The organism is Janthinobacterium sp. P210006, from assembly GCF_036231885.1.
Taxonomy (GTDB): Bacteria; Pseudomonadota; Gammaproteobacteria; order Burkholderiales; family Burkholderiaceae_D; genus Janthinobacterium; species Janthinobacterium violaceinigrum.
Genome location: NZ_JAZARD010000006.1, coordinates 1 through 55,735 on the forward strand (window position 1 = coordinate 1; position 55,735 = coordinate 55,735).

At 63.3% G+C, this 55,735-nt stretch carries 56 protein-coding genes and 1 rRNA gene; 35 read left to right on the forward strand and 22 right to left on the reverse strand.

What is annotated here, in order from left to right:
* Positions 1-3 precede the first annotated feature (3 nt).
* A 5S ribosomal RNA gene (gene rrf, locus VPH41_RS25395) occupies positions 4-116 on the forward strand.
* Positions 117-176: 60 nt separating this feature from the next.
* On the opposite strand, the gene VPH41_RS25400 is transcribed toward rrf, so the two are convergent.
* The 4 genes from VPH41_RS25400 to VPH41_RS25415 form a co-directional block, all read right to left on the reverse strand.
* The gene (locus VPH41_RS25400) at positions 177-521 is read right to left on the reverse strand and encodes a DUF1840 domain-containing protein (RefSeq protein WP_071325465.1); all 345 of its coding nucleotides are present in this window, start codon (positions 519-521) and stop codon (positions 177-179) included.
* 180 nt (positions 522-701) lie between these two features.
* Positions 702-1,301, reverse strand: coding sequence for a hypothetical protein (locus VPH41_RS25405; protein WP_328571927.1), 600 nt, complete (start codon positions 1,299-1,301; stop codon positions 702-704).
* Positions 1,302-1,309: 8 nt separating this feature from the next.
* Positions 1,310-2,833, reverse strand: a complete 1,524-nt coding sequence (locus VPH41_RS25410) for a YifB family Mg chelatase-like AAA ATPase (RefSeq protein WP_328571928.1) — start codon at positions 2,831-2,833, stop codon at positions 1,310-1,312.
* 111 nt (positions 2,834-2,944) lie between these two features.
* Positions 2,945-3,193 (reverse strand): accessory factor UbiK family protein, encoded by a 249-nt coding sequence (locus VPH41_RS25415; protein WP_328571929.1) that lies wholly within the window; start codon positions 3,191-3,193, stop codon positions 2,945-2,947.
* 269 nt (positions 3,194-3,462) lie between these two features.
* Between VPH41_RS25415 and VPH41_RS25420 the strand changes: the two genes are divergently transcribed.
* The 13 genes from VPH41_RS25420 to VPH41_RS25480 all read left to right on the forward strand — a co-directional run bounded on the left by VPH41_RS25420 (position 3,463) and on the right by VPH41_RS25480 (position 16,259).
* On the forward strand, positions 3,463-4,230 hold the full coding sequence (locus VPH41_RS25420) for a TorF family putative porin (protein WP_328571930.1): 768 nt from the start codon (positions 3,463-3,465) through the stop codon (positions 4,228-4,230).
* Positions 4,231-4,241: 11 nt separating this feature from the next.
* Positions 4,242-4,580: a P-II family nitrogen regulator gene (locus VPH41_RS25425; protein ID WP_010393464.1), complete on the forward strand. Its 339-nt coding sequence runs from the start codon at positions 4,242-4,244 to the stop codon at positions 4,578-4,580.
* An 11-nt stretch (positions 4,581-4,591) separates the two neighbouring features.
* Positions 4,592-6,142: an ammonium transporter gene (locus VPH41_RS25430; RefSeq protein WP_328571931.1), complete on the forward strand. Its 1,551-nt coding sequence runs from the start codon at positions 4,592-4,594 to the stop codon at positions 6,140-6,142.
* 204 nt (positions 6,143-6,346) lie between these two features.
* A complete protein-coding gene (gshA, locus tag VPH41_RS25435; RefSeq protein WP_328571932.1) occupies positions 6,347-7,645 on the forward strand; it encodes a glutamate--cysteine ligase in 1,299 nt (432 codons plus the stop codon).
* Between the two features lie 97 nt (positions 7,646-7,742).
* Positions 7,743-8,711: a glutathione synthase gene (gshB, locus tag VPH41_RS25440; RefSeq protein ID WP_287776707.1), complete on the forward strand. Its 969-nt coding sequence runs from the start codon at positions 7,743-7,745 to the stop codon at positions 8,709-8,711.
* A gap of 2 nt (positions 8,712-8,713) precedes the next feature.
* Positions 8,714-9,118: a PTS sugar transporter subunit IIA gene (locus tag VPH41_RS25445; protein WP_029496035.1), complete on the forward strand. Its 405-nt coding sequence runs from the start codon at positions 8,714-8,716 to the stop codon at positions 9,116-9,118.
* A gap of 92 nt (positions 9,119-9,210) precedes the next feature.
* A complete protein-coding gene (locus VPH41_RS25450) occupies positions 9,211-9,480 on the forward strand; it encodes an HPr family phosphocarrier protein (RefSeq protein ID WP_010393142.1) in 270 nt (89 codons plus the stop codon).
* Positions 9,481-9,524: 44 nt separating this feature from the next.
* Entirely contained in the window at positions 9,525-11,267 is a 1,743-nt protein-coding gene (ptsP, locus tag VPH41_RS25455; protein WP_152283931.1) for a phosphoenolpyruvate--protein phosphotransferase, read from the forward strand.
* Positions 11,268-11,402: 135 nt separating this feature from the next.
* Complete coding sequence (gene metX / locus VPH41_RS25460) at positions 11,403-12,602, forward strand: homoserine O-succinyltransferase MetX (RefSeq protein WP_152283930.1); 1,200 nt, start codon at positions 11,403-11,405, stop codon at positions 12,600-12,602.
* Entirely contained in the window at positions 12,599-13,210 is a 612-nt protein-coding gene (gene metW / locus VPH41_RS25465; protein ID WP_152256136.1) for a methionine biosynthesis protein MetW, read from the forward strand. The genes metX and metW overlap by 4 nt, the downstream gene beginning before the upstream one ends.
* Positions 13,210-14,469 carry an AmpG family muropeptide MFS transporter gene (locus tag VPH41_RS25470; protein ID WP_287776715.1) on the forward strand — a complete coding sequence of 420 codons (1,260 nt, stop codon included), beginning with the start codon at positions 13,210-13,212 and terminating at the stop codon, positions 14,467-14,469. Before metW ends, VPH41_RS25470 begins: the two co-directional genes overlap by 1 nt.
* Positions 14,450-15,352, forward strand: a complete 903-nt coding sequence (locus VPH41_RS25475) for a M48 family metallopeptidase (protein WP_328571933.1) — start codon at positions 14,450-14,452, stop codon at positions 15,350-15,352. Before VPH41_RS25470 ends, VPH41_RS25475 begins: the two co-directional genes overlap by 20 nt.
* A gap of 1 nt (position 15,353) precedes the next feature.
* Positions 15,354-16,259 carry an RluA family pseudouridine synthase gene (locus VPH41_RS25480; RefSeq protein WP_328571934.1) on the forward strand — a complete coding sequence of 302 codons (906 nt, stop codon included), beginning with the start codon at positions 15,354-15,356 and terminating at the stop codon, positions 16,257-16,259.
* Here VPH41_RS25480 and VPH41_RS25485 read toward each other — a convergent pair.
* On the reverse strand, positions 16,256-17,032 hold the full coding sequence (locus tag VPH41_RS25485) for an exodeoxyribonuclease III (protein WP_152283926.1): 777 nt from the start codon (positions 17,030-17,032) through the stop codon (positions 16,256-16,258). The genes VPH41_RS25480 and VPH41_RS25485 overlap by 4 nt on opposite strands.
* 109 nt (positions 17,033-17,141) lie before the next feature.
* On the opposite strand from VPH41_RS25485, the gene pyrE reads away from it, so the two are divergent.
* Both pyrE and VPH41_RS25495 read left to right on the forward strand, forming a co-directional pair.
* Positions 17,142-17,804, forward strand: coding sequence for an orotate phosphoribosyltransferase (pyrE, locus tag VPH41_RS25490; protein ID WP_328571935.1), 663 nt, complete (start codon positions 17,142-17,144; stop codon positions 17,802-17,804).
* Between the two features lie 13 nt (positions 17,805-17,817).
* Positions 17,818-18,144: a low molecular weight protein tyrosine phosphatase family protein gene (locus tag VPH41_RS25495; RefSeq protein WP_328571936.1), complete on the forward strand. Its 327-nt coding sequence runs from the start codon at positions 17,818-17,820 to the stop codon at positions 18,142-18,144.
* Here the strand turns inward: VPH41_RS25495 and VPH41_RS28490 are convergent.
* A complete protein-coding gene (locus tag VPH41_RS28490) occupies positions 18,080-18,442 on the reverse strand; it encodes a GNAT family N-acetyltransferase (RefSeq protein ID WP_442906324.1) in 363 nt (120 codons plus the stop codon). The genes VPH41_RS25495 and VPH41_RS28490 overlap by 65 nt on opposite strands.
* On the reverse strand, positions 18,340-19,083 hold the full coding sequence (locus tag VPH41_RS25500) for a sulfite exporter TauE/SafE family protein (protein WP_328571937.1): 744 nt from the start codon (positions 19,081-19,083) through the stop codon (positions 18,340-18,342). Before VPH41_RS25500 ends, VPH41_RS28490 begins: the two co-directional genes overlap by 103 nt.
* A 126-nt stretch (positions 19,084-19,209) precedes the next feature.
* On the opposite strand from VPH41_RS25500, the gene VPH41_RS25505 reads away from it, so the two are divergent.
* The 5 genes from VPH41_RS25505 (at position 19,210) to VPH41_RS25525 (ending at position 22,143) form a co-directional block, all read left to right on the forward strand.
* The gene (locus VPH41_RS25505) at positions 19,210-20,103 is read left to right on the forward strand and encodes a LysR substrate-binding domain-containing protein (protein ID WP_328571938.1); all 894 of its coding nucleotides are present in this window, start codon (positions 19,210-19,212) and stop codon (positions 20,101-20,103) included.
* 21 nt (positions 20,104-20,124) lie between these two features.
* Complete coding sequence (locus VPH41_RS25510) at positions 20,125-21,018, forward strand: alpha/beta fold hydrolase (RefSeq protein WP_328571939.1); 894 nt, start codon at positions 20,125-20,127, stop codon at positions 21,016-21,018.
* Between the two features lie 74 nt (positions 21,019-21,092).
* Positions 21,093-21,284, forward strand: a complete 192-nt coding sequence (locus tag VPH41_RS25515) for a YqaE/Pmp3 family membrane protein (protein ID WP_152256144.1) — start codon at positions 21,093-21,095, stop codon at positions 21,282-21,284.
* Positions 21,285-21,349: 65 nt separating this feature from the next.
* Positions 21,350-21,814 carry a carboxypeptidase-like regulatory domain-containing protein gene (locus VPH41_RS25520; RefSeq protein ID WP_328571940.1) on the forward strand — a complete coding sequence of 155 codons (465 nt, stop codon included), beginning with the start codon at positions 21,350-21,352 and terminating at the stop codon, positions 21,812-21,814.
* Positions 21,814-22,143, forward strand: a complete 330-nt coding sequence (locus VPH41_RS25525) for a hypothetical protein (protein WP_152256146.1) — start codon at positions 21,814-21,816, stop codon at positions 22,141-22,143. The genes VPH41_RS25520 and VPH41_RS25525 overlap by 1 nt, the downstream gene beginning before the upstream one ends.
* A gap of 21 nt (positions 22,144-22,164) precedes the next feature.
* Here VPH41_RS25525 and VPH41_RS25530 read toward each other — a convergent pair whose 3' ends face one another.
* From VPH41_RS25530 to gatC, 6 genes are all read right to left on the reverse strand, one after another.
* Positions 22,165-23,202 carry an oxidoreductase gene (locus VPH41_RS25530; RefSeq protein WP_328571941.1) on the reverse strand — a complete coding sequence of 346 codons (1,038 nt, stop codon included), beginning with the start codon at positions 23,200-23,202 and terminating at the stop codon, positions 22,165-22,167.
* A gap of 97 nt (positions 23,203-23,299) precedes the next feature.
* On the reverse strand, positions 23,300-24,547 hold the full coding sequence (locus tag VPH41_RS25535) for a M56 family metallopeptidase (RefSeq protein WP_328571942.1): 1,248 nt from the start codon (positions 24,545-24,547) through the stop codon (positions 23,300-23,302).
* Positions 24,544-24,927 carry a BlaI/MecI/CopY family transcriptional regulator gene (locus tag VPH41_RS25540; protein ID WP_152283918.1) on the reverse strand — a complete coding sequence of 128 codons (384 nt, stop codon included), beginning with the start codon at positions 24,925-24,927 and terminating at the stop codon, positions 24,544-24,546. The genes VPH41_RS25535 and VPH41_RS25540 overlap by 4 nt, the downstream gene beginning before the upstream one ends.
* A gap of 196 nt (positions 24,928-25,123) precedes the next feature.
* Complete coding sequence (gene gatB, locus VPH41_RS25545; RefSeq protein ID WP_328572065.1) at positions 25,124-26,599, reverse strand: Asp-tRNA(Asn)/Glu-tRNA(Gln) amidotransferase subunit GatB; 1,476 nt, start codon at positions 26,597-26,599, stop codon at positions 25,124-25,126.
* Between the two features lie 48 nt (positions 26,600-26,647).
* Entirely contained in the window at positions 26,648-28,132 is a 1,485-nt protein-coding gene (gene gatA / locus VPH41_RS25550; protein WP_152283916.1) for an Asp-tRNA(Asn)/Glu-tRNA(Gln) amidotransferase subunit GatA, read from the reverse strand.
* Between the two features lie 178 nt (positions 28,133-28,310).
* Positions 28,311-28,613 carry an Asp-tRNA(Asn)/Glu-tRNA(Gln) amidotransferase subunit GatC gene (gene gatC, locus VPH41_RS25555; RefSeq protein ID WP_034784699.1) on the reverse strand — a complete coding sequence of 101 codons (303 nt, stop codon included), beginning with the start codon at positions 28,611-28,613 and terminating at the stop codon, positions 28,311-28,313.
* 350 nt (positions 28,614-28,963) lie between these two features.
* Here gatC and VPH41_RS25560 point away from each other — a divergent pair, with 350 nt between their 5' ends.
* The 6 genes from VPH41_RS25560 (at position 28,964) to VPH41_RS25585 (ending at position 35,919) form a co-directional block, all read left to right on the forward strand.
* Complete coding sequence (locus VPH41_RS25560) at positions 28,964-30,007, forward strand: rod shape-determining protein (RefSeq protein WP_010393186.1); 1,044 nt, start codon at positions 28,964-28,966, stop codon at positions 30,005-30,007.
* A 108-nt stretch (positions 30,008-30,115) separates the two neighbouring features.
* Positions 30,116-31,189: a rod shape-determining protein MreC gene (mreC, locus tag VPH41_RS25565; RefSeq protein WP_328571943.1), complete on the forward strand. Its 1,074-nt coding sequence runs from the start codon at positions 30,116-30,118 to the stop codon at positions 31,187-31,189.
* Positions 31,186-31,698 (forward strand): rod shape-determining protein MreD, encoded by a 513-nt coding sequence (gene mreD / locus VPH41_RS25570; RefSeq protein ID WP_077399420.1) that lies wholly within the window; start codon positions 31,186-31,188, stop codon positions 31,696-31,698. The genes mreC and mreD overlap by 4 nt, the downstream gene beginning before the upstream one ends.
* Positions 31,699-31,710: 12 nt before the next feature.
* Positions 31,711-33,684: a penicillin-binding protein 2 gene (gene mrdA / locus VPH41_RS25575; protein WP_152283914.1), complete on the forward strand. Its 1,974-nt coding sequence runs from the start codon at positions 31,711-31,713 to the stop codon at positions 33,682-33,684.
* 67 nt (positions 33,685-33,751) lie between these two features.
* A complete protein-coding gene (gene rodA / locus VPH41_RS25580) occupies positions 33,752-34,867 on the forward strand; it encodes a rod shape-determining protein RodA (protein WP_101483784.1) in 1,116 nt (371 codons plus the stop codon).
* Between the two features lie 35 nt (positions 34,868-34,902).
* Complete coding sequence (locus VPH41_RS25585) at positions 34,903-35,919, forward strand: septal ring lytic transglycosylase RlpA family protein (RefSeq protein WP_328571944.1); 1,017 nt, start codon at positions 34,903-34,905, stop codon at positions 35,917-35,919.
* Positions 35,920-35,990: 71 nt separating this feature from the next.
* On the opposite strand, the gene VPH41_RS25590 is transcribed toward VPH41_RS25585, so the two are convergent.
* Genes VPH41_RS25590 through argS form a run of 7 tightly spaced genes read right to left on the reverse strand, consistent with a single transcriptional unit; the run spans position 35,991 to position 42,227 of the window.
* Positions 35,991-36,698 (reverse strand): SPOR domain-containing protein, encoded by a 708-nt coding sequence (locus tag VPH41_RS25590; protein ID WP_328571945.1) that lies wholly within the window; start codon positions 36,696-36,698, stop codon positions 35,991-35,993.
* On the reverse strand, positions 36,692-37,450 hold the full coding sequence (locus VPH41_RS25595; RefSeq protein WP_328571946.1) for a type III pantothenate kinase: 759 nt from the start codon (positions 37,448-37,450) through the stop codon (positions 36,692-36,694). The genes VPH41_RS25590 and VPH41_RS25595 overlap by 7 nt, the downstream gene beginning before the upstream one ends.
* A 4-nt stretch (positions 37,451-37,454) precedes the next feature.
* Positions 37,455-38,249, reverse strand: a complete 795-nt coding sequence (locus VPH41_RS25600) for a biotin--[acetyl-CoA-carboxylase] ligase (protein ID WP_328571947.1) — start codon at positions 38,247-38,249, stop codon at positions 37,455-37,457.
* 15 nt (positions 38,250-38,264) lie between these two features.
* Positions 38,265-39,047 (reverse strand): SDR family oxidoreductase, encoded by a 783-nt coding sequence (locus VPH41_RS25605; RefSeq protein WP_328571948.1) that lies wholly within the window; start codon positions 39,045-39,047, stop codon positions 38,265-38,267.
* Positions 39,048-39,093: 46 nt separating this feature from the next.
* Positions 39,094-39,765 carry a thiol:disulfide interchange protein DsbA/DsbL gene (locus VPH41_RS25610; RefSeq protein ID WP_152283908.1) on the reverse strand — a complete coding sequence of 224 codons (672 nt, stop codon included), beginning with the start codon at positions 39,763-39,765 and terminating at the stop codon, positions 39,094-39,096.
* A 9-nt stretch (positions 39,766-39,774) separates the two neighbouring features.
* A complete protein-coding gene (locus VPH41_RS25615; RefSeq protein WP_328571949.1) occupies positions 39,775-40,497 on the reverse strand; it encodes an SPOR domain-containing protein in 723 nt (240 codons plus the stop codon).
* Positions 40,498-40,517: 20 nt separating this feature from the next.
* On the reverse strand, positions 40,518-42,227 hold the full coding sequence (gene argS, locus VPH41_RS25620; protein ID WP_328571950.1) for an arginine--tRNA ligase: 1,710 nt from the start codon (positions 42,225-42,227) through the stop codon (positions 40,518-40,520).
* Between the two features lie 376 nt (positions 42,228-42,603).
* Here argS and rsmB point away from each other — a divergent pair, with 376 nt between their 5' ends.
* From rsmB to VPH41_RS25660, 8 genes are all read left to right on the forward strand, one after another.
* Positions 42,604-44,031: a 16S rRNA (cytosine(967)-C(5))-methyltransferase RsmB gene (gene rsmB, locus VPH41_RS25625; protein ID WP_328571951.1), complete on the forward strand. Its 1,428-nt coding sequence runs from the start codon at positions 42,604-42,606 to the stop codon at positions 44,029-44,031.
* Positions 44,032-44,128: 97 nt separating this feature from the next.
* A complete protein-coding gene (locus VPH41_RS25630) occupies positions 44,129-44,635 on the forward strand; it encodes a DUF4390 domain-containing protein (RefSeq protein ID WP_226938932.1) in 507 nt (168 codons plus the stop codon).
* Positions 44,635-46,932 carry a sensor histidine kinase gene (locus tag VPH41_RS25635; protein ID WP_287776764.1) on the forward strand — a complete coding sequence of 766 codons (2,298 nt, stop codon included), beginning with the start codon at positions 44,635-44,637 and terminating at the stop codon, positions 46,930-46,932. The genes VPH41_RS25630 and VPH41_RS25635 overlap by 1 nt, the downstream gene beginning before the upstream one ends.
* A 98-nt stretch (positions 46,933-47,030) precedes the next feature.
* Positions 47,031-47,750 carry a response regulator gene (locus tag VPH41_RS25640; RefSeq protein WP_152256164.1) on the forward strand — a complete coding sequence of 240 codons (720 nt, stop codon included), beginning with the start codon at positions 47,031-47,033 and terminating at the stop codon, positions 47,748-47,750.
* Complete coding sequence (locus VPH41_RS25645) at positions 47,747-48,148, forward strand: GTPase (protein WP_328571952.1); 402 nt, start codon at positions 47,747-47,749, stop codon at positions 48,146-48,148. Before VPH41_RS25640 ends, VPH41_RS25645 begins: the two co-directional genes overlap by 4 nt.
* Before the next feature lie 165 nt (positions 48,149-48,313).
* Complete coding sequence (locus tag VPH41_RS25650; protein ID WP_010393222.1) at positions 48,314-48,571, forward strand: BTH_I0359 family protein; 258 nt, start codon at positions 48,314-48,316, stop codon at positions 48,569-48,571.
* A 77-nt stretch (positions 48,572-48,648) separates the two neighbouring features.
* Positions 48,649-49,428 (forward strand): class II glutamine amidotransferase, encoded by a 780-nt coding sequence (locus VPH41_RS25655; RefSeq protein ID WP_328571953.1) that lies wholly within the window; start codon positions 48,649-48,651, stop codon positions 49,426-49,428.
* 137 nt (positions 49,429-49,565) lie between these two features.
* Positions 49,566-50,846: an EAL and HDOD domain-containing protein gene (locus VPH41_RS25660; protein WP_152256167.1), complete on the forward strand. Its 1,281-nt coding sequence runs from the start codon at positions 49,566-49,568 to the stop codon at positions 50,844-50,846.
* Between the two features lie 101 nt (positions 50,847-50,947).
* On the opposite strand, the gene VPH41_RS25665 is transcribed toward VPH41_RS25660, so the two are convergent.
* On the reverse strand, positions 50,948-51,319 hold the full coding sequence (locus VPH41_RS25665) for an SPW repeat protein (protein WP_287776775.1): 372 nt from the start codon (positions 51,317-51,319) through the stop codon (positions 50,948-50,950).
* Positions 51,320-51,434: 115 nt separating this feature from the next.
* Entirely contained in the window at positions 51,435-55,229 is a 3,795-nt protein-coding gene (gene metH, locus VPH41_RS25670) for a methionine synthase (protein WP_328571954.1), read from the reverse strand.
* Positions 55,230-55,735: the final 506 nt, after the last annotated feature.

Genomic DNA, 55,735 nt, shown 5'->3' on the forward strand with positions numbered 1-55,735 from the left:
ATGCCTGATGACCATAGCAAGTTGGTCCCACCCCTTCCCATCCCGAACAGGACCGTGAAACAACTTTGCGCCGATGATAGTGCTGCAACCAGTGTGAAAGTAGGTTATCGTCAGGCTTGTTATATAAAAAAACCCCGCGTGTGCGGGGTTTTTTTTCGTCTGCAGCATGCATCGGGCTAGATGCCCCAGGTGATGCTTTCACCTTCTGCCTTGGCCGAGCGCAGCATTTCCATCAGCGGATAGGCGCGCTGGGAAAAATGGACTTTTTGCGCGCGCGCATGCGCGCCCGTTTCGCCATCTTCCAGCGTTTCCGGCGTATGCGCATCGTGTTCGATGTCATTTTCCGGATGCAGTTTGCTTTCCGCGACCTCTTTTTCCAGCAGGGCCAGGGCATCACCCGCTTCCGCTGGCGTGATGACGCCGCGCGTGGGGTTCTTGTGCAGGATGTCGAGGATACGCTGCGCATGTTCCTGGTACATCAGCACTTCAGGGGAGGATTTGGATTTGAATGAGATCAACATAAGCGCTTTCTGGAACTTGTTGTTAGTGTCGAAACAATATCACGACTTGAAATGTCGCACAGGCCGTCCGATTGCCCGGATTGCACATTTGCAAGCCGGATAGGGCCATCTGTTGGACAACGCACGTATTTACAAGGGCTTGCCCATCGTGAAAACCGCCATTTAAGCGATCGTTAAGTCTCAATCCAGTTTCACGGAGTCCATGAAGGTGTCGATGGTGTCGCGCGACAGCTTGCTTTCTTCACCGAGTATGACGATCTGGAAGATGCGCTTGTCCTGCGCCACAAAACGGCCCACCAGCAATACAGGCTTGCCTTGCTGCGTGCCGCCGGCTTCGATGCTGAGCGAACTGCGCTGCTGCGTGCCGGCAGCGCTGCTGCTGGCCGCCGAGACGGATTTTTCGCTGCGCACGGTGCCGTTGATATTTTTCAACAGGGCCGTCTGCATGGCGGGCAAGGCCGCTTGCGCCTGTTCTGCGCTGTCGAGCACGGCGCTGCCGATGGCGAAGGTGCTGCCATCGGCTTCGCTCGCCGTCATGGTCAGGCTCACTTTCTTGCCATCGAGATCGATCTCGCGTGTCAGTACGGCCGGCTTGCCTGGAAACAGGGCCGTGAACTGGGCGTCGGGGCTGCGATAGTCGCGCCAGTCGAATTTCGGACTGCAGGCGGACAGCGTGCAGGCAGCCGCAAGCACGGCCAGGAAGATGGCAAGTGATGGTTTTTTCATCAGCAGATGGTAGCAGCGCCGCCAGCCACGCGCAATCGCGCACGTACGGGCCATGGGCAGCCTCATAGCTCGCGCAGTACGCGCCGGTACTGGATGGCCTCGGCCAGATGCGGCGGCGTGATGGCGGGGCTGCCCGCCAGGTCCGCGATGCTGCGCGCCACGCGCAATACCCGATGGTAAGTGCGCGCCGACCAGTGCAGGCGCGCCATGGCGCCAAGCAGCAGCTGTTCGCCATGTGCGTCCAGGCGACAATGCTGTTCGATTTCCGTGTTGCTCAAGCGCTGGTTCGATTTCCCCTGGCGCGTCAGCTGCAGGGCAAACGCTGCCGCTACCCGGGCGGCGATGGCTTGCGTACTTTCGCCGGCACCGGCACGCCGCCCCAGCGCCGCCGGGGGCATGGCGGCCACTTCGATCTGCAGGTCGATACGGTCGAGTAGCGGACCGGACAGGCGGTTGTGATAGCGCAGCACGGCATCGGGCGTACAGCGGCAACGGCCGGAAGCGTGGCCCAGATAGCCGCACGGACAGGGATTCATGGCGGCGATCAGCTGAAAGCGGGCGGGAAACTCGGCCTGGCGGGCCGCGCGTGAAATGCTGATCACTCCCGATTCCATGGGCTGGCGCAGGACATCGAGCACCCGGCGGTGGAATTCGGCAATTTCATCGAGAAACAACACGCCGCAGTGCGCCAGCGAGATTTCTCCCGGGCGCGGCACGTTGCCGCCGCCTACCAGGGCCACGCCGGACGCCGTCTGGTGCGGTGCCCGGTAGGGGCGGCGCTTCCAGTGTTCCACCTTGAAATGGCCGCCCAGCGAATGCACGGCAGCCGATTCCAGCGCCTCTTCATCGTTCATGGGCGGCAGCACGCCGGGAAAGCGGCTGGCCAGCATGGTCTTGCCGGCACCCGGCGGCCCCACCATCAGGACATGATGGCCGCCCGCCGCGGCCACTTCCAGGGCGCGCCGCGCCTGCTGCTGCCCTTGCACATCGGCAAAGTCGGGATACGGGAAAGCGTGCGCCGCCAGCGTGGGTTGATGGCGCTGCAGGGCAGTCTGCTGGCTGGCATGCGCGGCAAAATGCGCACAGACCTCGAGCAGGCTGTGGGCCGGATAGATGCAGGCATCGCCGACCAGCGCCGCTTCGTCTGCGTTCGCCTGGGGCAGGATGAAGGCGCGTGGTGCACCGGCCCGGCTGCGCTGCATGGCAAAGGTCATGGCCAGCGCGCCGCGGATGGGGCGTAGCTGGCCCGACAGCGACAGCTCGCCCGCGAATTCATAGTGGTGTAATTGATCGCCCGGCAATTGGCCCGAGGCGGCCAGGATGCCCAGCGCAATGGGCAGGTCGAAGCGGCCCGATTCCTTGGGCAGGTCGGCCGGCGCCAGATTGGCCGTAATGCGCCGCGCCGGCATCTCGAAGCCGCAGTTTTGCAGCGCGGCGCGGACGCGGTCGCGCGATTCCTTCACTTCCGTATCCGGCAGGCCGACTATCGTAAACGAGGGCAAACCATTGGCAAGGTGGACTTCGACACTTACCTCGGGCGCCTCCATGCCGGCCAGGGCGCGGCTTTTCAGGACGGCCAGACTCATCAGACTCCCCCGTAACGCGGGCGCGGGCAGGATCAGTCTAGCGCTGGAAGCGCCGCCAGGCTTGAGCTATGCCAGCAAGGCCGTCAATAAGGGGGCCTGGCTGGCCGCACTTTACGCTTTGGTATCGTTCAGGCGCGTTTCCAGTTCGATCATGCGCAATTCCAGTGCGTCGAGCTTGGCGCGGGTCTTGGCCAGCACTTGCGCCTGGATATCGAATTCCTCGCGCGTGACGAGATCGAGGCGGGCGAAGCCCTGGGTCATCATCGATTTCACGTTTTTCTCGATATCCTTGGCCGGCGAGTTTTCGATGGCTTGATGGATCTTGCCTTGCAAGTCGTTAAAGAAGGTATTCATGTCCATGGTCAGTCCTTTTATGGTGCGGCCTGTGCATCGCACCATTGCGGTGCACAGCGGCGTTAATCTGGTGCGAAGCTGGGCGGTTCATTGTGCTTCAGCAGCCCGTTCCCGCAGTCCTGGCGGCTTGCAGGCTATGTATGGACGGAAATGCACCTGTCAAGGTGGCAAGAGAGCTGGCACGTATTCTGCTAAAGAAGCTATGAACGCTTTGTGATCTCCAGCCAAGATTTTAAACCTCAACCGCTTTAAAAGTTCAATAAAAGGGAATCGCCATGAAGAATCTGTCCAAGAACATGACTTTAGCTGCAGCGTTGACGCTGGCCATGACCGCCTTGAGCGGTAGCGCCATGGCCCAGGACGCAGTGGCGGCGCCTGTCGCGGCCGAAGCCGTGCCCGACAATGTGGTGAGCTACAACGTGGCGCTGACCAGCGACTACCGCTACCGCGGCGTGTCGCAAAGCCGCCTCGACCCTGCCATCAGCGGCGGCGCCGACTATACCCACAATCCGACGGGGCTGTATGTGGGCACCTGGCTGTCGAGCATCAAATGGATCAAGGACGGCGGCGGCGACACCAACCTGGAATGGGATATCTACGGCGGCAAGCGGGGCGAGATCAGCAAGGATTTTACCTATGACGTGGGCGGCCTGTATTACTTCTATCCATCGAATGGCCTGAGCACCAATGCGAACACTTTCGAGCTGTACGGCCAGCTGGGCTATGGCCCTGCGTACATCAAGTATTCGCATTCGACCACCAATTTGTTCGGCGTGGCCGACAGCAAGAACAGTGGCTACCTCGACGTGGGCGCCAACGTGGACGTGCATGACGGCTACATCCTGAATCTGCACGCGGGGCGCCAGAAGGTCGCACACAACGATTCCCTCAGCTATAACGATTTCAAGATCGGCGTAACCAAGGATTTCGGCATGGCGACCGTTGCCCTGGCTGTCGTGAAGGCCAACATTACGTCGCTGGCGCCGAACGGCAAGAATCTGGCGAAATCCGGTCTCGTGCTGACCGTATCCAAAACCTTTTAAGCGAGACAGCCATGAAAATGATTACTGCAATCATTAAACCGTTCAAATTGGACGAAGTACGCGAAGCCTTGTCGGCTATCAATGTGCAAGGCATTACCGTCACCGAAGTCAAGGGTTTCGGCCGTCAGAAAGGTCACACGGAACTCTACCGTGGCGCCGAGTATGTCGTCGATTTCTTGCCAAAAACGAAGATTGAAGCGGCCGTCGATGACGCCATTGTCGACCAGGCCATCGAAGCGATCGAAGGTGCCGCGCGTACCGGTAAAATCGGCGATGGCAAGATTTTCGTCTACAACCTGGAACAAGTCATCCGTATCCGTACCGGTGAAACCGGCAACGAAGCGCTCTAAGGGGAATATCGATGCGTAAAAATATAACAAAATTGCTAGCTGGGATAGCCTGTCTGTGTGCGTTTGGCGTCGCCGCGCCGAGCTTTGCCGATGCCCCCGCCAAGACAGAAGCGGCCACGACTGCGGCCGTCGCTGCCCCTGCCGTGACGCCGGCGCCAGACGCAGCGGCACCGGCCGCCGCGCCCGCTGCCGCCGCTCCGGCCCCTGCCGCCGCCGCGCCCGCCGCCGCCCCAGTCGCCAACAAGGGCGATACGAGTTTCATGATGATCAGCACCTTGCTGGTGATCCTGATGACCATCCCCGGCCTGGCCTTGTTCTACGGCGGCCTGGTGCGCTCCAAGAACATGCTGTCCGTGCTGATCCAGGTGTTTATGGTGTTTGCGCTGGTCATCGTCCTGTGGTGCATCTACGGCTACTCGATCGCGTTCACGGAAAAAACCGCCTTCTTCGGTGGCTTCGACCGCCTGTTCCTGAACGGTATCTGGGATCCGGCCAAGGGCACGTTTGCCGCCGCCGCCACCTTCAGCAAGGGCGTGGTCATTCCCGAGTTCGTCTTCGTGGCGTTCCAGGGCACGTTTGCCGCCATCACTTGCGCACTGATCGTCGGCGCCTTTGCCGAGCGCGCCAAGTTTGCCGCCGTGCTGGCCTTCGTCGTGCTGTGGTTCACGTTTGCCTACCTGCCAGCGGCCCACATGGTGTGGTTCTGGACCGGTCCTGACCTCATCACCAACGCCGCCACCTCGGCCAGCGAAGCCCTGAAGGCGGGCTGGATCTGGCAAAAAGGCGCGCTGGACTTCGCCGGAGGTACCGTGGTGCACATCAATGCCGCCGTTGCCGGCCTGGTGGGCGCCATCATGATCGGCAAGCGCGTCGGCTACGGCCGTGAATCGATGGCGCCGCACTCGCTGACGATGACCATGATCGGCGCTTCCCTGTTGTGGGTGGGCTGGTTCGGTTTCAATGCCGGTTCCTCGCTGGAAGCGGGCGACGTGGCGGCCCTGGCCTTCGTCAACACCTTGCTGGCGACTGCCGCTGCCACCCTGTCGTGGGTGTTTGGCGAGTGGATCAGCAAAGGCAAGCCATCCATGCTCGGTGGCGCATCGGGCGCCGTTGCCGGCCTGGTGGCGATCACCCCGGCAGCCGGCTTTGTCGGCCCGATGGGCGGCCTGGTCATCGGCTTGCTGGCCGGTGTCGTCTGCCTGTGGGGCGTGAATGGCCTGAAACGCCTGATCGGCGCCGACGATTCGCTCGACGTGTTCGGCGTGCATGGCGTGGGCGGTATCCTGGGCGCCTTGCTGACGGGTGTGTTTGCGGCGCCACAACTGGGCGGCCAGGGCATCTTCGACTACGTCACCAACAAGATGTCGGCCGATCCATACTCGATCGGCCACCAGGTGTGGGTGCAGGCGCAAGCGGTCGGGACCACCATCGTCTGGTCGGCCATCGTCTCCGTCATCGCCTATAAACTGGTCGACATCGTCATCGGCTTGCGCGTCCCGGAAGAAGAAGAGCGCGAAGGCCTCGATATCACCAGCCATGGCGAGCAGGCATATCATGGCTAAATGCTAATCATCTGGCACGCCAGCGCCCCGGCGCGGCGTGTCCTGCTGGAAAAGGCGCCTCATTGAGGCGCCTTTTTTTCGTTATGGGAATGGAAAAGGTCTTTAAAACAAGGCTTTTGCCCCGATTTGGGGTACTTACACGGTAATATAGTCGGCAGTTCTGTGTGCTTTTTTGAATACTGCACATAATTTAAGGATGTAACTATGGTTCCCCATCTCGTCACGGCCCTGACCGGACCGCTGCTCGACCTCGAAAAAAAGATTCTGGCCGCGACGCCGGCCATTGAGCGCTGGTTTCGCATGGAGTGGCAAGAGCACACGCCGCCCTTCTATTGCTCGGTAGACTTGCGTAATGCGGGCTACAAGCTGGCGCCCGTCGATACCAATCTCTTCCCTGGCGGTTTCCATAACCTGGCCACGGAAATGCTGCCCTTGTCCGTGCAGGCGGCCATGGCCGCCATCGACAAGTATTGCCCGGATGCCCGCAACCTGCTGATCGTGCCGGAATTGCACAACACGACGCCGCAATACCTGCAGAACGTGGCGCGCCTGATGCAGATCTTCCGCCAGACGGGGCTGCACGTGCGCTTCGGCTCCTGGTCGCCCGACATCACCCAGCCGACACCGTTGGCGTTGCCAGATGGCAACATGCTCGTCATCGAGCCCCTCGTGCGCCTGAACAACGGCCGCCGCCTGGGCTTGAAGGATTTCGACCCGTGCACGATCTTGCTGAATAACGACTTGTCGGACGGCATCCCCGATATCTTGCAAAATATTCATGAGCAAAGCCTGCTGCCGCCCTTGCATGCGGGCTGGGCCTTGCGCCGCAAGAGCAACCACTACACGGCCTACGATGAAGTGGTGAAAAAATTCGGCAAGATGATCGATGTCGACCCGTGGATGCTCAATCCCTTCCATTCCAAGTGCAGCGACGTCAACTTCCAGGAAGGCGAGGGCGAAGATGCGCTGGCCGCCAGCGTCGACGTGCTGCTGGCCAAGATCCGCAAGAAATACAAGGAATACGGCATCAAGGAAAAGCCCTTCGTCATCGTCAAGCCCGATGCGGGCACGTATGGCACGGGCATCATGACGGTGCGCGACGCCAGCGAAGTGCGCGACCTGTCGCGCAAGCAGCGCGACAAGATGTCCATCGTCAAGGACGGCAAGGTTGTCACGGACGTGATCATCCAGGAAGGCGTGCCCACCTTTGAAAGCATCAAGGATGCCGTGGCCGAGCCTGTCGTCTACATGATCGACCGCTACGTGGTGGGCGGCTTCTACCGCGTGCATGCGGAGCGGGGCGTGGACCAGAACCTGAACGCGCCCGGTTCGCAGTACGTGCCGCTGGCGTTTGCCCAGCAGCATGCCGTGCCGGACTTGAAGGCCAAGCCGGGCACGGCCGCGCCGAACCGCTTCTATGTGTATGGCGTGGTGGCGCGCCTGGCCTTGCTGGCCGCGTCGCTGGAAATGGAGCGCACGGACCCGAATCCCGAGGTGTATTGATCCATCCCTGCGGCTTGCCGGGCGCGGTGACTACCGCGCCTGGCGATCTCGGCTAGAATCAAGCATTCCTTATCCAGGCTCCCCGATTGGACGCACCATGAAAATTGCATTCCTTGCCGACCCGCTGGCAGGCTTCAAGACTTACAAAGATTCCACCTTCGCCATGATGCGCGAGGCGGCCAAACGTGGCCACGCCGTCTACGCCTTCGAGCAGAAGGACATGGCGCTGGAAGAGGGCATCGTCACGGCGCGGGTACAGCATATCGAGCTGACGGGCGACGAGCACGACTGGTACAAGGTCGTTTCCACCGAGGAAGTGCGCCTGTCGGCCCTGGACGCCATCATCGAGCGCAAGGACCCGCCGTTCGACATGGAATACGTGTATGGCACGTATCTGCTGGAACTGGCGGAAAAGCAGGGCGCGCACGTCTTCAACAAGCCGTCCGCCATCCGCGACAACAATGAGAAGCTGGCCATCGCGCAGTTTTCCGAATTCACTTCGCCGACCCTGGTGACGTCGAACGAAGCGCGCCTGCGCGCCTTCCACGCCAAGCACCAGGACGTCATCTTCAAGCCGCTCGACGGCATGGGCGGCACGGGCATCTTCCGCGTCAAGGCCGATGGCCTGAACCTGGGCGCCATCATCGAGACGCTGACGGACAACGGCGCGCAGACCATCATGGCCCAGCGTTTCATCGCCGACATCGTCAAGGGCGACAAGCGCATCCTCGTCATCGGCGGCAAGCCGGTACCGTTTTCGCTGGCGCGCATCCCGCAGGCGGGCGAAGTCCGGGGCAACCTGGCTGCCGGCGGCACGGGCGTGGCGCAGCCATTGACGGCGCGCGACCTGGAAATCGCTGAAAAGCTGGGCCCGATCCTGGCCGCGCGTGGCCTGATGCTGGTAGGATTGGACGTGATCGGCGACTATCTGACGGAAGTCAACGTCACCAGCCCAACCTGCTTTCAGGAAATCATGCAGCAGACGGGTTTTGATGTGGCGGCCATGTTTGTCGACGCCGTCGAGCATGGCGTTGCGCAAGCACAGCAGCACCAGAAAGTGAAATGACCATGGTAGGGATTTTGCTCATGACACACGCACCGCTGGGACAGGCATTCATCGCCGCCTGCGCGCATGTGTTTCGGGGGCCAACGGAACGTTTTGAAGCCATCGACGTCGTCGCCGACCAGGACCTGGCGGAAGTGCAGAAGCTGGCGTCGGAAGCCATCTGCCGCCTCGACGACGGCTCCGGCGTGCTGGTGATTACCGACGTGAAGGGGGGCACGCCATCGAACTGCTGCAACAAGCTGGCCGATGCGGGCCGGGTGGAAGTCATCGCCGGCATCAGCCTGCCGATGCTGCTGCGCGCCATCACGTATCGCCGCGACACGCTCGACGTGGTGGTGGAGATGGCGCTGGCCGGTGCGCAAAGCGGCGCCGTGCGCGTCGATAACCGCATCCGCGTAGGCGAATAGGAAAGTGCATGGCCGCCGCCCTGAAGGCGGCGGGTTTTATAGGCCAAGATTGTCATCAGCGTAGTGCATTCAGGGATAGAGACCATACAAAAATGATTCAAAAAGAACTCGAAATCATCAACAAGCTGGGACTGCACGCACGCGCCTCCGCCAAATTTACCCAGCTCGCCGCCAAGTTCAAGAGCGACGTCTGGCTGACCCGCAACGCGCGCCGCATCAACGCCAAGTCCATCATGGGCGTGATGATGCTGGCCGCCGGCAAGGGCGCGAAAGTGACCCTGGAAGCCGAGGGCGATGACGAGCAGGCATGTGTCGATGCCCTCACCGCCCTGATTAATGACAGGTTTGGCGAAGGCGAGTAATGCCCGCCGAACGCAGCCGCAGCCGCATTCCGACAGGTCACCCCATGGCATCTTTCACGCTCCACGGCATCCCGGTCTCCCGCGGCATCGCCATTGGCCGCGCGCATCTGCTGGCGCCGGCCGCCCTTGACGTCAAACATTACCTGGTCGCCCAGGAACAGATCGAAGCGGAAGTCCAGCGCTTGCAGAACGCCATCGCGGCCGTCCACAAGGAACTGCAAACCCTGTGGAACGAGCTGCCGAAGGATGCGCCCACCGAACTGGGCGCGTTCATCGACGTGCACGCGCTGATCCTGTCTGACCCGATGATCGCCGAAGCGCCGCTCGACATCATCCGTTCGCGCCATTACAACGCCGAATGGGCGCTGCTGACGCAGATCGATGAATTGTCGGCGCAGTTCGACGAAATCGAAGACCCGTATCTGCGCGAGCGCAAGGCCGATATCCAGCAAGTGGCCGAGCGCGTGCTGAAGGTCTTGCTGGGCACCGAACAGCTGCTGCCGAAAGCGGCGGCCGACGATGAGTTGCTGGCGCAGATGATCGTCGTCGCCCACGATATCTCGCCGGCCGACATGCTGCAGTTCCGCGACCGCTCCTTCATCGGCTTCATCACCGACGTGGGCGGCCAGAACTCGCATACGGCCATCGTCGCGCGCAGCCTGGATATCCCGGCCGCCGTCGGCATGTCGCAGGCGTCGATGCTGATCGAGCAGGACGACTGGCTGATCATCGACGGCGACGCGGGCGTGGTGATCGCCAACCCCAGTCCCCTGGTGCTGGAGCAGTACCGCGAGCGCCAGGTGGCCATGCAGCGCGCGCGCAAAAAGCTGGGCAAGCTGAAAAAGACGCCGGCCGTCACCAGGTGCGGCACGCCGATTACCCTGCTGGCGAATATCGAACTGCCCGAGGATTGCCCGTTCGCGCTGGAATCGGGCGCCAGCGGCGTGGGCCTGTTCCGCTCCGAATTCCTGTTCATGGGCCGCGCGCACAAGATCCCCACCGAGGACGAGCAGTTCGAGGCTTACCGCAACACGGTGCAATCGATGAAAGGGCGCGTGGTGACCATCCGCACGCTCGATATCGGCGCCGACAAGCCGCTCGATCAGTCCGACCATACGGCCTTGAATCCCGCCCTGGGCTTGCGCGCCATCCGTTACTGCCTGGCCGAGCCGCAGCTGTTCCTGACGCAGCTGCGCGCCATCCTGCGCGCCTCGGCCTTCGGCAAGGTGCGCATTCTGATTCCCATGCTGGCGCATGCGTTCGAGATCGACCAGTCGCTGGCCATGATCGCGCAAGCGAAGGCCAGCCTGCGCGAGGAGGGCGTCAAGTTCGACGACGAGGTCGAAGTGGGCGCCATGATCGAGATACCGGCCGCCGCGCTGGCCTTGCCCATGTTCGTCAAGCGCATGGATTTCCTGTCGATCGGCACGAATGACCTGATCCAGTACACCCTGGCCATCGACCGCGTCGATTACGAAGTGGCGCATTTGTACAATCCGCTGCATCCGGCCGTGCTGCAGCTGATCTCGATGACGATCGCCGCCGGCCACAAGGCGGGCATCGACGTGGCCGTGTGCGGCGAGATGGCGGGCGACGTGAAGCTCACGCGCTTGCTGCTGGGCATGGGCTTGCGCGAGTTTTCCATGCACCCGGCGCAACTGTTGGCGGTCAAGCAAGAGATCCTCAACAGCGACCTGGGCCTGATCGCACCACAAATGCGCAAAATTATGCGTTCCATGGAGCCAAATGTGATCGCGGAAGCCGTACAACAGTTGCAGCTCATGTAAACTGTCGTTTTATCAGCATCAGGACACCTCGCGCGCGGCAAGAGGTGTCCTGATGCTAAAGTTGCAGCACCTATCATCGCGGTGCTGCATCGACCATGGCCCGTGGGGCCGCCCCCCTTTTATAAACCGACACACATGTCATCCATTGGAATCGTTTCGCCGCAAACCATGTATTTTGCGCAACCCTTGCAGCTGCAAAGCGGAGCATCGCTGCAAGACTATATGTTGATGTATGAAACCTACGGCACCCTGAACGCCGACAGATCGAATGCGGTGCTGGTCTGCCACGCCCTGAACGCCTCGCACCACGTGGCCGGCGTGTATGCGGACGAGCCGAAAAGCACGGGCTGGTGGGACAATATGGTGGGACCGGGCAAGCCGCTCGACACCGACAAATTCTTCGTCATCGGCGTCAATAACCTGGGTTCCTGCTTCGGCTCGACGGGCCCCATGCACACCAATCCCGCTACCGGCAAGCCGTACGGCGCCTCATTCCCCGTCGTCACCGTGGAAGACTGGGTCAGCGCGCAGGCGCGCCTGGCCGATGAACTGGGCATCACGCAGTTCGCCGCCGTGATGGGCGGCTCCCTGGGCGGCATGCAGGCGCTGGCGTGGAGCATCATGTTCCCCGAGCGCTTGCGCCACTGCGTGGTGATCGCCTCGACGGCCAAGCTGTCGGCGCAAAACATCGCCTTCAACGACGTGGCGCGCCAGGCCATCCTGTCCGACCCCGATTACTGCGGCGGCGACTTCTATGCGCACGGCGTGGTGCCGAAGAACGGCTTGCGCGTGGCGCGCATGGTGGGCCACATCACCTATCTGTCGAACGACGACATGGCCGAGAAATTCGGCCGCAAGCTGCGCGATGCGGCGCAGACGGGCGACTACAAATTCGGCTTCGGCATCGACTTCGAGATCGAATCGTACCTGCGCTACCAGGGCGACAAGTTCTCCGAATACTTCGACGCCAATACGTATCTGTTGATCACCAAGGCGCTCGATTATTTCGATCCGGCGCGCGCGCATGGCGGCGACCTGGCCAAGGCCCTGTCGGGCACCAAGGCCAAGTTCTTCCTCGCCTCGTTTTCCACCGACTGGCGTTTCTCGCCCGAGCGCAGCCGCGAAATCGTCGAAGCCCTGGTGTGCAATCGCCGCCAGGTCACGTATGCCGAGATCGACGCGCCGCACGGCCACGACGCCTTCCTGCTGGAGGACCCGCGCTACATGAACATGGTGCGCGCCTATTACGGCCAGGTATGGCATGACATCACGGCGGGCGCGCCCGCCGCAGCACAGAACACCGCCGTCCGCCAGGGCGCCAAGGAGACCGCATGACTTTCGACGAATTGAGCGCCCTGCGCCCCGACCTGGCCTTCATCGCCCACTGGGTGCCGGACAACGCGCATGTGCTGGACGTGGGCTGCGGCGACGGCGTGATGCTGCAGTACCTGCAAAGCGACAAGGAGTGCAGCGGCTATGGCATCGAGATCGCCGACGACAAGGTGCTGGCCAGCACCCTGCGCGGCGTCAACGTGATCCAGCAGGACATGGAAAAGGGCTTGGCCGTCTTTGGCGACAACAGCTTCGATACGGTGCTGTGCCTGTCGTCCCTGCAGATGATGAAGCAGGTCGAGCCGCTGCTGCGCGACATCGTGCGCGTGGGCGCCGAAGCCATCGTCTCGTTCCCCAACTTCGCCTATTGGCCGCACCGCGTGGCATTGCTGAAAGGGCGCATGCCCGTGTCGAAATCGCTGCCCTACCAGTGGTACGACACGCCCAACGTGCGCTGCGCTACCATCAACGACTTCCGCGAACTGGCCGAGGAATGCGGCCTGGAAGTGATCGAATGCGTGGCCCTGGCCGAAGGCAGGATGGTCTCCGTGCTGCCCAACCTGCGTGGCGACCTGGCCGTCTTCCGCCTGCGTAAAAAAGCGGTGCATTGATGAGCACAAGCCCGGCGCCAGGCTGGCGTTCCTATGCCAATGGCCGCATGCTGGCCGTGCTGGTGCTGGGCTTCAGTTCCGGCCTGCCCCTGTTCATCCTGCTGTATCTGCTGCAGGCATGGCTGGCCAAGTCGGGCCTGAACGTCAAGGCGCTGGGGCTGTTCGCTCTGGTGCAGTTCCCGTATATCTGGAAATTCCTGTGGGCGCCCCTGATGGATCGCTACCGCATCCTGGGGCTGGGGCGCCGGCGCGGCTGGATGGCCCTGACGCAGGTGGCGCTGTTCTTTTCCATCGGCGGCATGGGCATGCTCGATCCGCTCACGCAGATCGGCCTGATCGCGGCCGCTGCGGGCGGCGTGGCCTTCCTCTCCGCCAGCCAGGACATCGTCATCGACGCCTACCGGCGCGAAATCCTCAGCGATAACGAGCAGGGCCTGGGCGCCGCCGTCATCGTCAACGCGTATAAGGTGGCGGGCATGGTGCCGGGCGCGCTGTCGCTGATCCTGGCCGACCGCATGCCGTGGCAGCCCGTGTTCTGGATCACGGCCGCCTTCATGCTGCCGGGCCTCGCGTGCACCTTGCTGATCAGGGAGCCCACCGTGTACGGTTCGCCGCCGAAGACCATGCGCGAAGCGATCATCCTGCCGTTCCAGGAATTCATCGCGCGCGATGGCTGGCGTAACGCAATGTGGATCCTCGCCTTCGTATTACTCTACAAAATCGGCGACAGCATGGCCACGGCGCTGGCGACGAAGTTTTACCTGGACCTGGGTTTTTCCATGACGCAGATCGGCCTGGCCGCCAACACCACGGGTTTCTGGGCCAGCCTGGCCGGCGGCGTGGTGGGCGGCGTGTGGATGCTCAAGCTGGGCATCAACCGGGGCCTGTGGGTGTTCGGCGCGCTGCAGGCCATCGCGATTCTGGGTTTCGCCTGGCTGGCGCAGGTGGGGCCGAACACCATGCTGTTGAGCGCCGTGATCGGCTTCGAAGCCTTTGCCAGCCTGGGCCTGGGGGCGGCCGCGTTTGTCGCGTTCCTGTCGCGCACCACGGACCCGCGCTACACGGCCACGCAATATGCGCTGTTTTCCAGCCTGAGCGCCGTGCCGCGCACCCTGATCAATGCCTCGGTGGGTTTCCTCGTTGCCGAGCTGGGCTGGTTCTCGTTTTTCATTGTTTGCTTCTTCCTGGCCTTTCCGGCCATGATGATGCTGCCTAAAATTGCTCCATGGAGGTCTGCCAATGGCACCAATATCCCTTAAACGCTGCGCCGTCCTGGCCAGCCTGTGCGCCGCCACCGCGCTGGCGCCCTTGTCCGCCTATTCGCAACAGCAGGTAATGCAGGATGGCATCAAGGTGCGCCCTTTGTCGGGCACGCGCATTTTCGCCGGCGGCGAAAACTTCAACGAGAAATCGAAACTGCAGTATGCGGAACTGGTGCGCGAGGCCAAGGAAAAAAATGCGCTCGTGCCGGACAGCGATCCGCAGGTGAAACGCTTGCGTGCCATCGCCCAGCGCATCATCCCGTACGCGGCACGCTGGAACGACGCCGCCAGCAGCTGGCAATGGCAGATCAACCTGCTCAATTCGGACGAGGTGAACGCCTTCTGCATGCCGGGCGGGCAGATCGCCTTCTACAGCGGCATCCTGAATAAACTGAACCTGACGGATGATGAAGTGGCCGTCGTCATGGGCCATGAAATTTCGCACGCCTTGCGCGAACACGCGCAGGCGCAGGCAGGCAAGGGCAACCTGGCGGCCGTGGGCGCCAAGCTGGCCGGCGCCGGCCTGTCGGCCTGGCTCGGCGTCGATCCGAACCTGACCAGCACTGCCACCAATATGGCGGCCAAGGGCGTAATGCTGAAGTTCTCGCGCGACGACGAGCGCGAAGCGGACCTGATCGGCATGGACCTGGCCGCGCGCGCCGGTTTCGACCCGCGCGCCGGCGTGGTGCTGTGGCAGAAGATGGCGGCAGTCAGCAAGGGCGCGCCGCCGGAATTCCTCTCGACCCACCCATCGGGCAGCGACCGCATCTCGCAGATGAACAGCCACATGGCGCAAGTGCTGCCCTTATATGCGCGCAGCAAGGGCGTCAGCGTGGACGCCTTGCCGCCATACCGCAGCAACGCCATCGCCGCGCGCTAGGATGTCTGCCCGTAGCAGTTCCGTGCCGCTGCCCATGCGCGACGGCGTCGCCCCCAGCTATCTGTGGCTGCCGGAGGGGCAGTGGCCGGACATGCTCTCCTTTCTCGTCGCGCGCTATCCGCAGATCAGCGCCGCGCAATGGCAGGACCGCATGGCGCGCGGCGAAGTGGTCGACGGCGACGGCGCCGTGCTGGGCCCCGCCAGCGCCTACAAGCGCGGCATGCGCATTTTTTACTACCGCGAGCTGGAGCGCGAAACGCCGATCCCTTTCCAGGAAGAGATCCTGTTCCAGGACGAACACCTGGTGGTGGTCGACAAGCCCCATTTTCTGCCCATGACGCCGGGCGGGCGCTTCGTGCAGGAGACCTTGCTGACGCGCCTGAAGAAACGGCTCGACAGTGCCGACCTGACGCCCATCCACCGCCTCGACCGCGAGACGGCTGGCGTGGTGATTTTTTCGCGCCAGGTAGCGAGCCGGGGCGCCTACCAGTCGCTGTTCCAGCGCCGCGAAGTGCGCAAGACGTACGAGGCGCTGGCGCCGGCATTGACGGAGCGCGACTTTCCGTGCACCTACCGCAGCCGCATGGTCGAGGGCGCGCAGTTCTTCCTCATGCGCGAAGAGGCGGGCGAGCCGAACTCGGAAACCGTCATCGACGTGATCGAGCGGCGCGGCGAGTTGAACCTGTACCGGCTGCATCCGCACACGGGCCGCAAGCACCAGCTGCGCGTGCACCTGGCGTCGCTGGGCATCCCCATCGTCAACGATGCGTTTTACCCGGTGGCCCTGCCGTGCAAGGAAGACGACATGTCGCAGCCCTTGCAGCTGCTGGCGCGCGCCATCGATTTCACGGACCCGTTGAGCGGCGCGCCGCGCCGCTTTGAAAGCCGGCGCAGCCTGGGGGCTTAAACCTTGAGCGTGTAATCGATGATCAAGGGCGCGTGGTCGGAAAAACGCTCGTCCTTGTAGACGCTGACCGTGTGCGCCTGCGCCGCGATGCCGGGCGTGGCGACGTGGTAGTCGATGCGCCAGCCCACGTTCTTCGCGTAGGCCTGGCCCCGGTTGCTCCACCACGTGTACTGGTCTTCGCGCTTGTCCAGGCCGCGGTGCACGTCGACGAAGCCCACTTCATCGAAGACGCGCGTCAGCCACGCGCGTTCCTCGGGCAGGAAGCCGGAATTCTTCTTGTTGCCCTTCCAGTTTTTCAGGTCGATTTCGTGGTGGGCGATGTTCCAGTCGCCGCAGATGACCACTTCGCGGCCCAGCGCCTTCAATTCCAGCAGGTGCGGCAGGAACAGTTCCATGAAGCGGAACTTGGCTTCCTGGCGCTCCGGGCCGGACGAACCGGACGGGCAGTACACGGAAATGACGGACAGGTTGCCAAAATCACAGCGCACATAGCGGCCTTCGGCATCGAATTCGGGGCTGCCGAAGCCGATATGCACGGCGTCCGGTTCCACCTTGCTGTACACGCCCGTGCCGGAATAGCCTTTTTTCTCGGCATAGTGGAAATGGCCATGGTAGCCGTGCGGGTTGAGGAATTCCGGCGTCATGTCGGGCAGCTGCGCCTTCAATTCCTGCACGCAGATGAAATCGGCCGTCTGCGTGCCCATCCAGTTGAAAAAGCCTTTTTTGGCGGCGGAACGGATGCCGTTCAGGTTGGCGGAGATAATTTTTGGCATAGGTCGAGAGTGAAAAGGGCGCTGGACGGGGCCGGCGGGCGCGGCATGGCGATTGTCTCGCCGCTGCGCGCGGATTAAAATACAGGCACTTTTAAAAAATGAGGCTAATGTGAATAATTTACGCCAGCAGTTTATCGCGTTTTCAGTATCCAAGGGAGTCTTGCGGTTTGGCGAGTTCACCACCAAGGCCGGACGCCAGTCGCCGTACTTCTTCAATGCGGGCCTGTTCCATGACGGCGCCACCCTGGCCGAGCTGGCGCAGTTCTACGCGCAGACCCTGCTCGACTCGGGCGTCGAATTCGACATGCTGTTCGGTCCCGCCTACAAGGGCATCACCCTGGCGTCGGCCACCGCCGTGGCGCTGGCCGGCAAGGGCCGCAACACCTCGTTCGCCTTCAACCGCAAGGAAGCCAAGGACCATGGCGAAGGCGGCACCATCGTCGGCGCCAAGTTGCATGGCAAGGTTGTCATCATTGACGATGTGATCTCGGCCGGCACCTCGGTGCGCGAATCGGTCGACATGATCTGTGCCGCCGGCGCCGAGCCATGCGCCGTGCTGATCGCCCTGGACCGCATGGAGCGTTCGGGTCCGGACGGCCAGCTGTCGCCAAGTTCGGCGGTGCAGGAAGTGTCGAAACAGTACGGCATTCCCGTCATCTCGATCGGCAACCTGGACGACCTGTTCGGCTACCTGAATGGCGCGGGCGCCGATCCGGAACTGCTGAAGCACAAGGAAGCCGTTTCCGCCTACCGCGCGCGCTACGGTATCTGAGGTTCGGGCGCGCTTGAACGTCCTGTTCGTTTGCAGCCGCAACCAGTGGCGCAGTCCAACGGCGGAGCGGGTATGGCGCCGCCATCCCGCCCTGTCCGTGCGTTCGGGCGGTACCAGTCTGAACGCGCGCCATCCCGTCAATGCAAATGACCTGGCCTGGTGCGAGGTGATTTTCGTGATGGAAGAGAAGCACAAGTCGCGCCTGCGCGCGCAGTTTGGCCGCCTGCTCGAGCACAAGACCATCCACGTGCTCGACATCCCCGACGAGTATCAATTCATGCAGCAGGAGCTGGTCGAGCAGCTCGAACTGTCGGTCGCGTCCATTCTCGGCCTCGATTGACCCAGCGCACCTGCGCATAGCGCCGCAGGATTTCGCGCATCAATGCCCTGGTCACGCCGCGATGGCGAAATGGCGGTTTCACGAACAGCATGTTGAGCGTGGCTTCGCCGCCGCAGGGGCTGAAATCGAGCATGGCCACCTGCTGCCCGTCGATGCAGGCCGACAGCGCATGCTCGCCCCAGGGCACCACGGCTATCATCCCAGCCATGGCTTGACCGCCGCATGCAGGCCCAGGGCGAACAGCCCGGCAAAAAAGCACCGTTTGAACACAGTCTGCGCGATGCGCCCGCGCAGCCATTGGCCGGCCAGCATGCCGGCCAGCGCCGGCAGCAGCGCATACGCGGAAGCGCCGACCGCGCCGAGACTGAAGTCGCCGTGCAGGGCCAGGCTGGCCGCCAGCGCCACGGTCGATGCGGTAAACGCCAGGCCCAGCGCCTGCACCAGCGCATCGCGCGCCAGGCCCAGTCCCTGCAGATACGGCACGGCGGGAATCACGAACACGCCCGTGGCGGCCGTCACCAGTCCTGTCGCGGCGCCCGCCACGGGTCCCAGCCACGCTTCGTGCCGCGCCGGCACGCGCAGCTGCAGCGAGAACAGTCCCGCCAGCGCATACAGCATCAGCGCCACGCCCAGCGCGACGACGGCCCAGGTGCCGCTGTCCTTCGGCAGCAGGGCGCCGCCCGCCAGGGTGCCCGCCATGACGCAGGCCAGCAGGGGCCACAGGCGCCGCAGCAGGGCGCGCAGGCCCGGTCCGGCCGCCAGCTGCCATACGTTGGTCACCATCGACGGCACGATCAGCAGGGCGGCCGCCTGCACGGGCGGCATGACGAGGCTGAGCGTGCCCATGGCCACCGTTGGCAAGCCTAGTCCGACTACGCCCTTGACGAAGCCAGCGACGAGAAAACTGGCGCCGACGGCCAGCAGAAATGACGTCTCCATGATTTTATTCCACAGTGATTTTGCGTGGATTTTGCGCGCGCTTGCGGATTTCGCCAAGGTGGATTATTTTGAGTCAGCCTCAGTGGTGGACGAAGGCTGATAAGATGGGGAAAAAGGAGGGCTGTCATGCGTTTCGATCTGGTCGACTTGCAGCTGTTTGTCAACGTGGTGGAGGCGGGCAGCCTGACGGCGGGCGCTGCGCGCAGCCACCTGGCGCTGGCCTCGAGCAGTGCGCGCGTGCGCGGCATGGAAGAGATGCTGGGCATGCCCCTGCTGCTGCGCGGCCGGCGTGGCGTGGAACCGACGCCGGTGGGTCAGACCCTGCTGCATCACGCGCGCCTCGTTTTGCTGCAAATGGAGAAAATGCGGGGCGAGCTCGGTGAGTTTGCGCGCGGCTTGAAAGGGCAGTTGCGGCTGCTGTGCAATACGGCGGCCCTCAGCGAATTCCTGCCCGAGGCGCTCGGCGCTTTTCTCGACCGCCATCCGAACCTGACCATCGACCTGGAAGAGCGCCTCAGTTACGATATCGTCAAGGCCGTCTCGGAAGGACTGGCCGACATGGGCATCGTGTCCGACTCGGTCGACATGCGCGGCTTGCAGACGTTTTTGTTCCGCCCCGACCGGCTGGTGGTGATCGCGGCGGCCGACGGCGTGCATCATCGCGCGCTGGGACAGGATGGCGTCGTCGACTTTGCCAGCGTGCTCGATCACGATTTCATCGGCCTGGCCGACGACAGCGCGATGCAGCAGTACCTGGGCATGCACGCGGCGCGCCTGGGGCGCCCGCTGAAAGTGCGCGTGCGCCTGCGCAGCTTCGATGCCGTGTGCCGCATGGTGGCCAGCGGCGTGGGCATCAGCGTGGTGCCGCTGGCGGCGGCAAGCCGCTGCCAGCAGACGATGGCGCTGCGCTGCCTGGAATTATCCGATCCCTGGTCGGTACGCAATCTGACGATTTGCGTGCGCCAGTTCAGTGAATTACCCCTGTATGCGCGCCAGTTGATCGATCACCTGAAGGAGTGACAGGGCATGACAGGAGCAGCGATGCGTTTTTCAGAAGACAAGATGGCCAGCCTGCTGTGCAGCGACCAGGTCGAGCGGCCCATCCACATCTGGCAGCCGCCAGGGCCGCAACAGCCACGTGCCGTGATCCTGGCGATCCACGGCGGCATGGCGCATGCGGGCGACTATGTCACGCCGGCGCTGTACTTCCGCCAGCACGGCATCGCCACCGTCAGCTTCGACATGGTGGGCCACGACGGCAAGCGCATGGTGGATATTCCCTCGTTCGAGGCCTTCCTCGACGACGAGGAACTGTTCCTCGCCTGGGTCAGGCAGACGTATCCCGGCGTGCCGGTTTTCGTCATGGGCCACTCCATGGGCGGCCTGATCGCCACCCATCTGGGGCTGCGGCGCTTTGCGGGCGACCCGGCCATCCGCGGCTTCATCATCTCCTCGCCGTACTACGTGAATGCGATTCCCGTGCCGAAGGTGCTGCAGATGCTGTCGGGCTGGCTGGCCAGGCGCTTCCCCACGATGAAGGTGCCGCTGGGGAACCTGACCATGCTGCTGACGCACGACCAGGCCATCACCGCGCGCCATTTTCAGGACGAGCGCGACGGCATACGCGCCAGCGCCGCGTCGGTGCGTTTCGCCCACGCGCTGACGTCGGCGCAAAAGGAACTGGCGGGCGGCTTGTCGGGCTGGACCTTCCCCCTGTTTGCCGTGGTGGCGGGCGACGACAAGCTGGCCGACAGCCGCGCCACGGAAGGCATGCTGCGCAGCGTGCCCGATGGCTTGCTCGACTACCATTTTTATCCTGCCAATTACCACGAGAATTTCAATGAACTGAACCGCGAGGAGATCTTCGCCGCCATCCTGGCGTGGATGGAAAAACAACTGTCGCCCGCGCCGCGTAAGGCGCAGCTATCGTTATAATCAGGTCAATGGATTTTATCGCCGGCATGCCGGCCCGGTCCCCGCGGCGCAGGGGAATACTGAAGGAACGAACGATGCGCTTGCTGATTGCCCTGATACTCCCGTGGCTGACCTTTTTCACGATCGGCCGTCCGATCGCCGGCATCATTTGCCTGATCCTGCAAATCACCGTGATCGGCTGGCTGCCAGCCACAATCTGGGCCGTGTATGCGCTGAGCCAGTTCAAGACGGACCAGAAGATCGCCGAGGCCATGCGCCGGCGTTGATGGTTTCCTAAGTCCTGCCTAAGCTGCGCTTCCTATCTTGATTCAACCGACACGAGGAGAGTGAGATGGCATCAAACAGACGCGGTACCTTGAGCCTGGCGGCGGCAATGCTGGCCGCCGGGCTGTTGCTGGGAAGTGCGGCGCAGGCACAGAATGAGAGTGCGCTGCCGCCCGTGCAGAAGAGCGGGGCGGTGGAATACCTGAGCGGCGGCATCGGCCTCGATGAGTCGACCGCCATCAAGAGCGCCAGCCGGCATTGGCCATTGAGCCTGGTGTTTTCCGTGCAGGCGCCGGGCAAGGCGGAATTTGCCTCCGACGTGAAGCTGCAGATCAGCGACGCCAAGGGCGTGCAGGTGCTGGAGACGACGGCCAGCGGGCCATTCCTGCTGGCGAAACTGGCGCCGGGCAGCTACAGCCTGCGCGCCACCCTGGCCGGCAAGACCTTGGAACGCAAGGTGCAGGTCAAGGCGGGCAGCTCGGCGCGCGTGGAGCTGGTCTGGCCGGCGGGAACGAACCAGGGCCGGACCTGATGCCGGGCGACGGCAAGGCGCCCGAACGGGGCGTGCCGGCGCGCGGTTTGTCTGCCCATATCTTGCCCACCTCGGCGACGATGGTGGGCGTGTGCATGACGGTGCTGTCGATCGGCCACCTGGCGCCGCGCGGCGAGATGCGCGTGGCCATCGACAAGCTGCTGGCCGTCGATGCCATCGTCTTTCTCGTCAGCGCCGTGCTCTCGTTCATGTCGCTGCGCCCCGGCCAGCCGCGCTTGCGCTACGAGTGGTGGGGCGAACTGCTGTTCATTTGCGGCCTGGCCCTGCTGGCGCTGGGCGCCGTGGTGCTGGCCTTCGTCATCAACTGAGCCGGGCCGGCTGGCATCGGATCAGCCGACCGCGAGCACGCGGCCTTCGGCGGCGCTTTGCAGCGCCAGTTCGATCAGGCGTATCGTTGCCGCCGCATCCTCGGCCGCCACGGGCGCCGCTGCACCGTGGCGGATGGCGTCGGCCATGCCCTGGTAAAAGTCCTGGTAGCGGCCCGCCTGTATCTCCAGGTGTTCGACGTGGCCGTCCGGCTGCGTGCCCAGGTGCAGCGCGCCGCGCACGGGGTCCACGCCCCAGCCGGGCTGTCCCGGCCTGCCGCCCGCCTTCAGGGCGTCTTCCTGCGGATCGAGGCCGAATTTCACGAAACTGCCCTTGTCGCCATGCACGGCGAAGCGCGCCGTCGGCGCCTTCACCAGGCAGCCGGCCTGCAGCACCACGCGCAGCCGGTCGTAATACAGCACGATATGGAAATAGTCGACGGCTTGCGCGCCATCGCGCTGCAGGGCGATATCGGCCGACAGTTTTTCCGGCATGCCGAACAACTGCATGGCCTGGTCCAGCATGTGCGGGCCCAGGTCGTACAGCAGGCCGCCGCCCGGCGCGCCGGACTCGCGCCAGCGCTGGCGGATCTCGGGGCGGAAACGGTCGAAATGCGATTCGACGCTGGCGATGCGCCCCAGGGTGCCCTGCGCCAGCAGCGCCTTGATGGTGAGGAAGTCGCCATCCCAGCGCCGGTTGTGGTACACGCTGAGCACCAGCTTGCGCTCCTTCGCCACGGCGATCAGGGTTTGTGCCTCGGCGCTGGAAATCGTGAATGGCTTGTCGACCACCACGTGCTTGCCCGCCTGCAGGGCCGCCAGCGCCAGGCTGAAATGGGCTTCGTTGGGGGCGGCAATGACGACCAGTTCGATGGCCGCATCGGCAAACAGCTGCGCCGGTTCCGCATACACGGTGGCCTGCGGCCAATCCTGGTGCACGAGGTCGGGCTTGCTGGAGGCGACGGCCGTCAATTCCAGGGCGTCGATGGTGGACAGCACGGGCGCGTGGAAGGTGGAGCCGGCAAAGCCGTAGCCGACCAGGCCGGTTTTGATCTTGTTCATGGCGTATTCACAGGTGCGTGGAAGAATCCATGATCATACCCGCAAGCGGGCGGCGGCATCGCTGCAACAATGTCGCTGCGATGCCGCCGCTCCTGCATTAGTTCAGGCGCCAGACGTATTGCACCTTGACGCTGGCACTGACTGGCTTGCCGCCAGCGAGGGCCGGCTTGAACGTGCACTTGGCGATGCCGCTGCGCGCCGCCTCGTCGAGGGCGGGATGGCCGCTGCTTTTGACCACGCTCGATCCGTGGACCTTGCCGGCGGCATCGACATCGAAGGACATGTTGACCGTGCCCTCTTCCTTCGCCTGCAGCGATGCGGCCGGGTAGGCCGGTTTGCCGCAGACGCCAAAGTCGACGACGGGGCGGCGCTCCAGCACGGGTGCGCTGTCGGCGGCGACGGCCTGGCCGTAGATGCCGAGGCAGGCGCCGGCCAGTGCCAGCAGCGGTATGGCCGCTTTCCAGTTCAGGGTTTGTGGTGCAGGGCGCAGCAGTCGTTTGATACGTGACATAAGATCTCCTCCGTTGGCCGCCTGGGCCAGGTGGTGGGTTGAGAACTGGAGACGTTCCAGTTCCGAGAGTGCAAGAGCCAGACGCCGCGGTTCGCCCAGTTGTCTTGCTGCGAAATCATCTGCAATGTGTTCGCGTTCGAGGCGCACGCCGCGTGAAATCCACCAGACGGCAGGGTGGAAGAACAGCAGCGCCTCGATGGCGTTTTGCAGCAGGTTGAGCAGATAATCGTGGCGCCGGATGTGCGCCAGTTCATGCGCCAGCAGCGCGTCGAGCAGCTGCGGCGGCATGCCGGTGATCAGCGCCGCCGGCACCAGCACCATGGGGCGCCAGATGCCGGCCGTGAGGGGGCTGGCAATGCCGTCGAGCACGCGCAGGCGCACGGGCCGCGTCACGCCGGCGTCTTGCGCCATGCCGGACAGGCGCGTTTGCCAGAGGGTGTGCGTGGCCTCGTCTTTGCTGGCGCTGCGTGCTATCCACAGCATGCCCAGCGCCATGCGCAGGGCCAGCATGGCGGCGCACAGCGCCCACACGCCGACGATGGCGCGCAGCAGCAGGTCCAGGTCGGGCAAGCTGTCGGGCGCCAGCAGGGCGGCCGGCAGCAAGGTGCTGGAAAACAGGATGCCCGTGGCATCGCCGCCGGCCAGGCGCAGATACAAGCCCGCCGCCGGCCAGGCCAGGCAGGCCAGCAGGGCGCCGCAGCCGACGGCATAGCGCGCCTCGGGACGCGCATTGCGCAGGATGGCCCGCGCCAGCGCCGTGGCGCAGCCGATCAGCAATCCCTGCCACAGGAAGTGCAGCAGGGTCCAGCCCAGGGCCGGCACGAAGCCGCTCATGATTGATCGTCCTTGAGCATTTTTTCGATCTCTGCGCGTTCGGCGCGCGACACGCCCGTGCGCAGGGCCGCCAGCACCAGCGCCTTGGCCGAACCGGCAAAGGCTTTCTGCATCAATTCCTTGAGCAGGTTCGTCTGCAGGCTGTCCTGCGCCTGCGCTGGCGCATACACGTGCGAACGCTGGCTTTCATCGCGGATCAGCAAGCCCTTGCCATGCATGATCTGCATCAGGCGCAGCACGGTGCCGTAGGTGATGGCGGGCTTGGCCAGTGCCATCGCTTCGTGCACCTGTTTGGCCGTGGCGGCGCCCAGTGGCCACAGTGCCTGCAGCAGATCGAGTTCGGCTGCCGTCGGTTTCGGGATGTCGTGCGTCTTGCCCATGCTGTTTTCCTCTTGCCTGAAATTCAATAAGGCTAGAATAATCGTTGTAGACAAAAATGTATACTTTAATTTTCAATGTTGCATAAGCGCCTGTCAGGCATGCTGGAAAATATAGACAAGCTTGTTTAGGAGTATGGTGAACAGGCGAAAAAAAAGACGCGGCAGCGTCTTTTTTTGGGGGGAGTACGGAGGAGAATTATCCCGCCAGCTTGGCCTTCAGCAGCTCCGTCAGCTGGGCTGGATTGGCCTTGCCTTTCGACGCTTTCATGGCCTGGCCGATCAGCGCGTTGATGGCCGCTTCCTTGCCGGCGCGGTACTGTTCCACCGACTTGGCGTTGGCCGCCAGTACTTCATCGACGATGGCTTCCAGTGCGCCCGTGTCCGAGATCTGCTTCAGACCCTTGGCGTCGATGATGGCATCGACCAGGTTCTCGTCGCTGGACTTGGCTTCCCACATGCCGGCGAAGACTTCCTTTGCCGCCTTGTTCGAGATCGTGCCGTCGGCAATGCGCTTGAGCATGGCGGCCAGCTGCGCGGCGGAGACGGGCGCCTCGTCCAGGTCCACGCCTTCGCGGTTCAGGGTCGACGATACGTCGCCCATCAGCCAGTTGGCGGCGGCCTTGGCGTTTTCCTTGCCTGCCTTGTCGACCACGGCGACGAAATAGGTGGCCATGGCTTTCGATTGCGTCAGCACCAGCGCATCGTATTCCGGCAGCGCGTATTCGCTGATGAAGCGGGCGCGCATGGCGGCCGGCAGTTCCGGCATCGAAGCCTTGACCGTATCGATCCACGCTTGCGAGATGACCAGCGGCGGCAGGTCCGGGTCCGGGAAGTAGCGGTAGTCCTGCGCGTCTTCCTTGCTGCGCATTTCGCGCGTTTCCTTGCGGTCCGGATCGTACAAACGCGTCGCTTGCACGACTTTGCCGCCGTCTTCGATCAGTTCGATCTGGCGGCGCACTTCCACGTGCACGGCTTCCTCGATGAAGCGGAACGAGTTCAGGTTCTTGATCTCGCAGCGCGTGCCGAATTCCTTCTGGCCGACGGGGCGCACGGAAACGTTGACGTCGCAGCGGAACGAGCCTTCCTGCATGTTGCCGTCGCAAACGCCCAGCCACATGACCAGCGAGTGCAGGGCCTTGGCGTAGGCCACGGCTTCGGCGGCGCTGCGGATTTCCGGTTCCGAGACGATTTCCAGCAGCGGCGTGCCGGCGCGGTTCAAGTCGATGCCGCTCATGCCGGCGTAGTCTTCGTGCAGCGACTTGCCGGCGTCTTCTTCCAGGTGGGCGCGCGTCAGGTTGACGGTCTTGGTGACGAATTCGCCATCCTTTTCATAGCCGAAGGTCAGGGCGCCGCCGATGACGACGGGGTCCTCGAACTGGCTGATCTGGTAGCCCTTGGGCGAGTCCGGATAAAAATAGTTTTTGCGCGCGAAGACCGAGTGCGGCGCGACGGTGGCGCCCACGGCCAGGCCGAAGCGGATCGCGCGGTCGACGGCCTGCTTGTTCATCACGGGCAGCACGCCTGGCAGGGCCAGGTCGACGGGGCTGGCCTGCGTGTTGGCGTCGGCGCCGTACTTGATCGGCGAACCGCTGAAAATTTTGGATTCGGTCGTGAGCTGCACGTGGTTCTCAAGACCGATGACGACTTCCCATTGCATAGTGTTCTCGCTTATTTTTGGTGGCGCCGCTAGCCGCGGCGCAAATCTGTTCTTGGTCTGCTCTTAAACGCCGGCAGGGCTGCGCGTATGCCAGTCCGTCACTTGCTGGAACTGGTGGGCCACGTTCAGCAATTTGGCTTCGCCAAAGTAATTGCCGATGATTTGCAGGCCGACGGGGCGCTTGCCGTTTTTCTCGCCTTCGCCGAAACCGCAAGGGATCGACATGCCGGGCAGGCCGGCCAGGCTGGTCGACAGGGTGTAGATGTCGGCCAGGTAGTTTGCCACCGGGTCGTCCGTCTTGTCGCCCAGGTCCCAGGCGACGGTTGGCGCGACGGGGCCCATGATGACGTCGCAGACGGCGTTCGGGCCATTCAGGACGGCGTCGAAATCCTGCGCGATCAGGCGGCGGATCTTTTGCGCCTTCAGATAGTAGGCGTCGTAGTAGCCGTGGCACAGCACATAGGTGCCGACCATGATGCGGCGCTGCACTTCGGGGCCGAAGCCTTCGGCGCGCGATTTCTTGTACATGTCCTGCAAGTCCTTGTACTCGGCCGCGCGGTGGCCGTAGCGCACGCCGTCGTAGCGCGACAGGTTCGACGACGCTTCGGCCGGCGCGATCATGTAGTAGGCGGGAATCGACAGGGCGGTGTTCGGCAGCGAGATGTCGACCAGGGTGGCGCCCAGCTTTTCATACTGCGCCAGCGCGCCGCGCACGGCCGCTTCCACGTCCTTGGCCAGGCCTTCGCCAAAATACTCGCGCGGCACGCCGATGCGCAGGCCTGTCAGCGGCTGGCCCAGTTCCCGCGAAAAATCTTCCGCCACGCCGCCCTGTTCCGGCGACAGGCTGGTGGAGTCGCGCTCGTCGAAGCCGGCCATGGCGCTCAAGAGCAGGGCGCAGTCTTCGGCCGAGCGGGCCATCGGGCCGCCCTGGTCCAGCGACGAGGCAAAGGCGATCATGCCGAAGCGCGAGACGCGGCCATACGTAGGCTTGATGCCGGTGATGCCGCAGAAGGCGGCCGGCTGGCGGATCGAGCCGCCCGTGTCGGTGCCGGTGGCCGCAGGCGTCAGGCCGGCCGCCACGGCGGCGGCCGAACCGCCGGACGAGCCGCCTGGCACGGCAGCCTTGTCCCACGGATTCTGCACGGCGCCGAAGGCCGAGTTCTCGTTGCCGGAACCCATGGCGAATTCATCGCAGTTGACCTTGCCCAGGGTGACCATGCCGGCCGCCTGGAATTTTTCCACCACGGTGGCGTCAAACGGGCTGGCGTAGTTGGCCAGCATTTTCGAGCCGGCCGTGGTGCGCCAGCCTTTCGTCACGAACAGGTCCTTGTGCGCGATCGGCACGCCCGTCAATGGCGTGGCCGTGCCGGCCGCGATGCGGGCATCAGCTTCGGCCGCTTGCGCCAGGGTCAGGGCACGGTCGACGTGCAGGAAGGCGTTCGAGGTGTCCGCTTCGATGCGGTCGAGGAAATGCGTCGCCAGTGCAACGGCGGAAATTTCCTTGTTCTGCAAAAGCGTGGACAGCTGTTTGATGGATTTTGTATGCATGGCGTTTCTATTTTTATCTATTCGGCAGGGTTGTTTTTTGTGCACTGCGCCGTTCTAGCGCCTGACAGAAGCGTAGCGAGCGGAAGTGAGTTGTGGCCGAGAAGCGGAGCTGTGCTTTGGCACAGTGAGCATCGGAGGCCGCAAGTCGCGACGCGCAGCAGCTTATGTCAGGTGCCAGTTACTCGATCACTTTAGGGACGAGATACAGGCCATCCTGGACTTTCGGCGCCACGGCCTGGTAGGCGTCGCGGCGATTCTGCTCGGTGGCGATGTCCTCGCGCAGGCGCAGGGCGATATTGTCCATGTGGGCGGCCAGCGGGTGGCTCAGGGGGGCCACGCCATCGGTATTGACGGCTTGCATTTGTTCGGCCAGTGCAAAAATCTTGTTCAATTGGGCCAAAGACGTGACGGCCTGGTCGTCGGCCATTTCAAGTTGCGCCAGATGGGCGATGCGTTTTACGTCGGATAGTGTCAGGGACATGGCGAATGGCGCGGAGTGCCGCGCATTAGTATTAAGTTGGCGTTTTGATAAAACGCGGGTATTTACTGCTCTTTTGCTCACAAAAGCCGAGGAATGCCGCGTAACTCGCGGCTGCAAGAGTCGCACTTTTCCATGGTTTTTGAGCAAATCGCATTCAAATTATAAGGTAGAATGGCGGGTTAATGCGTTGCCGGCGCTGATGGACTGCTGCCGCAGCATAGAAAAGATTGCGCAAGCGCCAAGCGAAACCCGGAAAAATCGCCTTTTGGATTTTCAGGGTGCCTGAAAGCGCCCGCTTTGAAACTCCCCATAAACAGCTTTTGCGCAGCTCGATGCGCTACAGGACACTCATGTTTGGTTTTTTACGCAGGTATATCTCCACCGATCTGGCCATTGACTTGGGCACGGCCAACACCCTTATTTATGTGCGCGGCCTCGGTATCGTCCTGGACGAACCATCGGTCGTCGCCATCCGCCAGGAAGGCGGTCCGAATGGCAAGAAGACCATTCAGGCAGTCGGCAAGGAAGCCAAGCAGATGCTGGGCAAGGTGCCGGGCAATATCGAAGCGATTCGTCCGATGAAAGATGGCGTGATCGCCGACTTCACCGTGACCGAGCAGATGCTCAAGCAATTCATCCGCATGGTGCACGACTCGAAATTCTTCCGTCCATCGCCGCGCATCATCATCTGCGTGCCTTGCGGTTCGACCCAGGTAGAACGCCGCGCGATCCGCGAATCGGCGCTGGGCGCCGGCGCCTCGCAGGTGTACCTGATCGAAGAACCGATGGCAGCGGCCATCGGCGCGGGCCTGCCCGTGTCGGAAGCAACGGGCTCGATGGTGGTCGACATCGGCGGCGGTACCACCGAAGTGGGCATCATCTCGCTGGGTGGCATGGTCTACAAGGGTTCCGTGCGCGTGGGCGGCGACAAGTTCGATGAAGCCATCGTCAACTACATCCGCCGTAACTACGGCATGCTGATCGGCGAACAGACGGCCGAAGCCATCAAGAAAGCCATCGGTTCGGCCTTCCCTGGTTCGGAAGTGAAGGAAATGGAAGTCAAGGGCCGCAACCTGTCCGAAGGCATCCCCCGTTCGTTCACCATTTCCAGCAACGAGATCCTCGAAGCGCTGACAGACCCGCTGAACAACATCGTCTCGGCCGTGAAAAACGCGCTGGAACAGACGCCGCCGGAACTGGGCGCCGACATCGCCGAAAAAGGCATGATGCTGACGGGCGGCGGCGCACTGCTGCGCGACCTGGACCGCCTGCTGATGGAGGAAACCGGCCTGCCGGTGCTGGTGGCCGAGGACCCGCTCACCTGCGTGGTGCGCGGTTCCGGGATGGCACTGGAACGTATGGACAAGCTCGGCTCGATCTTCTCCTACGAATAATCTGACAGAAGGGCCGGAAACCATTCCGGCCTTTTTTTGGTTTTGGCGCCGGCGTTTGACCGGGGCCTGCACGTTGGCGCACTGCGCCTGGCCTGATTATTGGAAGTCATGGAATACAGTCCTCCGCCACTTTTCAAACAAGGCGCCTCCGCCCGCGTCAAGATGATGGTGTTCGCCGGCATTTCTATCGCCCTGCTGCTGGTCGATTCGCGCATGCACGCGCTGACGGCCGTGCGCCAGGCCGTCGGCACCGTGCTGTATCCGGTGCAGATGGCGGCCCTGGTGCCGCGCGACGTGGCGCTTGGCGTCGGCAACTACTTTTCTTCGCTGTCCGCCCTGGAAAAACAGGTGCGCGACCTGAAGCACGAACAGATCGCCTCGGCGCAGATCCTGCAGCAGGCGCAGCTCAATATCGTTGAAAACAACCATCTGCGCAAACTGATGGAGGCGCGCGAGCGCGTGCCCGTCAAGACCCTGATGGCCGAAGTCCTGTACGACACGCGCGATTCGGCCACGCGCAAGATTGTGCTGGACCGCGGCATCCAGAACGGCGTCGAACTGGGGCGCCCCGTGATCGACAACCTGGGCGTGGTGGGGCAAGTCACGCGCGTGTTCCCGTTCACCTCCGAAGTGACCCTGCTGACCGATGAAGAGCAGGCCATTCCCGTGCAGCTGCTGCGCAATGGCGTGCGCAGCGTGGCCATCGGGCGCGGCAAGTCCGGCACCATGGAGCTGCGCTTCACGGCTCCCAGCGCCGACATCCAGATCGGCGACATCGTCATTACCTCGGGCCTCGACGGCCTGTATCCGGCCGGCCTGGCCGTGGCGCGCGTGACCCTGGTCGAGCGCAATGCGCACGGTCCGTTCGGCCGCGTCGTGTGCCAGCCGCTGGCCGGCATCGAACGCAATACCCAGCTCCTTATTTTGATGACGTCGCCCGAGATACCTCCACGTCCGCCCGCCGAAGATATCAAGACGGGCCGCAAGATTGCCGGCAAGATGGCGCCGATCAAGGACCCGGCCAAGGAGCCTGCCGCCGCTGCAGCGCCGGCGCCGGCCGCGAATGGCGCAGCCGCACCGGCCGCGAAAGCGCCGGCTGGCACCCTACCTGCGCCGAAGCCGGCGACGCCGGCACCTGCGCCTGCGCCTGCCGCCGTGCCACCGAAGGAGGCGACACGATGAACCGCCCGCATTACATCCTGCTGCCGGTCAGCCCCCTGTTCATCGGCTTTTCCCTGCTGTGCGCTTTTCTGCTGAATTTGCTGCCATGGGGGCAGTTCGTCGGCGTGCCCGATTTCGTCGCCCTGGTGCTGGTCTTCTGGGGCATCCACCAGCCGCGCAAGGTCGGCATCGGCGTGGCGTTCTTCATGGGCCTGATGATGGACGTGCACGACTCGACCCTGCTGGGCGAGAATGCGCTGGCCTACACCCTGCTGTCCTACTTTGCCATCATGATGCACCGCCGCGTGCTGTGGTTCCCCATCCTGACGCAGGCACTGCACGTGCTGCCGCTGCTGCTGCTGACGCAGGCGCTGCAATTGCTGACGCGCCTGATCGTCTCCGGGCGCTTCCCCGGCTGGCTCAATTTCATCGAGAGCTTCGTCGCCGTGGCCCTGTGGCCCCTCGTCACGTGGATCCTGCTGGCGCCGCAGCGCCGCGCCGTGGACCGTGACCACAATCGGCCGATTTGACGGGCGCCTGCCATGACTGAACTGAAGAACACCGAGCGCGAACTGCATTTTTTCCGCATGCGCCTGACCATCCTGGGCGGGCTCGTCTTCGTCTGCTTTTCGCTGCTGCTGGCGCGCTTCATCTGGCTGCAGGTGATCAAGCACGAGGACTATGCGACCAAGGCCGAAGACAACCGCATCGCCGTGGTGCCCATCGTGCCCACGCGCGGCCTGATCCTCGACCGCAACGGCGTCGTATTGGCGCGCAATTACTCGGCCTATACGCTGGAAATCACGCCATCGAAGCTGAGCGCCAGCCTCGACTCGGTGATCGACGAGCTGTCGACCCTGGTGCAGGTCGACATCAAGGACCGCCGCCGCTTCAAGAAACTGCTGGAAGAATCGAAGAATTTCGTCAGCGTGCCGCTGCGCACGCGCCTGACGGACGAAGAAGTGGCGCGCTTCACGGCGCAGCGCTTCCGCTTCCCTGGCGTGGAGGTGCAGGCGCGATTGTTCCGCCAGTATCCGATGGGCGAAATCGCCTCGCACGTGGTGGGCTTCATCGGCCGCATCAACCGCAATGAAGCCAAGGCGCTGGAAGAGGGCGAGGACGCGGCCAACTACAACGGCACCGACCATATCGGCAAGGAAGGCCTGGAAAAAAGCTATGAGAAGCAGCTGCATGGCACCACCGGCTACGAAGAGGTGGAAGTGTCGGCCGGCGGGCGCGCCATGCGCACCCTGTCGCGCACGGCGGCCACGCCTGGCAACAACCTGATCCTGTCGATCGACATCGAACTGCAGAAGGTGGTCGAGGAAGCGTTCGGCGAATGGCGCGGCGCGGCCGTGGCGATCGACCCGGCCACGGGCGACATCCTGGCCTACGTGTCCAAGCCAGGCTACGACCCCAACCTGTTCGTCGACGGCATCGACCAGCAAAGCTGGAATGAGCTCAATACCTCGCTGGACCGGCCGATGGTCAACCGTCCCCTGTCCGGCACCTACGCACCCGGTTCGACCTTCAAGCCCTTCATGGCGCTGGCCGCGCTGGAACTGGGCAAGCGCACGCCGAGCCAGTCGATTTCCGATCCCGGCTTCTTCATCCTGGGCGGGCATACCTTCCGCGACGACAAGGTGGGCGGCCATGGCACGGTGGACATGCACAAGTCCATCGTCGTCTCGTGCAATACCTATTACTATCAGCTGGGCCGCGACATGGGCATCGACGCCATCCACGACTTCATGAAGCCGTTCGGCTTCGGCCAGCTGACGGGCATCGACCTGAATAACGAAAAGACGGGCGTGCTGCCGTCGACGGAATGGAAGCGCAACCGCTTCAAGACGCCGCAGCAGAAAAAATGGGTGGGCGGCGACACGATTTCGGTGAGTAACGGCTCCGGCTACAATTCCTACACGCCGCTGCAGATCGCCCACGCGACGGCCAACCTGGCCAATAACGGCGTGGTGATGAAGCCGCATCTGGTGAAGATCATCGAAGACGCCAGCACGCGCGCACGCACCCTGACGGTGCCCAAGGAAAGCTACCGCATCGCGCTCAAGCAGGAAAACATCGACACCATCAAGCGCGCCATGGTGGGCGTGACCAGCGAACAGGGCGGCACGGCCGCGCGCATCTTCGCCGGCGTGCAGTACACGGTGGGCGGCAAGACGGGTACGGCGCAGGTGGTGGGCATCAAGAAAAACGAGAAGTACAATGCCAAGCTGCTGGCTGAACGCCTGCGCGACAATGCCTTGTTTACGGCCTTCGCGCCGGCCGACAAGCCGCGCATCGCGATTGCCATCGTGGTAGAAAACGCGGGCTTCGGCGCCGGCGTGGCCGCGCCGATCGCGCGCAAGGCGCTCGACTACTACCTGCTGGGCAAGCGCCCGAGCGACAAGGAAAAGGACACCACCAAGGTGCCCAAGGAAGATGTCGACGAAGTGCGCACCCTGGAAGAAATCACCGACGAGCAGGCTGCCCCGGCGGCGCCTGCCAGACAACAATGAAACGTTTCTTGTTACGAGAGGCGCCCGCCATGGCGGTGCGCCAGACCCCAAGGCAATAAGGAAGCACATGCCCATAAACGAGAGGCGCTCGCTGTGGCGGCGCGCCAAACCCTATCTGGCGGTATTCGATCCGCCGCTGATGATCATCATCCTGATGCTGCTCAGCACCAGCCTGCTGACCCTGTATTCGGCCAGCATCGGCATCCCCGGCAAGATCGAGGATCACCTGCGCAACATCCTGCTCTGCTTTTTCGTCATGTGGGTGGCGGCCAACGTCACGCCGCAGATGATGATGCGCATCGCCGTGCCCGCGTATACGGTCTCGGTGATATTGCTGGTGGCCGTGGCGCTGTTCGGCACGATCAAGCTCGGTGCGCGGCGCTGGCTGCATATCGGCGTGATCGACATCCAGCCTTCCGAGTTCCTGAAGATCGCCACGCCGCTGATGCTGGCCTGGTTCTTCCAGCATAATGCGGGCGCCCTGCGCTGGAAATCGTTCCTGATGGCGGCCGTGCTGCTGCTGGTGCCCGTCTACCTGATCGCGCGCCAGCCCGACCTGGGCACGGCGCTGCTGGTGGTGGCGGCCGGCTTTACCGTGATCTTCCTGGCCGGCCTGTCGTGGAAGGTGCTCGCCGGCCTGCTGATCACCTTTGTTTCCTGCCTGCCCATCGCCTGGTCGCATCTGCATGATTACCAGCGCGACCGCGTGATGATGCTGATCGACCCGACCAAGGACCCGCTGGGCAAGGGCTTCCATATCATCCAGTCCATCATCGCCATCGGTTCCGGCGGCATGACGGGCAAGGGCTGGACGCACGGCACGCAGGCCCACCTGGAGTTCGTCCCGGAGCGCACGACCGACTTCATCTTCGCCGTGTATTCGGAGGAGTTCGGCCTGGTGGGCAATTTGATCCTGATGCTGATGTATTTGCTGCTGGTGGGACGGGGGATGATGATCGCCGCCAACGCCCCCAGTTTTTTCACTCGCCTGCTGGCAGGAGCGATAACTATGATTTTCTTTACGTATGCGTTTGTCAACATGGGCATGGTCAGCGGCATCGTGCCGGTGGTCGGCGTGCCCCTGCCTTTCCTCAGCTACGGCGGCACGGCGCTGCTGACCCTGGGCGTGGCCACCGGTATCCTGATGAGCATTCAGCGCCATCGCAAGCTGGTGCAGACCTGATGCGCGCGCCTGTCGATACCTTCGCCATGCGCGGGATGAATGTTGCCACACTGCTGGCGGTCTTGCTGACCCTGGCCGCCTGCGGCACCACGCCGCAAAAGCCGCCGGCCAACGTGCCCATGCCGCCGGGCGGCAAGGTCAAGTCCCCCGTGCGCCAGGATCCCACCTTGCCCGCGCTGCCGGCCGCCGGCTCCGGGCGCGGCGGCTACTACAAGGACGATGGCCCGGGCGACAATCCGCCCGCCAACCTGCGCGACGTGCCCGATGCGGAAGTGCGCAACGAGCCGTATTCGACGCGCTCGAACCGTCCCTATGTCGTGTTCGGCAAGACGTATACCCCGATCACCGACAACGAACCGTTCAAGCAGACGGGCACGGGCACCTGGTATGGCAAGAAATTCCATGGCCAGCGCACCTCGTCGGGCGAAATCTACGATATGTACAAGATGACGGCGGCCCATCCGACCTTGCCGATTCCATCGTATGCGCGCGTGACGAGCATCGACAGCGGCGAGCAGGTGATCGTGCGCATCAATGACCGCGGTCCGTTCCACGCCACGCGCGTCATCGACGTGTCCTACACGGCGGCGCTGAAACTGGGCTTCCTGGGCAAGGGCAGCCACCAGGTGGTCGTCGAGCGGCTGCTGCCGGCCGACATCGATGCCATCCTGGCCGCCAGGGCGGCGCCCAAGCCGGTGCCTTCCGTGGTCGCCATCTCCATCGATACGCCGGTGGAAACGGGCGCCGTGGTGCAGCCGGAAGTGTCGACGCAGATGCTGCCCGTCGATGCGACGGTGGCCATGCCTGCTCCGGCGGCGCTGGCCAGCGGCTTCTATCTGCAGCTGGGCGCCTACTCGCGCGCCGACAATGCGGAAATGGGCCGTTCGCGCCTGGCGCCCTACGCGGCGGCTCTGGGAACGCTGGGGGTGGTGCAGGCCGGTAATCTGTTCCGCCTGTACGGCGGACCGTTTTCCAGCCGCGCCGAAGCGGCACGGGCGGCGGCGAATCTGCCGGAATCGACCGGCATCAAGCCGATCGTCATCCAACGATAAGGCACGGGACTGAACCGCAGCGCGCATCGCAGGTGCGCACAGAGCGACGCGCAGCAGGTTTGCTCAGGTGCTTATTTGCAGTTGCGCAGTTCCTGCTCCGGGAACTGCGCCTTGATCTTTTCCAGCCGCGCGCGCGTGGCGGCGTCGAGGTCGCGGAAGCGGTAGGCCATCTGCTTGCTGGCGCTGTAGCGCGGCGCGATGCGGGCGCTGTGCACGCCCTGCTTGTTGAGCGCTGCCAGCTGGCTTTGCGCGCTGTTTTCCGACTTGAATACGCCCAATGAAATGCCCCAGCGCTGCGGGCTGACTTCGTTCATGATGAAGTAGTTCGTCACGCCCAGCTGCTTTAATTCGCCGGCCTTGCGGTCGGCGCCTTCCTTGCTGCCCTGCGGCGGGATGTACACCATGTAGCTGGAAATCTCCTGGCCGGCCACGTTGCGGCGCGACTGGCGGTCGCCCAGGTCCAGCGCGGCCACTTGCGCTTCGAAGCGGCGTCCGTCCGCCAGCAGGAAATTGCCCACCTCCGTGCAGGCATACGATGGCGGCGGCGCGGGAGCGGCCGTCGCCGGCGTGGCCGGTGTCGCCGCGTCGTCGGCGGGCGGCGGCGCGGCGGGCGCCGTGGCCTGCTCCTGCGTCAGCAAGGTGAGCTTGCCGGCCTGCAGCTGGTTTTTCAGGCGCGCCGGTTCGCGTGTCTCGCTGCGAAAACTGCCCAGATAACCCTGGCCGATGGCCAGCACCAGCAGGTTGACGCCGGCCAGCAGCCAGAAGACGAATTTCAGCATACGTGGTTTCCTTGTGTTCCCGCTGCGCCGGTGCGCGCGGCCGCCTGCAGGCCGATCATGACGATATTGTCCACCAGGTGCAGTGGTACCGCCAGCGCCAGTGCCGGCGCGATGCGGGGCGCGGCGCCGCCGGACAGCAGGCAGGCGCTGGCGCCGTGCATGCGCACGGCCCGTTCGATGGCGCCCGCCTGCGCCGCCAGGCAGCCGGAGAGGATGGCGTCGTCCGTGTTGTCGGCGAAGCCGGCCGGCAGCATGGCGTCGCTGGCGATCTGCGGCAGCTGCGCCGTGTTGCGTGCCAGCGAACTGGCCATCAATCCCAGTCCCGGCAAGATCATCCCGCCGAGGAAAACGCCATCTGCCGTGATGGCGTCGATGGTGGTGGCGGTGCCGCAGTTGGCGACGATGACGGCCTGGCCAGGCGCCAGCACCTGCGCGCCGATGGCGGCGGCAAAACGGTCGCAACCGAGCTGCGATGGCGCGCGGTAGCTATTCTTTAATCCCGCCAGCTGCGGCTGCGAAGTGAAGTCGCAGGGCGCCACGGGCAGCATGGCGCGCAGGCGCATGCCGATGACGGCGCCTGCCACGTTCGACAGCAGCGCTGCGCTGATGGCGAGGCCGGCCCACTGCGCGGCCAGGGTGTCGATCTGCGCATGCGCGACGGCGCCGCTGGCCAGCCAGCCGCCGGCGGCACTATCGGCGGCCACGAGCGCCCATTTGATGCGTGTATTGCCGGCGTCTATCAGCAGCAGCATGCGCTTACTCCCCCGCCAGGCGCAAGGACACGTCGCCGGACATGACTTCCTGCAGGCCGCCATCGGTGCGCAGCAGCAAACGGCCCAGGTGGTCCACGCCGGCGGCCATGCCTTGCTGCAGCAGCTGGCCGTTGTCGAGGATCTTCACGTGCTGGCCCTGCCAGGCGTGGAGCAGGTTCCAGCGTTCGGCAAATGGCGCGAAGCCCGTGTCGTCGAATTCGGCCAGCACGCCGGCCAGGCGGCTCAGGAGCGCCGCGACCAGGGTGTTGCGCTCCATCTGCGCCAGCCAGGGCACGGCCGAGACGCTGCGCCCGATCTGCTGCTCCAGCGCATCGGGCATCAGCAAATTGATGCCGCAGCCGATGACGGCCCACACGCCACCGTCCGCTGCCTGCTGCGTTTCGACGAGGATGCCGGCCAGTTTGTGGCCATCCTTGAGCATGTCGTTCGGCCACTTCAATTGCACCGGCACGCCCAGCGCCGTCATGCTTTCGGCCAGCGCCACGCCGACGGCCAGGGGCAGGCCCACCATCCCGTGCAGCGGCCCCTTGAAGCGCCAGGCCAACGAGAACATCAGGCTGGCGTCCGCCTGCGACACCCAGGGCCGTCCGGCGCGCCCCCGTCCGGCAGTCTGCTGGCCGGCGATACGCAAGGTGGGGCCGGCCAGGGTGGCGCAGCGCGCCAGCAGGTCGGCGTTGGTCGATCCCGTTTCGTCGACCACTTCGATGGCCACGTGGGAGGCGCCCGTGGCGCAATGGGCGGCAATGGCCGCGCTGTTCAGGTCTGAATGCTTCGTCATGGTGAGGAGATGGTTTTACTGGCTGTCGCCGGATGGCTTGCTGCGCGCCTTGTGCGGCGCGTTGGCGAAGGCCATGTCGTAGACGGCATTGGGCAGCGCGCGCAGCAGCTTGGCGACGACGCCCATCTGCCACGGGATCACGCGGTAGCTGTCGCCGTCGGCGATGGCGCGCGCGGCGCGTGCGGCGAATTTTTCGGCCGGCATCAGGAAGGGCATGCGGTAGGCGTTATGCCGCGTCATCGGCGTGTCGATGTAGCCGGGCGTGATGGTGACGACCTTGACGCCCGCAGGTTTCAATTCCAGACGCAGCGATTCGCAGTAGCTGATGACGGCCGCCTTCGAGGCGCTGTACGCTTCGGCGCCGGGCAGGCCGCGGATGCCCGCCACGCTGCCGATGCCCACCAGGCGTCCGCTGCCTTGCTGCTGCATGGTGGCGATGAAGGGGGCGAAGGTGGCGACGGTGGCCGTGACGTTGATGGCCATGAGGCGCGCGAAGGCGTCAAGGTCTTCCGCGTGTTCGGTCAAGGTGCCGTACGACACGCCGGCGCTGGCGATGACGACATCGATGCGCCCCGCATGGGCGATGAAGTCGTGCGCCGCATTCTTCAGGGCGGCGTGGTCGCACACATCGACGGCGTAGGCGCGGTGGTGTTCGGGGTGGGGCAGGGAGGCGATCAGTTGCTGCAGGGTTTCGCCGCGGCGGGCCAGCAGGCCCAGTCGGGCGCCCTGGCGCGCGTACTGCAGCGCCAGGGCGGCGCCCAGTCCGCTCGACGCCCCCGTGATGAAAACGCTGTGCATCAGGCGATGCGCGCGTGCCGGGGCTGCGCCAGGGAGGTAGACATGCTTATTTCTTTTCCGCTTTGGCTTTCGCAACCAGCACGTCCATCACGGTGAGCGCCTGGGCGTTCAGCTGCTCTTCGTTCTTGGCCGACTTGCTGCCTTGATCGGCCTGCGATGGCGAGGTGATATAGCGGCCATCGATGGCGATCATGGGCCAGAACGTCACGTTATAGCCTTGCATCATGGCGTCTGCGCGGCGCACGCGGGCCGAGATACCCATCGAACGGTAGGTGTCGATGAACTTCTGGCGGTCCACGCCCTGCTTGGCGACGAAATCGAAGACGGCGTCGTCCGTGTTCAGGCGGTTGCGCTCCACGTGCATGGCGTGGAAGACGCTGGTGTGCAGCTTGTCGATCAGGCCCATGGCTTGCAGGGTGAAGAACAGGCGCTGCTGCGGCGCCACGCTGTCATCGCGCGACACGTGCACGCGCTTGAAGACGATGTTGTCGCCCTGTTTCTTGACCCAGGCCGCCAGTTGCGGCTCAAGCACGTTGCAATGCGGGCAGTAATAGGCGAAGAATTCCGTCACTTCGATCTTCTTGCCCGATTCCGTCGCCTGCGGCGTGGCCAGGGTTTCGTACTCGACGCCGTTTTTCGGATCGGCCGGCGAGGCCGATGCCCCCATGGCGGCGGTGCACAGGGCGGCGGCGAACAGGACTTTCTTCAGAAAACGCATGCTGGTTCCTTATTTTTGGTTGCGGACGACGGCGACATCGATGCCGTTTTCGGACAGTTTGGTGCGTGCGCGGTTCATCGCTTCGAGCTGGTTGAACGGCCCGATGCGCACGCGGTGCAGCACGCCGGCATCGGTGCTGCGGTCGCTGATGGCCGCTTCGAAGCCGAGCAGCGCCAGTTTGCCGCGCGTGCTTTCGGCGTCCGACATGTCATGGAAGGCGCCGGCCTGCAGATAATAAATCCATTTGTCGCTGGCTGCATCGGCCTTGGCGTCGGCTTTCGTCTCGGCCTTGGCCTGTGCTGCCGGGGCGGCCGCCGGCGTTTTCGGCGTCGGCTTGTCCTTCAGGGTGCCGATCAATTCCTGCAGCGCGTCTGGCGGCGGCGCTTTCGGCTGCTGCGCGGGAGCTGGCGCCGGTGCCGGCGCAGCGGGCTGCGTCGGCGTGGTGATTTCGCGAGGCTCCTTGGAGAAGTCGCGCGCCGCTTCCTTGGCCGCTTCCTTGTTGCCGTACATCGGCTTGTTCGGGTCGGCGATCTGGCCGGCCGTCGGTTCGGCCGATTTGCCGGCCTTGGGCGACTTGTCGGTGAAGGGCGAGGCGCCCTTGGTGATCACCAGGGCGACCACCACGGCGATGCCCAGGCCGATGACCAGGCCGATGATGATACCGACCAGCGTATTACCCTGCTGGCGGCGGACCGGCGTGGCGCGGGAAGCGTAAGAGGAAGCGTGATTCATTGACGGTTTGACCTTCGCGATTACATTTTGTTTGGCGCGGACACGCCGATCAGTGCCAGGCCGTTGCGCAGCACCTGGCGCGCGGCGATGACGAGCGCCAGGCGGGCCATCTTGACGGCTTCGTCCTCGACCAGCACTTTTTCGGCGAAGTAGAAGCTGTGCAGGTTGGCGGCCAGGTCGCGCAGGTAGAAGGCGACCTGGTGGGGGCCCAGTTCCGCTTGCGCGCGCGCCAGCATTTCCGGGTAGGCGGCCAGGGTCGCCAGCAGGGTCGCTTCCGTCGGCGCCGTCAGCGGGGAAAGGTCGACGTTGGCAACCGTGCCTGCATCGCCGCCCCAGTTTTCCAGGATGCGGCAGATGCGCGCATGCGCGTACTGCACGTAATAGACGGGGTTTTCATCGGTGGTTTTCAGCGCCACGTCGACGTCGAAGACGAATTCCGTGTCGGCCTTGCGCGAGATCAGGAAGAAGCGCACGGCGTCGCGGCCCTTGGCGATGTCGCCGCCGCCCGACCATTCGATCAGGTCGCGCACGGTCACGTAGGAGCCGGCGCGTTTCGAAATTTTGACTTCTTCGCCGTCCTTCATGACGGTGACCATCTTATGCAGCACGTAGTCGGGGTAGCCTTGCGGGATGCCCATGTCGACCGCCTGCAGGCCGGCGCGCACGCGCGCGATGGTGCCGTGGTGGTCGCTGCCCTGGATATTGATGGCCTGCACGAAGCCGCGCTGCCATTTCACCAGGTGATACGCCACGTCCGGCACGAAATACGTATAGGTGCCGTCCGTCTTGCGCATGACGCGGTCCTTGTCGTCGCCGAAGTCGGTGGTGCGCAGCCACAGCGCGCCATCCTGCTCGTAGGTGTGGCCCGCCTTGATCAAGGTCTCGACGGCGCTGTTGACCTTGCCGTCCGCGTACAGCGACGATTCCAGGTAGTAGTTGTCGAACTTCACGCCGAATGCCTGCAAGTCGATATCCTGCTCGTTGCGCAGGTAGGTGACGGCGAACGGGCGGATCGAATCGATGTCGTCCACGTTACCGTTGGCCGTCGCCGGCAAGCCGTCGCTGGCCGACACGGTCTTGCCGGCGATGAAGTCGTTGGCGATATCGGCGATGTAGTCGCCGTTGTAGCTTGACTCGGGCCATTCGGCGTCGCCCGGCTTGAAGCCGCGCGCGCGTGCCTGCACGGAATTGGCCAGGGTCTGGATCTGCACGCCTGCGTCGTTATAGTAGAACTCGCGCGTCACTGTGTAGCCTTGCGCGTCGAACAGCGACGACAGCGCGTCGCCCAGGGCTGCCTGGCGGCCGTGGCCCACGTGCAGCGGGCCCGTCGGGTTGGCCGAGACGAATTCCAGGATGACCTGCTTGCCGGCGCCTGCCGTGCTGCGGCCATAGCTGTCGGCCTCGCTCAGGATGGTCTTGACCACGGCCTGCTTGGCGGCGGCGGACACGCGCACGTTGATGAAGCCGGGGCCGGCGATTTCCACTGCCTCGATCAGGCCCTTGCCGGCCGGGTTGGCCAGCACGGCCGTGACGATGGTTTGCGCCAGTTCGCGGGGATTCTGTTTCAGCTGCTTGGCCAGTTGCATGGCGATGTTGCAGGCGACGTCGCCATGCGATGCATCGCGTGGTCGCTCGAGCACCACGGAAGGCGCAAGCGAAGTGCCGGCCAGGACGGGAGCGAGGGCGGCCTGGAACAGGGCGATGATTTCTTGTTTCTGTTGGGCGAGCATGAGCAGGATGGCGGTGGAACCGCGTTAAGAATGAATAGAATGAATCAAAAAGCAAAACGGACGGCAAGTATCCAAGCCGCCCAGACTGCGTTAATTATACTGGTTTGCTGCCGGGAACAATACGCCGGCCGGCAGTGTGCCCGTGCCGGCGCTTTTCACGATATTATCAGGACGGCATGGTCATGTTGGTGCACGAAAACATCAGCATGGTGCATTCTGCTTGTATATATGCAGTTTTTTGCCGGAAATTGCCCATATCGCTGCAATCGCTTGGGCCAGAGGGCGCCACAAACGCTACAATCGACCCTTTATTGATGACGCGCGGCCGCGTATTTGCCACCATGCCGCCAGCCGCGCGCAGCCACACCGGATAACTATGAACAAGCGCCCCACGCTGAAATTGAAAACCAAGCCGGCGCCAGGCCAGGCTCACGCCCCTGCCGCCGCAAAATTGCGTCCCAGCTACCATCCCGACCTGAAACCGGTCCTGCAGCCAGGCTTCCAACCCGATTTGCGCGCCGACTCGCTGGCGTTTTGCCTGCTGGGCGCCGCCAATGCCGTGGCGCAAGTGCGCACGGGCACGGCCCTGCCGCAAGCGCTGGCCAAGGTGTTTACGCAATCGAACGCCAGCCCGCAAGCGCGCGGCGCCATCCAGGATATTTCCTACCGCACCATGCGCCAGCTGGGCCGCAGCGAAACCCTGGTCGGCCTGATGACGTCGAAGGCGCCCGAGCCGCCGATGCTCGCTGCGCTGCTGTGCTGCGCGCTGTCCCTGATGTCGGCCGAGCCGGGCGAGCAGCCGTACGAAGAATTCACCGTGGTGGACCAGGCCGTCACGGTGGCCACCTCGCACCCTGACCTGGCGCATGCGAAGGGCATGGTCAATGCCGTGCTGCGCCGTTTCTTGCGCGAGCGCACATCCCTGCTGGCAGCGGCCTTGCAGCAACCTTTGGCGCAATGGAATTATCCGCAATGGTGGATCGACTCGCTGCGCCTGGCCTATCCCCGCGACTGGCAAGCCATTCTGACGGCCGGCAATGCCGTGCCGCCATTGACCCTGCGCGTAAACCGCCGCAAGAGCACGGTCGAAGCGTATCTGGCCGTGCTGGCCGAGGCGGGCATTGCCGCGCGCCAGGTGGGGCCGTTTGCCGTGCGCCTGGACAAGCCCATCGGCGTAGCGCTGATCCCCGGCTTCGAGCAGGGCGTCGTTTCCGTGCAGGATGCCGGTGCACAACTGGCCGCACCGCTGCTGGACTTGCAAGATGGCATGCGCGTGCTGGACGCCTGCGCGGCGCCTGGCGGCAAGACGTGCCACATCCTGGAACTGGCCGACGTGCAAGTTACGGCCATCGATGCGGACGCCAAGCGCTTGCCGCGCATCGCGGAAAACCTCGAGCGCCTGGGCCTGGAAGCGACCCTGAAGGCGCAGGATGCGCAATCGAGCGCGTGGTGGGACGGCCAGCAGTACGACCGCATCCTGGCCGACGTGCCGTGCACGGCCTCGGGCATCGTGCGCCGCCATCCCGACATCCGCTGGCTGCGCCGCAAGGGAGATGCGTTCCAACTTGCAACACTTTCATCTAAAATTCTGGACAACCTGTGGCAGATGCTGCGCCCCGATGGTAAATTGCTGTTCGTGACTTGTTCATTGTGGCCGCAGGAATCCGAGGCACAGGCGGCGGCATTTGCGGTGCGCAATAATGCGACCCGATTGACAGCGCCTGGCCAGCTGTTGCCGACTGGCAGCGCGGAGCAGGACCACGACGGTTTGTTCTATGCGCTATTCCAAAAAAATGCGGCTTGAGCGATTCGTCGATACTTTTCCTACGGACACTACCGGCACACTTGTGACAACACGACTCTTCCGACTCCTGGCCCTGCTCCTGATGCTGGCATGTACCATGCCACGCGCGCATGCCGCCGACATGGTCGAGATCACCCGTGCCTACATCGAGTCGAGCGAAGAGGGCTACAAGCTGGCCGCCACGTATTCCTTCGAGCTCAATCACGACCTCGATGATGCGGTACAGCATGGCGTGCCGCTGTATTTCACGACGGAAATCGAACTGACCCGGCCCCGCTGGTACTGGTTCGATGAAAAGGCCATCGTGGCGCGCCAGACCAGCAAGCTGTCGTACAACGTGCTGACGCGCCAGTACCATGTGTCGGGCGGCGGCTTGCAGCAAAGCTTTCCCACCCTCGACGATGCGCTGTTCCTGATCCGCCGTCCCAGCCGCTGGCTGGTGGCGCGGCGCGGCGAGCTGAAAGTGGGGCAGACGTATAACGTCACCTTGCGCATGGGCATGGATCGCGACTACCTGCCCAAGCCCATACAGGTCAATGCCTTCAACAACAGCGACTGGCGCCTGGCTTCGAATAAAAAAACCTTCTTGTATACGGCGGAGTAGTGAGTCAAGCATTGCGCTATCTGCTGGTGGTGGGCGGCGGCATTGTCAGTATCCTGCTGTTCCTGTTGGCATCGGCTTCCGACAATTCCGGCTTCTTCGACCGTTACTACACCTGGCTGCTGGGCCTGAACGCGGCCGTGGCCGTCTCCCTGCTGGCGCTGGTGGGCATTTCCCTGGCCCGGCTGTACGCGCGCTACAAGAGCGGCAAGTTCGGCTCCAAGCTGATGACGCGCCTGGTGATGCTGTTCGCCGCCGTCGGCATCCTGCCGGGGCTGGTGATCTTCCTTGTTTCCGTGCAATTCGTATCCCACTCCATCGAATCCTGGTTCAACGTCAAGATCGAAGCGGCGCTGGAATCGGGCATTGAGCTGGGCCGTGCGGGCCTCGATGCGGCCCTGGTCGAACTTGACCACCGGGGCCACAAGGCGGTCGATGAACTGGGCGCCGATCCGGTGGCCGGTCCGGCCGTGCTGACCAGCCTGCTACGCGAAGAGGGCATGCAGAACGTCATGATCGTCAGCGGCGACGGCGTGCTGCTGGCCAGCGCCGGACCGCACAGCGCGGCCGACTTGCCGACGCCTGCCATGCTGGTGCAGGCGGCCTTGCCGGCTGGCTATGCCTCCGCGGAAGGGGGCCTGGAATTGCACGACGATGGCACGGAGTCGGGCGGCGGCGGTTTCCGCGGGGGCGTGCCGGCGCCGCTGGAACCGGCGGCCAGCCTGCGCCTGCGGGTGCTGGTGGCCGTGCCGGGCCCCTCCGTCTCGCCCCGCTACCTGCAACTGCTGCAGGCGGTGCCGCCCAAGCTGGCGACGAATGGCGAGGTGCTGCGCGCCGCCTACAGCGAATACAAGGAACGCTTTGTCGCGCGCGTGGGTCTGCGCAAGATGTACATGGAAATCCTCACCTTGACCTTGCTGCTGGCCATTTTCGGCGCCATCGGCAGCGCTTTCCTGATCGCGGGCAACCTGGCCCAGCCATTGCTGCTGCTGGCCGAAGGCACGCGCGCCGTGGCCGAGGGCGACCTGTCGCCGCGCCCCATCGTCGCCACCAAGGACGAGCTGGGGACCTTGACGCAGTCGTTCAACATCATGACGCGCCAGCTGCTCGACGCGCGCACGGCCGTGGAAAGCAACCGCGCCGCGCTGCAAAACGCCAAGGCCCACCTGGAATCCGTGCTGGCGAACATGTCGGCCGGCGTGATGGTGCTCGATGGCGATTTCAAGCTGGTGACCTGCAATGAATCGGTCGAGCGCATCCTGCAGCATTCGGGCATGAGCATGGTGGGCCAGCCGCTGGCCGATATTGCTGGGATGGAAGAGTTTGGCGGCGCCATCATCAGCGCCTTCACGGCGCAAAGCGCGCAATCGGCATCGGGCCGCAACCAGCAGCGTCTGCACTGGCAGCGCCAGATCGAGATTCCGCGCCGCGTGGGCAGCAGTGCCGACGAGCATGACATCACCTTGCTGGCGCGCGGTTCGCGCCTGCCGCTGGAGTCCGGCAGCGGCTACATCGTCGTGTTCGATGATATTTCCGACGTGATTTCCGCGCAGCGCTCGATCGCCTGGGGCGAGGTGGCGCGCCGCCTCGCGCATGAAATCAAGAATCCGCTCACGCCCATCCAATTGTCGGCCGAACGCCTGCAGATGAAGCTGGAAGGCAAGCTGGAGCAACCGGATGCCGACTTGCTGAGCCGCGCCACCACCACCATCGTCAAGCAGGTCGATGCGATGAAGCGCATGGTCGACGATTTCCGCGACTATGCGCGCACGCCGCCGGCCGTGCTCACGCCCTTGCGCTTGAACGAGCTGATCGAAGAGATCCTGAACCTCTACCTGCGCGGCGACGATGGCGACATCATCCACCCCATGCTGGCGCCGAACCTGCCCATGGTGATGGGCGATCCCACCCAGTTGCGCCAGGTTATCCATAACTTGCTGCAGAATGCGCAGGACGCCATGGCGGACCTGCCGCCGGACTCGCCGCATCCGCGGATTGACGTACGGACGGAAGCAATTCATTATCGCAGTGCGGACGGCGGCGTGAATATCGCCGTGCGGCTGGCCATCACCGACAATGGCCCTGGTTTCGCGCCAAAAATCCTGGCGCGCGCCTTCGAGCCCTATGTGACCTCAAAGGCGCGGGGCACGGGATTGGGCCTGGCGATGGTGAAGAAAATTATCGATGAACATGGCGGACGCATCGATATCGAGAACCGGGTCGACGGCAATGGCGCTTCGGTGGTCATTTTGCTGTTAAAGTTAGCTCCCGACACTCCTGCCCAGGAATTCCTGGCATGAAGGTCTGGTTTAGTATTTAAAACACTAATAAAATCATAGTTGTCCGCCGTGTGCATCTTGTGCGCGACGGCCGGCGAAATGAGGAAGGCAAGACACGAATGGCAAACATACTCGTAGTGGATGATGAAATGGGTATCCGTGAGTTGCTCTCGGAAATATTGGGCGACGAAGGACATGCTATCCAGCTGGCCGAAAATGCGCAGCAGGCGCGCGAAGCGCGTGCCGCCGGTGCGCCGGATCTGGTATTGCTGGATATCTGGATGCCCGACACCGATGGCGTCACCTTGCTCAAGGAATGGCAGCGCGATGGCTTGCTGACCATGCCCGTGATCATGATGTCGGGCCACGCCACCATCGATACGGCGGTCGAGGCCACGCGCATCGGCGCCATGAACTTCCTGGAAAAACCGATTGCCCTGCAAAAACTGCTGAAGGCAGTCCAGCAAGGCTTGACGCGGGCACAGGAAACCGTGCGCGCGCCGAGCGTGGCGCCCCGTCCGGCGGCACCCGTGGTGGCCGAGGAAAGCAGCCATCCCGTGCCCAGCTTTGGCGGCAGCGCGCCGCAACAGCTGATGGTGCGCCCAGGCATCGCCATGCCGGCGGTGGCCGAAGGCCATGGCTACAACCTGTCGTTCGACTTGCCGCTGCGCGAGGCGCGCGATGCGTTCGAGCGCATGTACTTTGAACACCACCTGGGCCGCGAAGGCGGCAGCATGACCCGCGTGGCGGAAAAGACGGGCCTGGAACGCACCCATTTGTACCGCAAGCTGAAACAGCTGGGCGTCGAACCGGGCAAGCTGGCCAAGAAAGGCCTGTGACGCCAGCCGTGCGGCGTCCGACGCCGCTGACCCTGGTCAGCGGCGGACGCGCCGATGGGCGCGAGGCGGCCATCGCGCGCGCCTTGCCGCCGGACCAGCCGGCCGCCGTGATCCTCGAAGGATTGGCTGACGGCAACGGCATCCTGGCCGACCTGGCCGAGCAAGTTTCCCCTTCTCCATCGTTTCCATTGCAACTGTTGCGCATTGCGCCTGGTTGCCTGTGCTGCAGCGGCAATCTCGTATTGCGTGTAACATTGAATCGTCTGCTGCGCCATCCACCCGCGCTCCTGTTCATCAGCCTGGCCGACGCCTCGCACATCGAACAATTGCGCACCTGGCTCACTGCCAGTCCCTACGATGCCCTGCTGGCGCTGCAAGCAGACATGGTGGTGTCCTGAACGCGGTTTTTGACGTTTTCCTGATTGCATCACCGCAGTCGCAATTTGCATCTCGTTACAACTCTGTAGCCCGCCGGGTGGCATGGCGCTTGAAATGGCGCCGTATCAACCCCACCTCTGTTCTGACACCGCAGGAGATTCTCCTGCTTGAGCGAAGGATGCAAAATGAACCTGATCTATAACAGCGAGCAATACAGCGTCGTGGAATTCGGCGCCGACGTCGACCTGGAAGCCCTGCGTTTTGGCGGCTATGAAATCGTCGACAAGGGCGGCAAGCGCGAAACCTTCATCGCGGGCGTACTTGCCCAGCATTTCCGCCGCGACGTCACGGAATTGATCGCCAGCGAACCCAGCATGGAAGAGATCGATGAATTTTTGGGCAGCTACGATTCCCTCATGAGCCAGCCGGTCCTGTTGCACTAGGCGGATGGCCATCGCCGCCATACCAATCCGCCGGACGGCATGGTATGGTGGCCGTGTTATCCCGCTGCAAACAGATCATGTGCCAACTTCTTGGAATGAATTGCAATGTCCCTACGGACATTGTCTTTAGTTTTACCGGCTTCGCCATGCGCGGCGGCCATACCGATACCCACCATGACGGCTGGGGCATCGCCTTTTTCGAGGGCGCCGGCGTGCGCCATTTCGTCGACCACCAGGCGGCTATCGCCTCGCCCGTGGCCGAACTGATCAAACGCTACCCCATCAAGTCGCGCAATGTCATCGCGCATATCCGCAAGGCGACCCAAGGCCAGGTGGCGCTGGAAAATTGCCACCCGTTCGTGCGCGAACTGTGGGGCCGCTACTGGGTGTTCGCCCACAATGGCGACCTGAAGGAATTCCATCCCGTGCTGACGGGCAGTTACCGCCCTGTGGGCTGCACGGACAGCGAGCTGGCGTTCTGCTATCTGCTGCAGGAGCTGCATGCGCGCTTCGGCGATGCCCCGCCGGCACTGCCGCAGCTGCATGCGGCCCTGGCGGAGTTGCTGCCCAGCATCGCGGCCCATGGCACGTTCAACATGATGCTGTCCAGCGGCGAAGCGCTGTTTGCCCACTGTTCCACCAGCTTGTACTATCTGGTGCGACAACATCCGTTTCCAACTGCTAAACTCTCCGATGAAGACCTGAGCGTGGACTTTTCCCAGGTGACGACGCCCCAGGACCGCGTGGCCGTGATCGTTACCCAGCCGCTGACGACAAATGAGCAATGGACGGCGTTTGCGCCGGGTGAATTGAAGTTATTTGTCGACGGGATGGTGCAAGACACGCCGGTAGCCTAATTTGTTGACGACAATACGCTTGATTGCTGCCAAAATACCCACAGCGCGGGCGAAATTCAGCTAAAGTATTGTCAATAGTGAACCTTGATGCGGGCGCCGCGCGGCCGGTGTCACTCGACCTGATTGATGAAGAGTTAATGATCGATATTTCCAGCAACGACATCACCCCGAAACCCTTGCGCGTGCGCGAGTTCTATCTGGGGCGACAACCTATCCTTGACCGCAATCAAGCCCTGTTTGGCTATGAGTTGCTATTCCGCAACGCTCCGGTCGGTCCCGCCAACATTACCAGCGACCTGTCCGCCACCGCGTCCGTGATTGCCCACGCTTCCCAGCTGGGCATGGAAAAGGTCATCGGCGACGCGCTCGGTTTCGTCAACGTCGATGCCGACGTGATCATGAGCGACATCTTCGTTTTCCTGCCGCGTGAAAAAGTCGTGCTGGAAATCGTCGAATCGATGCCCGTCACGCCGGAAGTGCGCGCACGCATCAGCGAACTGGTGGGCCACGGCTTCACCTTCGCGCTGGAAAACGTGGTGTCCGACACGTCGCAAGTGCAGGAACTGTTGCCACTGGTGCAATATGTCAAGATGGACATGAGCACGGTCGACCCGAAAGTGCTGGCAGCGCTGGCGCCCCGTTTCAAGCAGGAAAACAAGAAGCTGGTGGCGGAGAAGGTCGAGACGCGCGAAGAATTCAAGTCGGGCCTGGACCTGGGCTTCGATTACTTCCAGGGCTATTACTTTGCCAAGCCCGCCATCATGACGGGCAAGAAGCTGTCGCCGTCGCAACTGGCCGTCATGGAGCTGATGACCCTGGTGACGTCGGACGCCGACAACATGGATATCGAGCGCGCCATCAAGCGCGACGTGTCGCTGGCCTTGAACCTGCTGCGCCTGGTCAATACGCCGGCCGTGGGCGCGCGTCAGCGCATCGATTCATTGAGCCAGGCCGTTACCGTGCTGGGCCGCCGCCAATTGCAGCGCTGGCTGCAAATCATGCTGTATGCGGAACCAAGCAAGCGCGGCCATAGCATGACGCCGCTGCTGATGCTGGCCACCACGCGCGGCCGTTTGCTGGAATTGCTCGCGCATAAACTGCGTCCGAACCACGCCCACTCGGCCGATATCGCGTTTACCGTCGGCATCATGTCCCTGATGGATACCCTGTTCGGCGTACCGATGTCGGAAATCCTCGGCCAGATCGAAGTGATCGACGAAGTGGCTGAAGCGCTGCTGTCGCGCGAAGGCTTCTATGGCGACCTGCTGCGCCTGGCCGAATGCATCGAGCGCATCGAAGACATGGAAGGCGAGATCGTGCCCACCTTGCGCGACCTGGCCATGTCGCCGGACGACCTGGTGGAGCTGGAAATGGCCGCCTATGAGTGGAGCGACAACGTTGTCAGGTACGCGCTGTAGGTCGGATTAGGGCGGCAACGCCGCACGTAATCCGACAACATTGTTGGCGCACTCTTCAAAAGCCCTGCACGGCGTCGCCGTGGCAGGGTTTTTTTACGCCGCTATGCGGCCGCGCCGGGCCAGTGCTTGTGCAGCTCGGGGTCGGTGCGCAGTTCCCACAGGGCCAGGACGGCGACGGCGATGCCGACGATCAGCTCGTTCCACATGACGACGCGCTGTTCGGCCAGCCGCAGGACCCACGGCGAGGCGGCGACCCAGACGCCCACCAGCAGGTTGACGACGACGGCCCAGAAATACGTCTTGTACAGGTCGAAGGCGGCCAGGATGGCGATCACGAGGCCCGAGACAAAGGCATTGACCATCTGCGGCGAGCCTTCGGGATAGGAAAAGGCCCAGGGCGAGACGAGCAGCCACAGGCCCAGCAGCAGGATCACTTGATCTTGCCAGCGTTTCAGTTTGAAATTGGTTGCCATATATTACCTCCTTGCCAGTTGGGAAACGGGCCGGAGCGGGCATGCAGCATGCCGACCGGCATACTGCGTTAGTGCGCTGCGGCGCGCGATAAGTTCCGCGCGCCGTGTACCTGGATCAGGACAGATTGGGCGACAGCCAGCGTTCCACGTCCTCGATGCTGGCGCCGCGGCGCTTGGCCATGTCTTCCACCTGGTCCATGCCGATCTTGCCGACGACGAAGTATTTCGATTCCGGGTGGGCAAAATAGAAGCCGGACACGGCTGCGCCGGGGAACATGGCATACGATTCCGTCAGCTGCATGCCGATTTCCTCCGCCTGCATGACGTCGAACATCTCTTTCTTGACGGTATGCTCGGGGCAGGCAGGGTAGCCGGGCGCGGGGCGGATGCCCACATATTTTTCGCCGATCATGTCGTCGTTGCTCAAGTGCTCGTCCGGCACATAGCCCCACAAATCCTTGCGCACACGCTCATGCAGGTATTCGGCAAACGCTTCGGCCAGGCGGTCGGCCAGCGATTTGAGCATGATGGACGAGTAATCGTCGTGCGCATCCTCGAAGCGCTTCTCGTATTTCTCGATGCCGAGGCCGGATGTCACGGCGAACATGCCGATGTAATCCTTCACGCCCGATTCCTTCGGGGCAATGAAGTCGGCAAGGCACTGGTTCGGGCGCTGCACGCCGTCGACCACGGGCTTGACGCCCTGCTGGCGCATGCCGTAATACGTGAACGCCACGCTACTGCGCGTATCGTCCGTGTACACCTCGATATCGTCGTCATTGACGCTGTTGGCCGGCAGCAAGGACACGACGCCATTGGCCGTCAGCCAGCGCCCGTCGATGAGTTTTTTCAGCAAGGCCTGGCCTTCCGCGTACACCTTGGTGGCCGCGTCGCCCACCACGTCATCGGTCAGGATGGCGGGGAAGGGGCCGGCCAGGTCCCAGGTCTGGAAGAACGGGCCCCAGTCGATGTAGTTGGCCAGGGTGGCCAGGTCGACGTTTTTAAAGACGCGGCGGCCGATGAACTTTGGCTTCACGGGCGTGCACGGGCCGTCGAACGGCACGACCATCTTGTTGGCGCGCGCCTGCGCCAGCGGCAAAATCGGCAGCGCCTTCTTGTTGGCGTGCTGCTCGCGGATGCGGGCGTAGTCGAGTTCGATGTCTTCCACATACTTGTCGCGCTGTTCCGGCGTCAGCAAGGATTGCGCCACGGATACGGAACGCGAGGCGTCCGGCACGTAGATGACGGGGCCCTCGTAGTTGTGGGCGATTTTCACGGCCGTGTGGGCGCGGCTGGTGGTGGCGCCGCCGATCAGCAGGGGAATCTTGAGCATGCGGAAATGCTCGTCGCGCTGCATTTCCTTGGCGACATATGCCATTTCTTCCAGCGACGGCGTGATCAGGCCCGACAGGCCGATGATGTCCGCGTTTTCCACCTTGGCGCGGGCCAAGATTTCCGAGCACGGCACCATCACGCCCATGTTCACCACTTCGAAATTATTACACTGCAGAACGACGGTGACGATGTTCTTGCCGATGTCATGCACGTCGCCCTTGACGGTCGCCATGATGATTTTGCCCTTCGGCTTGGCAACGATGCCCGTGCGCTTTTCTTCCAGCAGCTTTTCTTCCTCGATGAACGGAATCAGGTGGGCCACGGCTTGCTTCATCACGCGCGCCGATTTCACCACTTGCGGCAGGAACATCTTGCCCTGACCAAACAGGTCGCCCACCACGTCCATGCCGGCCATCAGGGGGCCTTCGATCACGTGGATGGGACGCCCGCCATTGTGCAGCAGTTCCTGGCGCGCTTCTTCCGTGTCTTCCACGATGAATTGCGTGATGCCGTGCACCAGCGCGTGCGACAGGCGTTCCTGCACCGTGCCTTCGCGCCAGGCCAGGGTTTGCGCCTCGGCCTTGCCGCCCGCCTTCAGGGTGCCGGCAAACTCGATCATGCGTTCGGTCGAGTCTTCGCGGCGGTTCAGCACCACGTCTTCCACGCGCTCGCGCAATTCCGGGTCCAGGTTGTCGTACACGCCCACCATGCCCGCGTTGACGATGCCCATGGTCATGCCCGCCTTGATGGCGTGGTACAGGAAGACGGTATGGATGGCTTCGCGGGCGGGATCGTTGCCGCGGAAACTGAAGGACACGTTCGACACGCCGCCCGAGATCTTCGCGTATGGCAAGTTTTCCTTGATCCAGCGCGTGGCGTTGATGAAGTCGACGGCGTAGTTGTTGTGCTCTTCGATGCCGGTGGCCACGGCAAAGATGTTCGGATCGAAAATGATGTCTTCCGGCGGGAAGTCCAGCGCATCGATCAGCAAGTGATAGGCGCGCGCGCAAATCTCGATCTTGCGCTCGAAGGTATCCGCTTGCCCTTTTTCATCGAAGGCCATGACGATGACGGCCGCGCCATAGCGGCGGCACAGCTTGGCCTGGCGCAGGAATTCTTCCTCGCCTTCCTTCATGGAAATCGAGTTGACGATGGCCTTGCCCTGCACGCATTTCAGGCCCGCCTCGATGACCGACCATTTCGACGAGTCGACCATGATGGGCACGCGGGAAATATCGGGTTCCGACGCGATCAGGTTCAGGAAGCGCGTCATGGCCGCCAGCGAGTCGAGCATCGCCTCGTCCATGTTGATGTCGATTACCTGCGCGCCGTTTTCCACTTGCTGACGGGCCACGGACAGGGCTTCATCGTATTGCTCGTTGAGGATCATGCGCGCAAACGCCTTCGAACCCGTGACGTTGGTGCGTTCGCCCACGTTGACGAACAGCGACTCGTCGTTGACGACGAACGGTTCCAGGCCGGACAGGCGCAAGTCGTGCGACGGGGCCGGCACGGTGCGCGGGGTGTTTTGGGACAGCAATTTGCCGATGGCGGCGATGTGCTCGGGCGTGGTGCCGCAGCAGCCGCCCGCCATGTTCAGAAAGCCCGCGTCGGCGAATTCGCGCAGCAGGGCGGAGGTGTCGGCAGGCAACTCGTCGAAGCCCGTGTCGCTCATGGGGTTGGGCAAGCCCGCGTTCGGGTAGATGCACACGAAGGTGTCGGCGATCTTGGCCAGCTCTTCCGCGTACGGGCGCATCAGGGCGGCGCCCAGCGCGCAGTTCAGGCCGATGGTCAGCGGTTTCGCGTGGCGCACGGAATTCCAGAAGGCGGGCACGGTCTGGCCCGACAGGATGCGGCCCGAGGCATCCGTGACGGTGCCGGAAATCATCAGGGGCAGGCGCACGACGTCCGGATTCTGCTCGTAGAACAGGTCGATGGCGAACAGGGCGGCCTTGCAGTTCAAGGTATCGAAGATGGTTTCCACCAGCAGCACGTCGGCGCCGCCCTCCACCAGGCCCTGCGTCTGCTGCAGATAGGCGGCCACCAGCTGGTCGAAGGTGACGTTGCGCGCGGCCGGGTCGTTCACGTCCGGCGAGATCGACGCCGTCTTCGGCGTGGGGCCCAGGGCGCCCGCGACGAAGCGCGGCTTGTCCGGCGTGGAATATTTATCGCAGGCGGCGCGCGCCAGCCTGGCCGCCTGGACGTTCATTTCATAGGCCAGGTGGGCCATGTGATAGTCGTCCTGCGCGATCGTCGTGGCGCCGAAGGTATTCGTCTCGATCAGGTCGGCGCCCGCTGCCAGGTAGCGCTCGTGGATTTCCTGGATGATGTGCGGCTGCGTCAGGGTCAGCAGCTCGTTATTGCCCTTGACGAACAGCTCGCGCGCGCCGCTGTCGGCCGGCGCGGCGAAATCGATGAAGCGGCCAGCGGGGCCGCCCCGGTACGCTTCTTCGTCGAGCTTGTATTGCTGGATGATCGTGCCCATCGCGCCGTCGAGGATCATGATCCGCTGCGCCAGAATGGCGCGCAAGGTGGCTTCGGTCGGGGACAGGGCAGGGATCACGGTAGCGTTCATTTCATGCTTTCAATAGGCAAACGGGCGGCGGCGCGGTGGCCAGGCGGTTGCGGGTCAGCTTGATCAGCGGACGGAGAGTGCCGGCCGGGTAGGGCGGGCAGAAGGTGGCAATCGCCTGATTTCACCGGGCCTAAAATTATACGGCATCAGGCTGCTTTGGTTTTAAGCAAAAGCGGCCCCCAGGCCAGTCTGCCGTGTTTCGCGCAACACAAGGGCGTTACGGCCAGCCCGGCGGCGGCCGTTGCCCGGCCCCCTCCGCAAATTACATTCCTGAAAATCTTACTCAAAATGTTAATTCTTCCGATAAAGTTGGCAAGAAGGCATGGCGTCTAGGCTGTGGAAAAATTTCCACATTATTTATCTCTGTCCCAATTATTTTTCATGAATGGAATGGCAATAGCTGCAAAGGAAAATAATTTTGATTTACAGCAATACAGAATGAAACCGGTAATGCTAAAAATAAAGTTTGCCAAGCAGATACTTTAATTATTATCAAAACCAATTGA

Bases quoted from the DNA above. Each gene is read 5' to 3' on its own strand.
- VPH41_RS25400 (WP_071325465.1), bottom strand. From the start codon at position 521: ATGTTGATCTCATTCAAATCCAAATCCTCCCCTGAAGTGCTGATGTAC.
- VPH41_RS25405 (WP_328571927.1), bottom strand. From the start codon at position 1,301: ATGGCCCGTACGTGCGCGATTGCGCGTGGCTGGCGGCGCTGCTACCAT.
- VPH41_RS25410 (WP_328571928.1), bottom strand. From the start codon at position 2,833: ATGAGTCTGGCCGTCCTGAAAAGCCGCGCCCTGGCCGGCATGGAGGCG.
- VPH41_RS25415 (WP_328571929.1), bottom strand. From the start codon at position 3,193: ATGGACATGAATACCTTCTTTAACGACTTGCAAGGCAAGATCCATCAA.
- VPH41_RS25420 (WP_328571930.1), top strand. From the start codon at position 3,463: ATGAAGAATCTGTCCAAGAACATGACTTTAGCTGCAGCGTTGACGCTG.
- VPH41_RS25425 (WP_010393464.1), top strand. From the start codon at position 4,242: ATGAAAATGATTACTGCAATCATTAAACCGTTCAAATTGGACGAAGTA.
- VPH41_RS25430 (WP_328571931.1), top strand. From the start codon at position 4,592: ATGCGTAAAAATATAACAAAATTGCTAGCTGGGATAGCCTGTCTGTGT.
- gshA (WP_328571932.1), top strand. From the start codon at position 6,347: ATGGTTCCCCATCTCGTCACGGCCCTGACCGGACCGCTGCTCGACCTC.
- gshB (WP_287776707.1), top strand. From the start codon at position 7,743: ATGAAAATTGCATTCCTTGCCGACCCGCTGGCAGGCTTCAAGACTTAC.
- VPH41_RS25445 (WP_029496035.1), top strand. From the start codon at position 8,714: ATGGTAGGGATTTTGCTCATGACACACGCACCGCTGGGACAGGCATTC.
- VPH41_RS25450 (WP_010393142.1), top strand. From the start codon at position 9,211: ATGATTCAAAAAGAACTCGAAATCATCAACAAGCTGGGACTGCACGCA.
- ptsP (WP_152283931.1), top strand. From the start codon at position 9,525: ATGGCATCTTTCACGCTCCACGGCATCCCGGTCTCCCGCGGCATCGCC.
- metX (WP_152283930.1), top strand. From the start codon at position 11,403: ATGTCATCCATTGGAATCGTTTCGCCGCAAACCATGTATTTTGCGCAA.
- metW (WP_152256136.1), top strand. From the start codon at position 12,599: ATGACTTTCGACGAATTGAGCGCCCTGCGCCCCGACCTGGCCTTCATC.
- VPH41_RS25470 (WP_287776715.1), top strand. From the start codon at position 13,210: ATGAGCACAAGCCCGGCGCCAGGCTGGCGTTCCTATGCCAATGGCCGC.
- VPH41_RS25475 (WP_328571933.1), top strand. From the start codon at position 14,450: ATGGCACCAATATCCCTTAAACGCTGCGCCGTCCTGGCCAGCCTGTGC.
- VPH41_RS25480 (WP_328571934.1), top strand. From the start codon at position 15,354: ATGTCTGCCCGTAGCAGTTCCGTGCCGCTGCCCATGCGCGACGGCGTC.
- VPH41_RS25485 (WP_152283926.1), bottom strand. From the start codon at position 17,032: ATGCCAAAAATTATCTCCGCCAACCTGAACGGCATCCGTTCCGCCGCC.
- VPH41_RS28490 (WP_442906324.1), bottom strand. From the start codon at position 18,442: ATGGCTGCGCGGGCGCATCGCGCAGACTGTGTTCAAACGGTGCTTTTT.
- VPH41_RS25500 (WP_328571937.1), bottom strand. From the start codon at position 19,083: ATGGAGACGTCATTTCTGCTGGCCGTCGGCGCCAGTTTTCTCGTCGCT.
- VPH41_RS25505 (WP_328571938.1), top strand. From the start codon at position 19,210: ATGCGTTTCGATCTGGTCGACTTGCAGCTGTTTGTCAACGTGGTGGAG.
- VPH41_RS25510 (WP_328571939.1), top strand. From the start codon at position 20,125: ATGCGTTTTTCAGAAGACAAGATGGCCAGCCTGCTGTGCAGCGACCAG.
- VPH41_RS25515 (WP_152256144.1), top strand. From the start codon at position 21,093: ATGCGCTTGCTGATTGCCCTGATACTCCCGTGGCTGACCTTTTTCACG.
- VPH41_RS25520 (WP_328571940.1), top strand. From the start codon at position 21,350: ATGGCATCAAACAGACGCGGTACCTTGAGCCTGGCGGCGGCAATGCTG.
- VPH41_RS25525 (WP_152256146.1), top strand. From the start codon at position 21,814: ATGCCGGGCGACGGCAAGGCGCCCGAACGGGGCGTGCCGGCGCGCGGT.
- VPH41_RS25530 (WP_328571941.1), bottom strand. From the start codon at position 23,202: ATGAACAAGATCAAAACCGGCCTGGTCGGCTACGGCTTTGCCGGCTCC.
- VPH41_RS25535 (WP_328571942.1), bottom strand. From the start codon at position 24,547: ATGAGCGGCTTCGTGCCGGCCCTGGGCTGGACCCTGCTGCACTTCCTG.
- VPH41_RS25540 (WP_152283918.1), bottom strand. From the start codon at position 24,927: ATGGGCAAGACGCACGACATCCCGAAACCGACGGCAGCCGAACTCGAT.
- gatA (WP_152283916.1), bottom strand. From the start codon at position 28,132: ATGCATACAAAATCCATCAAACAGCTGTCCACGCTTTTGCAGAACAAG.
- gatC (WP_034784699.1), bottom strand. From the start codon at position 28,613: ATGTCCCTGACACTATCCGACGTAAAACGCATCGCCCATCTGGCGCAA.
- VPH41_RS25560 (WP_010393186.1), top strand. From the start codon at position 28,964: ATGTTTGGTTTTTTACGCAGGTATATCTCCACCGATCTGGCCATTGAC.
- mreC (WP_328571943.1), top strand. From the start codon at position 30,116: ATGGAATACAGTCCTCCGCCACTTTTCAAACAAGGCGCCTCCGCCCGC.
- mreD (WP_077399420.1), top strand. From the start codon at position 31,186: ATGAACCGCCCGCATTACATCCTGCTGCCGGTCAGCCCCCTGTTCATC.
- mrdA (WP_152283914.1), top strand. From the start codon at position 31,711: ATGACTGAACTGAAGAACACCGAGCGCGAACTGCATTTTTTCCGCATG.
- rodA (WP_101483784.1), top strand. From the start codon at position 33,752: ATGCCCATAAACGAGAGGCGCTCGCTGTGGCGGCGCGCCAAACCCTAT.
- VPH41_RS25585 (WP_328571944.1), top strand. From the start codon at position 34,903: ATGAATGTTGCCACACTGCTGGCGGTCTTGCTGACCCTGGCCGCCTGC.
- VPH41_RS25590 (WP_328571945.1), bottom strand. From the start codon at position 36,698: ATGCTGAAATTCGTCTTCTGGCTGCTGGCCGGCGTCAACCTGCTGGTG.
- VPH41_RS25595 (WP_328571946.1), bottom strand. From the start codon at position 37,450: ATGCTGCTGCTGATAGACGCCGGCAATACACGCATCAAATGGGCGCTC.
- VPH41_RS25600 (WP_328571947.1), bottom strand. From the start codon at position 38,249: ATGACGAAGCATTCAGACCTGAACAGCGCGGCCATTGCCGCCCATTGC.
- VPH41_RS25605 (WP_328571948.1), bottom strand. From the start codon at position 39,047: ATGCACAGCGTTTTCATCACGGGGGCGTCGAGCGGACTGGGCGCCGCC.
- VPH41_RS25610 (WP_152283908.1), bottom strand. From the start codon at position 39,765: ATGCGTTTTCTGAAGAAAGTCCTGTTCGCCGCCGCCCTGTGCACCGCC.
- VPH41_RS25615 (WP_328571949.1), bottom strand. From the start codon at position 40,497: ATGAATCACGCTTCCTCTTACGCTTCCCGCGCCACGCCGGTCCGCCGC.
- argS (WP_328571950.1), bottom strand. From the start codon at position 42,227: ATGCTCGCCCAACAGAAACAAGAAATCATCGCCCTGTTCCAGGCCGCC.
- rsmB (WP_328571951.1), top strand. From the start codon at position 42,604: ATGAACAAGCGCCCCACGCTGAAATTGAAAACCAAGCCGGCGCCAGGC.
- VPH41_RS25630 (WP_226938932.1), top strand. From the start codon at position 44,129: ATGCCACGCGCGCATGCCGCCGACATGGTCGAGATCACCCGTGCCTAC.
- VPH41_RS25640 (WP_152256164.1), top strand. From the start codon at position 47,031: ATGGCAAACATACTCGTAGTGGATGATGAAATGGGTATCCGTGAGTTG.
- VPH41_RS25650 (WP_010393222.1), top strand. From the start codon at position 48,314: ATGAACCTGATCTATAACAGCGAGCAATACAGCGTCGTGGAATTCGGC.
- VPH41_RS25655 (WP_328571953.1), top strand. From the start codon at position 48,649: ATGTGCCAACTTCTTGGAATGAATTGCAATGTCCCTACGGACATTGTC.
- VPH41_RS25660 (WP_152256167.1), top strand. From the start codon at position 49,566: ATGATCGATATTTCCAGCAACGACATCACCCCGAAACCCTTGCGCGTG.
- VPH41_RS25665 (WP_287776775.1), bottom strand. From the start codon at position 51,319: ATGGCAACCAATTTCAAACTGAAACGCTGGCAAGATCAAGTGATCCTG.
- metH (WP_328571954.1), bottom strand. From the start codon at position 55,229: ATGAACGCTACCGTGATCCCTGCCCTGTCCCCGACCGAAGCCACCTTG.